The 57,671-nt window shown below is 35.4% G+C and carries 50 protein-coding genes and 4 pseudogenes (2 of these 54 cut by a window edge); 18 read left to right on the forward strand and 36 right to left on the reverse strand.

Annotated elements, in window-relative coordinates:
- On the reverse strand, positions 1 to 2 hold a 2-nt sliver of the coding sequence (locus NBT05_RS00260) for a T9SS type A sorting domain-containing protein (RefSeq protein ID WP_265771412.1). It extends 1,582 nt beyond the left edge of the window; just 2 of its 1,584 coding nucleotides fall inside the window; only part of the start codon is in view: it crosses the left edge, with 2 bases visible at positions 1 to 2; the stop codon falls past the left edge of the window.
- A pseudogene (locus NBT05_RS00265) lies at positions 1 to 894 on the reverse strand (IS1595 family transposase); it reaches 9 nt to the left of the window's first position. Before NBT05_RS00265 ends, NBT05_RS00260 begins: the two are co-directional and overlap by 11 nt.
- 97 nt (positions 895 to 991) lie before the next feature.
- Positions 992 to 1,249, reverse strand: a complete 258-nt coding sequence (locus NBT05_RS00270) for a hypothetical protein (protein WP_265771413.1) — start codon at positions 1,247 to 1,249, stop codon at positions 992 to 994.
- Between the two features lie 141 nt (positions 1,250 to 1,390).
- Positions 1,391 to 2,854, reverse strand: coding sequence for a sodium:solute symporter family transporter (locus NBT05_RS00275; protein WP_265771414.1), 1,464 nt, complete (start codon positions 2,852 to 2,854; stop codon positions 1,391 to 1,393).
- A 149-nt stretch (positions 2,855 to 3,003) separates the two neighbouring features.
- Complete coding sequence (locus tag NBT05_RS00280; RefSeq protein WP_265771415.1) at positions 3,004 to 4,569, reverse strand: cellulase family glycosylhydrolase; 1,566 nt, start codon at positions 4,567 to 4,569, stop codon at positions 3,004 to 3,006.
- A complete protein-coding gene (locus NBT05_RS00285; protein WP_265771416.1) occupies positions 4,569 to 5,624 on the reverse strand; it encodes a glycosidase in 1,056 nt (351 codons plus the stop codon). The genes NBT05_RS00280 and NBT05_RS00285 overlap by 1 nt, the downstream gene beginning before the upstream one ends.
- An 83-nt stretch (positions 5,625 to 5,707) precedes the next feature.
- On the reverse strand, positions 5,708 to 7,228 hold the full coding sequence (locus NBT05_RS00290) for a cellulase family glycosylhydrolase (RefSeq protein ID WP_265771418.1): 1,521 nt from the start codon (positions 7,226 to 7,228) through the stop codon (positions 5,708 to 5,710).
- A 31-nt stretch (positions 7,229 to 7,259) separates the two neighbouring features.
- Entirely contained in the window at positions 7,260 to 8,210 is a 951-nt protein-coding gene (locus tag NBT05_RS00295) for a hypothetical protein (protein WP_265771419.1), read from the reverse strand.
- A gap of 11 nt (positions 8,211 to 8,221) precedes the next feature.
- Positions 8,222 to 9,703 (reverse strand): RagB/SusD family nutrient uptake outer membrane protein, encoded by a 1,482-nt coding sequence (locus NBT05_RS00300; RefSeq protein WP_265771420.1) that lies wholly within the window; start codon positions 9,701 to 9,703, stop codon positions 8,222 to 8,224.
- Between the two features lie 7 nt (positions 9,704 to 9,710).
- The gene (locus NBT05_RS00305) at positions 9,711 to 12,785 is read right to left on the reverse strand and encodes a SusC/RagA family TonB-linked outer membrane protein (RefSeq protein ID WP_265771421.1); all 3,075 of its coding nucleotides are present in this window, start codon (positions 12,783 to 12,785) and stop codon (positions 9,711 to 9,713) included.
- Between the two features lie 227 nt (positions 12,786 to 13,012).
- Between NBT05_RS00305 and NBT05_RS00310 the strand changes: the two genes are divergently transcribed.
- From NBT05_RS00310 to NBT05_RS00320, 3 genes are all read left to right on the forward strand, one after another.
- On the forward strand, positions 13,013 to 13,864 hold the full coding sequence (locus NBT05_RS00310) for an AraC family transcriptional regulator (RefSeq protein ID WP_265771422.1): 852 nt from the start codon (positions 13,013 to 13,015) through the stop codon (positions 13,862 to 13,864).
- Between the two features lie 1,327 nt (positions 13,865 to 15,191).
- Complete coding sequence (locus NBT05_RS00315; RefSeq protein ID WP_265771423.1) at positions 15,192 to 15,779, forward strand: hypothetical protein; 588 nt, start codon at positions 15,192 to 15,194, stop codon at positions 15,777 to 15,779.
- A 238-nt stretch (positions 15,780 to 16,017) separates the two neighbouring features.
- Positions 16,018 to 16,566 (forward strand): hypothetical protein, encoded by a 549-nt coding sequence (locus NBT05_RS00320; protein WP_265771424.1) that lies wholly within the window; start codon positions 16,018 to 16,020, stop codon positions 16,564 to 16,566.
- 154 nt (positions 16,567 to 16,720) lie between these two features.
- On the opposite strand, the gene NBT05_RS00325 is transcribed toward NBT05_RS00320, so the two are convergent.
- Positions 16,721 to 18,244: an IS1182 family transposase gene (locus tag NBT05_RS00325; protein WP_265771426.1), complete on the reverse strand. Its 1,524-nt coding sequence runs from the start codon at positions 18,242 to 18,244 to the stop codon at positions 16,721 to 16,723.
- A gap of 740 nt (positions 18,245 to 18,984) precedes the next feature.
- On the opposite strand from NBT05_RS00325, the gene NBT05_RS00330 reads away from it, so the two are divergent.
- Positions 18,985 to 19,509 (forward strand): hypothetical protein, encoded by a 525-nt coding sequence (locus NBT05_RS00330; RefSeq protein ID WP_265771427.1) that lies wholly within the window; start codon positions 18,985 to 18,987, stop codon positions 19,507 to 19,509.
- Here NBT05_RS00330 and NBT05_RS00335 read toward each other — a convergent pair.
- Positions 19,499 to 20,479 carry an IS30 family transposase gene (locus NBT05_RS00335; RefSeq protein WP_265770627.1) on the reverse strand — a complete coding sequence of 327 codons (981 nt, stop codon included), beginning with the start codon at positions 20,477 to 20,479 and terminating at the stop codon, positions 19,499 to 19,501. The two genes, NBT05_RS00330 and NBT05_RS00335, sit on opposite strands and share 11 nt — an antisense overlap.
- Before the next feature lie 109 nt (positions 20,480 to 20,588).
- On the opposite strand from NBT05_RS00335, the gene NBT05_RS00340 reads away from it, so the two are divergent.
- From NBT05_RS00340 to NBT05_RS00355, 4 genes and pseudogenes are all read left to right on the forward strand, one after another.
- Positions 20,589 to 21,188, forward strand: coding sequence for a hypothetical protein (locus tag NBT05_RS00340; protein ID WP_265771428.1), 600 nt, complete (start codon positions 20,589 to 20,591; stop codon positions 21,186 to 21,188).
- Positions 21,189 to 21,290: 102 nt separating this feature from the next.
- Positions 21,291 to 22,076: an IS4 family transposase gene (locus NBT05_RS00345; RefSeq protein ID WP_265769592.1), complete on the forward strand. Its 786-nt coding sequence runs from the start codon at positions 21,291 to 21,293 to the stop codon at positions 22,074 to 22,076.
- 17 nt (positions 22,077 to 22,093) lie between these two features.
- A pseudogene (locus NBT05_RS00350) lies at positions 22,094 to 22,246 on the forward strand (transposase); the annotation flags it as partial.
- A 284-nt stretch (positions 22,247 to 22,530) separates the two neighbouring features.
- Complete coding sequence (locus NBT05_RS00355; protein WP_265771429.1) at positions 22,531 to 22,884, forward strand: hypothetical protein; 354 nt, start codon at positions 22,531 to 22,533, stop codon at positions 22,882 to 22,884.
- Here NBT05_RS00355 and NBT05_RS00360 read toward each other — a convergent pair.
- The gene (locus tag NBT05_RS00360) at positions 22,841 to 24,154 is read right to left on the reverse strand and encodes an IS701 family transposase (protein ID WP_322874206.1); all 1,314 of its coding nucleotides are present in this window, start codon (positions 24,152 to 24,154) and stop codon (positions 22,841 to 22,843) included. The genes NBT05_RS00355 and NBT05_RS00360 overlap by 44 nt on opposite strands.
- 275 nt (positions 24,155 to 24,429) lie before the next feature.
- Between NBT05_RS00360 and NBT05_RS00365 the strand changes: the two genes are divergently transcribed.
- Complete coding sequence (locus NBT05_RS00365) at positions 24,430 to 24,939, forward strand: helix-turn-helix domain-containing protein (protein ID WP_265771430.1); 510 nt, start codon at positions 24,430 to 24,432, stop codon at positions 24,937 to 24,939.
- Positions 24,932 to 25,492: an IS630 family transposase gene (locus NBT05_RS00370; RefSeq protein WP_265773185.1), complete on the forward strand. Its 561-nt coding sequence runs from the start codon at positions 24,932 to 24,934 to the stop codon at positions 25,490 to 25,492. Before NBT05_RS00365 ends, NBT05_RS00370 begins: the two co-directional genes overlap by 8 nt.
- Here the strand turns inward: NBT05_RS00370 and NBT05_RS00375 are convergent.
- From NBT05_RS00375 to NBT05_RS00390, 4 genes are all read right to left on the reverse strand, one after another.
- Positions 25,469 to 26,494: an IS1595 family transposase gene (locus NBT05_RS00375; RefSeq protein WP_265771432.1), complete on the reverse strand. Its 1,026-nt coding sequence runs from the start codon at positions 26,492 to 26,494 to the stop codon at positions 25,469 to 25,471. The genes NBT05_RS00370 and NBT05_RS00375 overlap by 24 nt on opposite strands.
- Positions 26,495 to 26,631: 137 nt before the next feature.
- Positions 26,632 to 27,021, reverse strand: a complete 390-nt coding sequence (locus NBT05_RS00380; RefSeq protein ID WP_265771433.1) for a hypothetical protein — start codon at positions 27,019 to 27,021, stop codon at positions 26,632 to 26,634.
- A 100-nt stretch (positions 27,022 to 27,121) separates the two neighbouring features.
- Positions 27,122 to 27,535 carry a hypothetical protein gene (locus NBT05_RS00385; RefSeq protein WP_265771434.1) on the reverse strand — a complete coding sequence of 138 codons (414 nt, stop codon included), beginning with the start codon at positions 27,533 to 27,535 and terminating at the stop codon, positions 27,122 to 27,124.
- A gap of 176 nt (positions 27,536 to 27,711) precedes the next feature.
- Positions 27,712 to 27,855 (reverse strand): hypothetical protein, encoded by a 144-nt coding sequence (locus tag NBT05_RS00390; protein ID WP_265771435.1) that lies wholly within the window; start codon positions 27,853 to 27,855, stop codon positions 27,712 to 27,714.
- Between the two features lie 146 nt (positions 27,856 to 28,001).
- On the opposite strand from NBT05_RS00390, the pseudogene NBT05_RS00395 reads away from it, so the two are divergent.
- The 4 genes and pseudogenes from NBT05_RS00395 to rlmB all read left to right on the forward strand — a co-directional run.
- Positions 28,002 to 28,817: pseudogene (locus NBT05_RS00395) on the forward strand (IS4 family transposase); the annotation flags it as partial.
- Between the two features lie 696 nt (positions 28,818 to 29,513).
- Positions 29,514 to 32,690 carry a SusC/RagA family TonB-linked outer membrane protein gene (locus NBT05_RS00400; RefSeq protein WP_265771436.1) on the forward strand — a complete coding sequence of 1,059 codons (3,177 nt, stop codon included), beginning with the start codon at positions 29,514 to 29,516 and terminating at the stop codon, positions 32,688 to 32,690.
- Positions 32,691 to 32,736: 46 nt separating this feature from the next.
- On the forward strand, positions 32,737 to 34,347 hold the full coding sequence (locus NBT05_RS00405) for a RagB/SusD family nutrient uptake outer membrane protein (RefSeq protein WP_265771437.1): 1,611 nt from the start codon (positions 32,737 to 32,739) through the stop codon (positions 34,345 to 34,347).
- Positions 34,348 to 34,552: 205 nt separating this feature from the next.
- Positions 34,553 to 35,302, forward strand: a complete 750-nt coding sequence (gene rlmB / locus NBT05_RS00410) for a 23S rRNA (guanosine(2251)-2'-O)-methyltransferase RlmB (RefSeq protein ID WP_265771438.1) — start codon at positions 34,553 to 34,555, stop codon at positions 35,300 to 35,302.
- Positions 35,303 to 35,379: 77 nt separating this feature from the next.
- On the opposite strand, the gene NBT05_RS00415 is transcribed toward rlmB, so the two are convergent.
- From NBT05_RS00415 to NBT05_RS00430, 4 genes and pseudogenes are all read right to left on the reverse strand, one after another.
- A complete protein-coding gene (locus NBT05_RS00415) occupies positions 35,380 to 36,192 on the reverse strand; it encodes a rhomboid family intramembrane serine protease (RefSeq protein WP_265771439.1) in 813 nt (270 codons plus the stop codon).
- A 205-nt stretch (positions 36,193 to 36,397) separates the two neighbouring features.
- Positions 36,398 to 36,685 carry a GIY-YIG nuclease family protein gene (locus NBT05_RS00420; RefSeq protein ID WP_265771440.1) on the reverse strand — a complete coding sequence of 96 codons (288 nt, stop codon included), beginning with the start codon at positions 36,683 to 36,685 and terminating at the stop codon, positions 36,398 to 36,400.
- A gap of 718 nt (positions 36,686 to 37,403) precedes the next feature.
- Positions 37,404 to 37,748: pseudogene (locus tag NBT05_RS18375) on the reverse strand (DUF86 domain-containing protein).
- The gene (locus NBT05_RS00430; protein WP_265771442.1) at positions 37,738 to 38,025 is read right to left on the reverse strand and encodes a nucleotidyltransferase family protein; all 288 of its coding nucleotides are present in this window, start codon (positions 38,023 to 38,025) and stop codon (positions 37,738 to 37,740) included. Before NBT05_RS00430 ends, NBT05_RS18375 begins: the two are co-directional and overlap by 11 nt.
- Before the next feature lie 161 nt (positions 38,026 to 38,186).
- On the opposite strand from NBT05_RS00430, the gene NBT05_RS00435 reads away from it, so the two are divergent.
- Positions 38,187 to 39,467 (forward strand): replication-associated recombination protein A, encoded by a 1,281-nt coding sequence (locus NBT05_RS00435; RefSeq protein WP_265771444.1) that lies wholly within the window; start codon positions 38,187 to 38,189, stop codon positions 39,465 to 39,467.
- A gap of 250 nt (positions 39,468 to 39,717) precedes the next feature.
- Here NBT05_RS00435 and NBT05_RS00440 read toward each other — a convergent pair whose 3' ends face one another.
- The 6 genes from NBT05_RS00440 to radC all read right to left on the reverse strand — a co-directional run bounded on the left by NBT05_RS00440 (position 39,718) and on the right by radC (position 45,484).
- Positions 39,718 to 40,677, reverse strand: a complete 960-nt coding sequence (locus NBT05_RS00440) for a hypothetical protein (RefSeq protein WP_265771445.1) — start codon at positions 40,675 to 40,677, stop codon at positions 39,718 to 39,720.
- A gap of 10 nt (positions 40,678 to 40,687) precedes the next feature.
- On the reverse strand, positions 40,688 to 42,094 hold the full coding sequence (locus NBT05_RS00445; RefSeq protein ID WP_265771446.1) for a DUF5723 family protein: 1,407 nt from the start codon (positions 42,092 to 42,094) through the stop codon (positions 40,688 to 40,690).
- The gene (locus NBT05_RS00450; protein WP_265771448.1) at positions 42,091 to 42,681 is read right to left on the reverse strand and encodes a hypothetical protein; all 591 of its coding nucleotides are present in this window, start codon (positions 42,679 to 42,681) and stop codon (positions 42,091 to 42,093) included. Before NBT05_RS00450 ends, NBT05_RS00445 begins: the two co-directional genes overlap by 4 nt.
- A gap of 102 nt (positions 42,682 to 42,783) precedes the next feature.
- Positions 42,784 to 43,467: a YjjG family noncanonical pyrimidine nucleotidase gene (locus tag NBT05_RS00455; protein ID WP_265771449.1), complete on the reverse strand. Its 684-nt coding sequence runs from the start codon at positions 43,465 to 43,467 to the stop codon at positions 42,784 to 42,786.
- Complete coding sequence (locus NBT05_RS00460; RefSeq protein ID WP_265771450.1) at positions 43,460 to 44,689, reverse strand: DUF7033 domain-containing protein; 1,230 nt, start codon at positions 44,687 to 44,689, stop codon at positions 43,460 to 43,462. Before NBT05_RS00460 ends, NBT05_RS00455 begins: the two co-directional genes overlap by 8 nt.
- Positions 44,690 to 44,779: 90 nt before the next feature.
- Positions 44,780 to 45,484 carry a RadC family protein gene (gene radC / locus NBT05_RS00465; protein WP_265771452.1) on the reverse strand — a complete coding sequence of 235 codons (705 nt, stop codon included), beginning with the start codon at positions 45,482 to 45,484 and terminating at the stop codon, positions 44,780 to 44,782.
- Between the two features lie 216 nt (positions 45,485 to 45,700).
- On the opposite strand from radC, the gene NBT05_RS00470 reads away from it, so the two are divergent.
- Positions 45,701 to 46,147, forward strand: coding sequence for a hypothetical protein (locus tag NBT05_RS00470; protein WP_265771453.1), 447 nt, complete (start codon positions 45,701 to 45,703; stop codon positions 46,145 to 46,147).
- A gap of 154 nt (positions 46,148 to 46,301) precedes the next feature.
- Positions 46,302 to 46,745: a DUF1569 domain-containing protein gene (locus tag NBT05_RS00475; RefSeq protein ID WP_265771454.1), complete on the forward strand. Its 444-nt coding sequence runs from the start codon at positions 46,302 to 46,304 to the stop codon at positions 46,743 to 46,745.
- Between the two features lie 98 nt (positions 46,746 to 46,843).
- Here the strand turns inward: NBT05_RS00475 and NBT05_RS00480 are convergent, their stop codons facing one another.
- From NBT05_RS00480 to rsgA, 3 genes are all read right to left on the reverse strand, one after another.
- Entirely contained in the window at positions 46,844 to 47,728 is an 885-nt protein-coding gene (locus NBT05_RS00480) for a M57 family metalloprotease (RefSeq protein WP_265771456.1), read from the reverse strand.
- Between the two features lie 121 nt (positions 47,729 to 47,849).
- The gene (locus tag NBT05_RS00485) at positions 47,850 to 49,205 is read right to left on the reverse strand and encodes a UDP-N-acetylmuramate--L-alanine ligase (RefSeq protein WP_265771457.1); all 1,356 of its coding nucleotides are present in this window, start codon (positions 49,203 to 49,205) and stop codon (positions 47,850 to 47,852) included.
- Between the two features lie 43 nt (positions 49,206 to 49,248).
- A complete protein-coding gene (gene rsgA, locus NBT05_RS00490) occupies positions 49,249 to 50,199 on the reverse strand; it encodes a ribosome small subunit-dependent GTPase A (RefSeq protein ID WP_265771458.1) in 951 nt (316 codons plus the stop codon).
- A 77-nt stretch (positions 50,200 to 50,276) separates the two neighbouring features.
- On the opposite strand from rsgA, the gene NBT05_RS00495 reads away from it, so the two are divergent.
- Positions 50,277 to 50,930 carry a hypothetical protein gene (locus tag NBT05_RS00495; RefSeq protein WP_265771459.1) on the forward strand — a complete coding sequence of 218 codons (654 nt, stop codon included), beginning with the start codon at positions 50,277 to 50,279 and terminating at the stop codon, positions 50,928 to 50,930.
- A 71-nt stretch (positions 50,931 to 51,001) separates the two neighbouring features.
- On the opposite strand, the gene NBT05_RS00500 is transcribed toward NBT05_RS00495, so the two are convergent.
- From NBT05_RS00500 to NBT05_RS00525, 6 genes are all read right to left on the reverse strand, one after another.
- Positions 51,002 to 52,090: a bifunctional 3-deoxy-7-phosphoheptulonate synthase/chorismate mutase type II gene (locus NBT05_RS00500; RefSeq protein WP_265771460.1), complete on the reverse strand. Its 1,089-nt coding sequence runs from the start codon at positions 52,088 to 52,090 to the stop codon at positions 51,002 to 51,004.
- Between the two features lie 36 nt (positions 52,091 to 52,126).
- Entirely contained in the window at positions 52,127 to 52,978 is an 852-nt protein-coding gene (locus NBT05_RS00505) for a prephenate dehydrogenase (RefSeq protein ID WP_265771461.1), read from the reverse strand.
- A complete protein-coding gene (locus NBT05_RS00510) occupies positions 52,975 to 54,144 on the reverse strand; it encodes a pyridoxal phosphate-dependent aminotransferase (RefSeq protein WP_265771462.1) in 1,170 nt (389 codons plus the stop codon). Before NBT05_RS00510 ends, NBT05_RS00505 begins: the two co-directional genes overlap by 4 nt.
- Positions 54,141 to 54,971 carry a prephenate dehydratase gene (locus NBT05_RS00515; RefSeq protein WP_265773186.1) on the reverse strand — a complete coding sequence of 277 codons (831 nt, stop codon included), beginning with the start codon at positions 54,969 to 54,971 and terminating at the stop codon, positions 54,141 to 54,143. Before NBT05_RS00515 ends, NBT05_RS00510 begins: the two co-directional genes overlap by 4 nt.
- A 418-nt stretch (positions 54,972 to 55,389) precedes the next feature.
- A complete protein-coding gene (gene kbl, locus NBT05_RS00520) occupies positions 55,390 to 56,577 on the reverse strand; it encodes a glycine C-acetyltransferase (RefSeq protein ID WP_265771463.1) in 1,188 nt (395 codons plus the stop codon).
- A gap of 33 nt (positions 56,578 to 56,610) precedes the next feature.
- Positions 56,611 to 57,576 carry an NAD-dependent epimerase/dehydratase family protein gene (locus NBT05_RS00525; protein WP_265771464.1) on the reverse strand — a complete coding sequence of 322 codons (966 nt, stop codon included), beginning with the start codon at positions 57,574 to 57,576 and terminating at the stop codon, positions 56,611 to 56,613.
- Positions 57,577 to 57,671 lie beyond the last annotated feature (95 nt).

Here is a 57,671-nt window from a genome sequence, read left to right on the forward strand (position 1 = left end):
AATGATTTTTAGTTGTTTGATAGTTATGGGTTCATGGCTAGTGCAACGTTCTATTATTTTATCTAGGATTGACACCCTGTGGTTCCGCCTATTGAACCTAAAGAAATATTCATCGATGTATTTTTGAAGGTATTCTTTGTTACAATAAGAATGAACCCCTCTCAGCCAGTTTTTAAAGTTCCTGATCTGTATGTGCAACATCTTGAAGTTTTTTCCTTTGTTTGATAAAGTTTGTTTTAAGTCAGGGTATTCTTCTTTGATTGGGTGATAACCAGGCCAACCATCCGCTAATATACTAGCATCATTCTTTATATGCGTGTCAAACAATGGTTTTAAAGATCTAGCACTATAATCTTCTATAACTTTAGCATAGCCCCTTCCAGACTTACCATCCCTGTATTCAAAAGCAACGACTACCCTCATTTTCTTATCACTTTTACTTCTTCCCTGTTCCCCCTTTTAGGGTGTACCTATCTCGAACTCATCAACATGGACTTCATCTTCTAAAGGGTACTGCTCACTGCTTTCCATAGCTAACTGTACTTTCTGGCGAAATGCCCATGTTGTTTTTTGGTTCAAACCAAAACGTTCTGCTAACCAAATACTATTTGCCCCTTTCTTACTGGTGGAAATCTCATAGAGTATCCCAAAGGCTTTAAGGATATCAAACTTAAGTTTATGAAATAGGGTTGCTGCCGTTGTAGATTCGTCATAACCGCATTTACTACAACGACGGCTATAAGGTTGCTTGCCCTTTGTGTAAGCAGTTGAGCTACATCTCCTACAACTATAGCCGTTTTCCCATTTTAATCTTGCCAAAAACTTATAACAATCTTCGTTAGTTGTAAACCGATCTATAAATACCTGTCTATCAAGCTCTTTTAATATCTTCATTTGTAGAATATTTACCTATAATTTACAAAATAATATCCTCACTTACAAGTATTTGAGACTTAAATGGGTAACCCTATTAAAATTAATGTTGCATTACCTATAATTCTGCAAAGGCGCTAAAATTTTTATCTGGTAGTGCTTGAGCTTTTGGTAAATAGGTTCCACCAGCGTGAGTGGTGAAATCACGGTATGTTCCACAATAATCAAATGAAGTAGTTCCTGTTGGTATGGTAGCTTTGTAGGTGTCTGCAATGTTAACTGCATTTTTCATATAAATGTTTGTTTGTACCGTATTTTCCAATTCCGGACAGCTTAGCGTAAAGCTTGTTTTTGTTATGGTAGAATTTATTAACACCCATGCGGGCTTCTAGATCATGTGCAGAAACTAAATCAGTAGTCATTATAATTGCTAAAGACATCATGCTTTTACCAAGTTGTTTCAAATTTTAAGTAGTAGTTTTTATCATACGGCTATTTTAAATAGTAAGAGTTAGTATTAATTAAACATAAAGAGGACACTAAAACAGAATGCAATTAGCACCAAAGACCAGAATCTAAAATTCTTATAAAATGGCACCCATATAAGTTCTTCCGATTCTTCTTTATAAATTTTCCTAGTCCAAATGTAATCATTTACTTGTTCCGGGTTATCGGGTTTTCCTGCAAGACTAACGACAATGATAATTATTGAACTTAGCACAAAGTAAACAGGAACTTTAAGTAGAAAATGTATATCTCCTAAAACTTCAAAGTCAAAGACTACTTGACAAACTACAGTGATGATTGCGGCTATTGCACCTCCTATCAGTCCCCAAAAAGCTCCGTGTCTGTTGATACGTTTCCAAAAAACGCCTAGCATAAATACCGCAACTACTGGTGGAGCGATATAGGTAAGCATTTCTTGATAATATTTTAATAATGAATCAAATTTAGAAATAAACGGAATCCAAGCCACTGCAAGAATCAATACAACCACAGAGACTATTTTCCCAATGACCACTTGTCTTTTTTGAGAAACGCCAGGGTTAAACTTTGTATAAAAATCCATTGTAAATAATGTCGCAACAGAATTTAATAATGCACTTAAAGAGGATGTAAGTGCTGCAACCATTGCTGCCAGCATTAATCCTAAAATACCTACAGGCATCAACTCTACCACTAGCTTAGGATAAATCATATCATTTTTAGGTAATCCTGGATATAACATTTTACCCATTACTGCTGGAAAAATGATTATAAAGAGGATCAACACTGTTAAGAATCCCACCATAAGAATACCCTTTCGCCCGTGATCTACAGATTTAGCCGTAAGGACTCGTTGTACTAGCATCTGGTTATTCCCCCAGAAATAAAATCCTAAAATGGGTATTCCGACGATCATTCCCAACCAGGGAACTGAGGGATCGTCTAATGGACGTATAAGTTTTGTCATTACATCATCGCGCAATAACAATTCCTTTACGTACTCCAGTCCATCATTAGTGGCAGCAAGAAATGTAAGAACAAAAGTTCCTATAAGCAATAAAATACCTTGTATTAAATCTACCCGTATGGCTGCCGATAATCCTCCAGGAATAGTATAAGCGGCTACAATTATGGCAAAAATTACCGATAATTCTACTAGTGTCAAACTTGGAAATACCAGTTTCATTAATAGTGCAGCCGCATAAAGAGCACCTGCTGCATCAAGGAATGTGGAGCCTAGTAAAGTAATGAAAGAGAAGTAGTATCTTGATCTTTTGTCAAACCTTTTTTCTAAAAATTCCGGAATGGTAAATATGCCTGACTTGATATAAAAAGGTAAAAAGAACATCGCAAAGAAAACCATCACAAGTACAGAAACCAGATCATAATTAAACACTGCAATTCCAGTAGAATAGGCGTCTCCGCTTTTCCCGATAAGGGTAGTACTGGAAATACTTGCTGCAAAAAGAGAAAAACCAATTATAGGCCATGTCATATTACGACCTGCTAAGAAATAATTTGCTGTAGAGGTACTGCCTTTTTTAGAATAGCTCACACCTAGCCAAACAATAAAAATAAAGTACACTACAAGAACTGCAATATCTATTATACCTAAGGAATTGATCATAGTTTTATGCTATACGCTTATTTCAATTTTATAGTACTTATAAAAACCACACTATTTGCCGGCAATTCTACTTGTACGCCTAGGTCTTTTTTGTACGTCACTTCTCTAGCAGGTACAGGAAAGCCTGAGCTGTTTTTTATATTTTCGCCATCTACATAATTATATAGATATAGCGGTACGCCATTAGTGTAGGTATCAGTAGCTACGTTATAGGTTTGTCCTGTTTTAGACTGGTTTACCAGCATCATTGAGAACATATCGTTTTTATAAGCTCCTACAGCTCTTATACTGTCATTTTTCACATTGATGATGGGCTTCATTACTTTAGACCCTGGTGGGAATATATTACATAAAACCGTCCAGGGATAAGACCAAGGTCTAGGTGTTAACTCATCGGGACCATTAAAGTGTTCCCCGAGGATATTCCACATACCCCATTTTTTGAGTTTAGACTTTTCTCCTGCATCACCTTTGGTATGCATTGCATCATCTACATTCCAGGCGATGGCACTTCCCATTCCCACAAGCATGCTTTGTGCAGCAGCATCTGCCATATCTACCCCATAAAAATGATCATAGACAAACATTTCTGAATCTTCTGTACTTGCATACGGATCTGCAGCGGCGCGTTTTTTATTTTCTTCACCTAGCTCACCATTGTACTTCATACCAATCTCGCCAAGTAAAAATGGTTTGTCAATATTTTTGAGACTATCTGCAAAGGGTTGCAAAAATTTTATAAGATTACCAGAGCGTATCTCATCTTGATTTGCATAAATATGCACTTCATACGCCTTTGTAATCTCGTTGTGCTCCTCTATAGTTGAATACATCCAGTCCGCTGAAGGTTTTGGGTGTGTGGGGTGATTCCATTGCACAGTGGCGTCTGGTCCAACCATACCTACGTATTTACTAAGTGGAGAATTCGCTAAAGCTTTTGCCATTTTTGTATAACCAGCACTCCATTGATCCCAATCCCCGTCTGTACTTGCCCAGTAACCGTTAGGTTCGTTTACCAGGTTATAATAAGTGATACAGGTGTACCCCTTTTCTATCACAAGATGATTGAGGTATCCCGTTATCATCTCTATCCAGCGATCATCATCTGCACGGTCTATAGGGTTTTTTACTTTAGAGCCAGACTGAGGCGCACCCCATTCACCAAACATTACTTTAATATCATTTTTCTGACAATAGTCTAGAAGTTTGTAGAGACTTTTTACCTCCTGCGTATTATAATCTACTATTGGATTTCCGTCTTTATCGTTCCCTTGGTAATACCTCCAGCCAGCACCATCCATTACACGTATGACATGTGGATTTACAAAGTCAAGCCTTCTGTATAACTCTTCCCACTTTTCATCAGTCATAAGGAATCCCCATTCAGCATCTTCAGAATCTGCATGTGGGTAGGCAGACCATTGCACGCCGTGACCTAAGAACTGAGTATTAATGGTATTTTCTTTAAGGAATGATAGAGAGATTCCCGCTTTCGCGAAAGCAGACTCTCCCACCTTCTCATTACAATTTACGGTAAGTAAAAGAACAACAAAAACTAAAAATAATAGGGTAGATCTCATCATTATAAACTTACTTTGAGTTGATTAAGTAATTCTATCACATTGCACGTTGCAAGACCTACATACTTATCAGCGGCGCCATAATAAACATATAATGTATCATCTATGATCATATTTCCAGTAGGGAAAACGCAACCTTTGTAATAACCTTCGATTTCATAATCATGCTCTGGTTCCATAATATGCTCCTCCAGACGCCCTATTACTTTAGTTGGGTCATTTAAATCTAGTAAGGCAGCGCCTACGCGGTAATACCCTAAGCCGCCTTTTTCTACACCGTGGTAAATTACTAACCAACCATCCTTTGTCTTGAGCGGGGGTGTACTACCACCTATTTTTTCTTCCCAAGAGTCTTTTCTACCCGTAAGAAGTAGCTTACTTTCTTCTTCCCAAACCATAAGGTCATCTGTAAAACGAATCCAGATGGAAGGTTCGGTGCAACCATATCCCTCACCTATCCACTCTTTAGGGCGGTGAAGCATAGCAAACTTGCCGTTTATTTTTTCTGGAAAAAGTATTACATCACGATCATCAAGATTTGATGTAGTGATTCTTCCTAAACGCTTAAATGTTTTTAAATCTTTAGAAATTGCCATTCCGGAGTTGGCAATATTATTTTTATAAACCTGTGGTGTATCTTCTCCGGATTCCGGAAGTAAAATTACGTCGTGTTCAAATTTCCAGTATTGCCCCGGAGGAAATGGTCTGTAAGCATACGTTATATAAAACTCATCATCAAACTTTACGATACGAGGATCTTCTACGCCGCCCATATCTGGCCCATCAATACTTGGGGAAAATACCGGATCATTGCTTACTCTGTTAAAATTTATACCATCTGTACTTTCTGCTAGTCCAAAATGAATATAGTGTTCTTCATCATTTCCAGCAGCTCGATAAAGCATAGAAAATTTACCATTTTCATACCATACGCCTGGGTTACAAACTACAAGGTTTTCCCAATCATTATCTGGGTTGGGACTGAGTACAGGATTATTCTCGTACTTTTTGAGTTGGATCGTTTTTGTAGTTGTTTTTGAGGCTCTAGTGTCTAACATTTGTCGGTTTTTAGTCAATAATAGTATAGGTTTCACGCTTAAGTAAACCCCAGACTAGTAGTTATATAGTTGGCAATAAGTTCTTAATAATCAAAATTTGTAATTACTGTAAGTGTCGTTCCAGGGACAGATAGTGTTTCACCCGCTGAGAAGTCATAGCTTAAGTTTTCTTCTTCTGGCGTAGGATATCCATTTACATCTACCGTGCGGTCATTTTCTTTATATACAAATTTCTTAGCTCCTGAAAGTGATAGTCCTATTGCTTTCACATTGATCTCATAATCTTCTGAAAAGATGTTGTTGATAGCAATCATATACTTTCCATCGTTTTCTACTGCAATTGCGTCTACACCTACTAATCTTGGTATATTTACTTTAAAGACTTTAGTACCATTCTGCATATATCTACTTATCAAAGAGAAAGAATAAAAGTGAGGTCTAACTTCTTCTTTTTGAGGATTGCCAAGTATTTCTACTCCGAGAATATTCCAGAATCCCCATACTTTTAAGTCTTGTCCGGAATTAGATCCACTATGCATTGCATCATCGAGGTTCCAGTTTATAGCTCCGGAATATCCTGCATTTACAATTTTCATGGTTGCAGCTATAAGATCTACCCCGTGGAAATATTCATCTACAAGTGTGTTAGAGTCTAATGCAATATTTGCAGAGCTATTGATATTCTCAAGATTTGCATTATAAAGATTCTGATCTATTTGCGATGTACCAGTTTCATATTTAAAACCGTACTCACCAATAACTATAGGTGTACCAGCCGGAGCAGCATTTTTATAGGCTGCTAGTGTTCTCTCATAAACACCATTATACATAGCTTCTTTAGGTGGATAGGTATGTATATCATAGAGCTTTACCTTATCCCCAAGATCTGCGGTCATATCTGTGACCCAATTTGTTAGATTGTCTGAAAAAGGTGCGATATCCGGACCGGCAAGTTTAACCTTACTAGAGACACCGAGTGAATCTAACTTTCTGTAAAATGCTTCTGTAGTCCTCTTCCAAAGGTCGTAATCTCCCTCTGTTGCAGAACCTTCAAGATTAGGCTCATTTACTGTTGTATAATATTTAATACACGTAAACCCTTTTTCTTCTACAAGGAATTTAACATATTTTGCAGCATTTGTGATTCTGTTTTCAAAAATACGATTTTGGTTTACATCCATCTGATTGTAACCCCAATCTCCTAACATTACAGTAATGTTGTTATCCTGACAGTATTGGAGAATACGCTCCATACCTTCTAGGAATATAATAGGGTTATAATTATCTGCCCCTAGGTGCGCATATTTATCATAAGATCCAAAAACAACTCTTAAAAATGATGGCTTCATATAATCGAGACGATCGTACATTTTTTGCCAGTCTACATCTTGAATGGGTAAATCCCAAAATTTATAAGCTTGCGGATAAGGATCCCACTGTACACCATTACCTATATAAGAATCATTGATAACCGTACCTAATTCAATTACCAGTTCTGTAGAAATTGGCTCTTCTGCTGGCGCTTCAAAATCATCTGAACAGGAAATTCCGGTCACAAGAAATGCAAGTAAGAGCACGTATTTATAGTTTATATTTTTTAGCATTTATATAATTTCTTTTTGTAGTAAATTAATGTTACTCTTGTGGCTCTAGGTTTATATAAAGGTTAAAACCATTTATGATTTGAGCTTCTGCTTCAAAGTGATCCCAAGTATATTCATTTACAAAATTTTCAAATCTTAATGAAATAGAACCATCTGCATTAGTTGTGAGTTCTCCTACTGAAGTTTCTCCAAACTCGTTTCCAGCCTGCAGTGTTAGTAAGTTAGCTCCTTCGTTAAACTCCCACACTCCATTCTCGTGTGGTATCTTTTTATATCTAGCTGAATAATCTGTGGAACCACCTTTATAGTCAGGCTCAAAAATGTAAGAACCAAATTCTCTGTCTTTACCAGCGGTAACTGTAAACGTACCTTCAGGATTTCCAGCTTCATTAATTCCAGTTGTGGTAAAGGAGATTGTATTATCTGTATCTGGTACTGTTGCAGGAAAATCTCCACTTAACACAGCAGGAGCATAATCTTCTGGTGGATAAGTATCAGTTACAGGATCATAATTAGGGCCAAAAACCCCCCAACCCCAAGTCTCACCGATACCAATATGCCAGTCAAAAAGGATATTTTGTGTTTTCCAGTTGCCATCAAGTTGTGATTCATAAGGCCGGACTTCTACAGTCCAAGTACGTGACTTACCTGATTCAGATACTACTTTAAAGTCAAACATAAAATCTGAGGAAAAGCTTATCACCTCACCAGCTTCTGGTTGTACTGTTGCAAGCTCAGAAATCTGAAAACTAGGCTGCACCGCATTGATATCTATATTATTAAGTACCGCATTTACAATTATTTTACCTTCACTTTCTCCTTGCGAGATGATGTTTGCAGCCCCCACTTGACCAGGAATAGTAAAGTTTAAAAATTGCCTATCGTCACTTGTAAAATCTTCAATAGGGTTTTCTGTACATCTAATAGCAATGAATGACATAACTAACACCATAATCGCGTAAAATTTTTCCATTATTTTCATAATAATTAATTTTAATTGTTCAAATTGCCTTCTATGGCAGGGATTGGAAAAAAGTAGGCACTATTTGTAATTGGTTTTCTATAAATCCCCTGGATAACATTTTCTACGTTATTTGTTCTTCTTAAATCGTATAATCTGTTTGCTTCAAAGGCAAGTTCATACGAACGCTCTTCGAGAATAGCATCTCTAAAATCTTGTACAGACAATCCTGGGGCAAGTGGAGCAAGACCAGCACGCATTCTTACCTTATTTACTGCTGCATATCCTTCTCCCGTAGGTCCAACCGCTTCCGCCAGCACTAACAAAATATCCGTGTACCGTATCACAAATGGATGCGTACTCGTATTATCTCCTATAAAATTGGGATCCATATATTTTCTGGTAAATGGTTGTGATTCCCCGCCATTAGGCGTCCACACCTGCTCACCTTGCTCGTTAAAAAGTTCTTCTACTATAAGATCTGCACGTCTTCTATCTCCGGCTGGAAAAGAGGATAGAAATTGAAGTTCAGACACATAAACTCCAAAACCTCCGTGAGTTACTGTTCCATCTTCTAGGAATGATTCTGAAGGCGTGTCTGCCGCGATAAAGAACTTAGATAGTTTAGAAAACTCCCCTTCTACCAGACCATTACGATCTTGAGGAATAAAGAATATATGTTCTGGTCCATTAAAACTCTCAGCATCAGAGACATCGTAAACATTCAATAAATCGTTATCAAAGGTAAAAACACTTTGACCATTTACAACATCAGACGCAAAACCAGCTGCACGTGAATACATTTCATTAGGATCAGAAACCCAATCATATCCTGGACTTCCTGTACTTCTTGCAGAAGCCATGGTTAGATACACCTTAGAAAGTAATGCTTGTGCTGCAACCCTATCTGCACGACCTCCCTCTCTTTGGACAGGCAATTGAGCAATGGCATTTTCTAAGTCAGAGACAATAGAAGCGTACATATCTTGCAGAGGGGCGTTTGTAGCTCCCAAAACCTCATCGAGTTGATCTATCGCAGAAAGCCGTAGTGGCGCAGACCCAAAGATCCTCGCTATCATAAAATGATGAAATGCACGAAGAAAATAACCTTCTCCTTGGAATTTAGCTGCTAAATCCGGCTCATAACTTACATTTTTCGTTTTTTCAATTACCGTGTTTGCTCGATTTAATGACACGTAACTCAATCTAAAAAACTGTTCCAGGTTCTGATTTCTATCGTCTACATTAAATACATCAAACTGATCAATATTAAGACCTTCTCCTTCTTTTGCAAAAGCTTCTTCAGATGCGGTGGTAGGGATATTCATATATGGCCGGATATAATCTAACAAAGTCATAGCCTGATATGCATGCAATACCGCAGAGTTTGTTTCTTCCGGAGTATTAAAAAAGTTAGAATCGGTTAAAAACGTAGTTGGCTCCGGATCTAATGAACAAGAAATTACTGTCAATACTAGAAACGCTTTTGTAAAAGTGTAATTAAGTTTTTTCATTGCCTTATTATATAGAAACATTAATACCCAGTGCATATCTTCTTAATCGCGGAACTCTCGTGCCACCTATTCCAGTAGGACCTACCTCCGGATCTGTTCCCTCATAGCCTGTAAATGTGTGTAAATTGTCTCCACTGAAATAGATCTTTAACCTATTAACGTAATTAATTCTACTAACATCAATATTGTAGCCCACTCTTAAATTTTGTAACCTCACAAATGTACCGTCCTCTAACCAAAAGTCAGAAAATGCAACATTTCTCGTTTCTCGCAATGACGGAAACTCATTACTTCTATTATCCGGAGTATAACGTTGCAATAAATTACTTACTTGTCCTCCCCCGGCTTGCGTACTAAAACGATTTATGTTTGCTACATCTCCCCCGAAGGATCCATTAAACAATACGGTAAGTTCCCAGTTCTTATAAGATGCGTCAAAGGTGAAACTCGCTGTGAAATCCGGATTAGGATCTCCTATAATTGTTCTATCTTTTCCAAAAGGATCAATCACTCCATCCCCATTAAGGTCATCATATAAGAATTCTCCTGGAAATGCTCCAGCTCCTGACAAACCGTTAAATAGACCTTCTTCCTCGGATTGTACAATACCCGTTACACGCGCACCATAAAATGCATTGATAGGTTGATCAATCGCTAGTATATTGATGCGTGATCTAAATTGATCTCTAAAATTAAAACCTGTAAATCTAAAGTTATTACCAAATTCATCTGTCTGTACAGAATTAAGTGCCACTGGACCTAGACTCAATACTTTGTTTTTGTTTTTATTAAATATAACTCCGGCAGATAATGTAAAGTTATCATTTCTTATAAAGTCATAATTAACGGCTACCTCAATTCCTTCATTTTCTATTTTTCCTGCATTTATTCTTATAAAATCAAATCCGGAAGTAGGTGGTAAACTGCTGTCTACCAGAAGGTCGTCTGTCGTTTTATTATAATAATCTACTACAAAGTCAAGTCTTCTGTCAAAGGCAGAAAAATCAAGCCCTACATCAAAAATTGTAGTGGTTTCCCACTTAAGATCAGGGTTACCAAGACCTCTAAACTCCGAGAAGATTCCATTGTTAGATCCTATACCTGGTCCTACCGTAGTTACAAAATCTCCATTTACAAAGAAATTACCTTGTCCTAGTCTATTAAGCGTCTCAAAAGGGCTAATCGCTTGGTTACCTACAACACCCCAACTTATTCTTGGCTTAAGTTCATTTACAAATGTCAAACTTTCTTGAATAAAATTCTCATTTTGCATTTTCCAACTTACAGCGCCAGAGGGGAAAAATGCAAATCTGTTATTTGCACCAAAGTTGGAAGACCCATCTAGTCTTCCTGTATAGGTAAATAAGTATTTATCTTTGTAGGCATAGTTTATACGTGAGATGACTGATGATAATGCAGACTCTATAAAATTATTTGAAGTTCTTTGCTCGTTACCTAGACTAAGATTTCCAGCACCTAGCGATTGATTTGGAAAGTCTTGAGAACGCAATTGCGACGTACGCACCTCAAAATACTCAGATGAATAACCCCCTAATAAAGTAATCTTATGATCTTCTCTTAAAAACTTATCATAGTTAAGATATGCATCTACTACAACTCTTTGATTCTGGAAGTTATCCTGAAAAGCTACACCATTACCCTCAAAACCTAACTGCGTGAACTGTGTAGGGAAGAAGCGCTCTTGGTAAGAGCTACCAAGGCTGTAGTTAAATTGTGATTTAAACTGCAATGCATCTGTAAGTTCCCATCTAAATATGGAAGAGGAAATTAAGTCAATTGTTGTAGACTCATTAGATCTTAACTCTGTAAGGGCGGCAGGGTTTCCAAAATCATTCTCGTTTGCTTGAAAAAAGCTACCATCTTCATTAAGGAGTGGGAATGTAATATTACGATCAAATTGCAAACCTAGATTCTCATTTCTAGATCCCCTTGAAAAATTGAGATTAGTAGATAAATTAATCTTACCACTGAGTTTCTGATCTATACCTATGCTTACGGTTACCTTGCTTAACTCATCTTCTCTATAAATACCATTTTGAGTGTTATAATTAAGTCCAAAATTATATTTTGTTTGTTCATTACCACCTATAATACTTATGTTGCTATTCGTATTTATAGGGTTATTAAAAACGTAATCTATATAATTAGTTATAGGATAGTCATTTCTAATTTGCTCTATAGAAGGGAAGAAAGTACCATTTACATCTTCTGCTCCTATATATAGAGGTGTAAATCCGGAATTGGCTCTACTTTCATCCGTGAGAACGGCAAGATTAACTGGGTTTCTAAAGATATCAAACTCTCTAGAAAAAGAGCTTGTACTTGCGATATGTGAGAAGGTTACCTCCATTGTACCTTCTTGACCTCTCTTAGTTGTAACAAGGATTACACCGTTTGCACCACGAGAACCATATATCGAGGCAGACGATGCGTCCTTAAGAACTTCTACAGAAACAATATCAGCAGGGTTAATCTGCTTAAGATTTCCGGCATCACCTAACGGGAAACCATCTACTACAATTAAGGGAGTCGTAGCTGTAAAAGAACTTGCTCCACGTATTCTTACATTTACGCCAGCTCCAGGATCGTCAGAAGTATTATTTACCACAAGTCCCGGAACTCTGCCTACAAGTGTTTCCTCAATAGAATTAGAGGGGATTTCAGCGAGTTGTTCGGTTTTAATTTTACTTACCGCACCAGTAACATCGCTCTTTTTTACAGTTTGATATCCTATAACAACCACCTCATCAAGTACGGCTTGATCTTCTTCAAGATTTATATTAAGATTTGTTTCACTACTTATCGCAATGCGTTGCGTTTTAAAACCCACATAAGAAACTTCTATAGTGGCCCCTATTTGAGTTACTGTAATGGAAAAATTCCCATCGAAATCTGTAAGAACACCATTAGAAGTTTCCGTTTCTACTATATTAACCCCTGGTAGTGGAATTCCAGTTGAATTACTTACTGTTCCATTGACCGTAACTTGTGAAAAACAAGCTGAGGAAATAGAAAAAAAAATAATATAGGTTATGTACTTGATCACTGTAGTTAGAGTCATTGTTTGTTTTCACTTAATATTATTTTGCAATAAAAATAGGTAGATGAAGCGCGTCATTGTAAGAAAATAAAGTCAAAAACTATGCGTATTATGAATTGATCGAGGTTATTCGTAATATTAAGCTCTAAAAAAATGGAATTTCTAACGTATAACTACTATAATAGCCAATTTAAAAACTCCTATTTTACTTGTATAATCATTACTAATAGTTAAATTATAATACTTTCGTGAAAATTATTAAGGAAATAACACCACTTAATTTAACTGCACCTTTTGTACTCCAAAGGCACGAGAATGCTCAATTTGATTATCCCCTTCATTATCATTCAGAATATGAAATAAATTATATCACAAATTTTTACGGAAAACGGATAGCCGGTGACAGTATAGAGCGCTGTGATACTGAAGAACTAGCACTACTTGGCCCCGGACTACAACACATCTGGACATCAGATACTCCTGAGACTAATGCCACAGTAATTACGCTTCAATTTTCTGAAGGATTTTTAGGCAATATCGATAAGGAATATAGAATCTTTCATAAGATAAAAGAGCTTCTCAATTTATCAAAGAAGGGCATACATTTTTCTAAACCCACAAGAGATAAAGTAGGAAAAAAATTAGAAAAATTGGTGACCTTAGAAGACCTACCTTCTTTCTTTCTGTTTATAGAAATCCTACAAGACCTTGCCGTTTCTAAAGATAAGTATATATTATCATCGTCTGTACCTAAAGGAAGTTCACAGCAGGTAAAAAGTAGAAGAATTAACAAGGTAATTCAGCACATATACGACCATTACCAAAAAGATTTAAAACTAGATGACCTGGCACATATTGCAAATATGTCACCTTCGGCATTTAGTCACTTTTTTAAAAAGAGGACTAATATCAACTTCACACAATTTCTACTGAATTATAGATTGAGTATGGCATCAAAACTTCTTGTAGAAACCGAGTTAGCCATAAACGAGATTTCGTTTAAAGTGGGCTTTAAAACATTATCAAATTTCAACAGATCTTTTAAGCGTAAATATAATGTTTCACCTCGACAGTTTAAGCGAGTGTTTGAAAAAATATAATTTGATAGTTATTTGATTACCAAATTTTTACGTTTTAATCTATAGAAAATTTTCCGTAGCATAGATATCTCATGCGATCCATAGTATCGATGTCTTAGCGGGTTGCAGGATTTGATATATGCTTTTGTAAAGACGTAAAAATATCATGATACCTCTTTTATCAGTTTATTGTATCGATTCACTTATACGTACATCAATCTGAGCTTGAGATTCTCTATTTCCGGATCTATTTATCGTTTAAATTTTTATTTTTTCCTTACTATCTTACATTATACACCTATACTTTATAATGCCTAATACTCTTGATAAATCTTTAATAGATTCACTTCGTTCATTGTTTTTTAAAATTTTGATAATTAAGCTATTGCTGAATTTACTATTTTATAATGTCAGCTTTAATTCAAAACTAGTAAATTCAAATTGTTGGGTAAAGAAGTTAATTTAAGCTGCCTTTTTAAGTTTACCCATAGAAATGATTGTTATAAATCTGAGTCTGCGATAAACTTTTAGTAAAAGAGCGCTAACTGATTAGGAGGGACGTAAAGGATGTATGGTTTCTTAAAAAAATTAACTTAATTGATTCTTAAAGAAATTTTTAGTGTAAAAGCTATCCAGCTAATTTAGAACGAATTACCCTGAAATCTTCAAGAAAAAAGTTCGAACTAATTCGCGAGTAGTCCACGATAGTTAAACCGCACTTTTAGTGCGGTTTTTTTTGTTAAAATCAAATTTGTTATTTTGAGGGTTTAACGAGACGTGGGATTACATTGATACTGGGAGACCGTTGCAAATTGATTTCTGTTGGGATAATTTTATACATTATTAATAATAGTAAACCGTGTTGCATTTTGAGAAAAAAGAGTCGATATAAGTGTTTTTTCGTAATTACATGAAGAAAGAATTATCGAGAATAGCTTTTTAACTAGAACCCTTGTTCTCGATAGTTCTGCTGAGATTGTCGAAGTACACTTCTCCTTCCGGTCGAAACACTCTAACCTGCCCGTGCCATTCAGGCGGGCTGACGGATCTTGTAATGATTTGTATCCAAATGCACCACGGGTTAATAGTATCCTTCTTTCCTCTTTTTTTGATAACACTTATTAAAAAAGATAATTTTACCTTTATATTATCATAAAAAATCTAATGGGCTTGAATGTGCGGGCGGCTACGCCACCAGTTGCCCGTCACTGCCGAGAGCGGAGAACGGGCAAGAACTGGCTGCTACTTGTCCAGCCATAGGCAGGATAACATATTCCCACTCCGCTAAGATATTTCATATCTTGTTCCGTGAAAACATGCCATAGCCGCCCGCGCATTACCCAACATTGTGAAGATAGACGGAGAAAATATAATTGTAGGATATAAAATAGAAGATTTAATTGGTGGACTAATTAGTCTTGGATTATCTATTTTTCTAATTGTTCAAATGGATGATACTGAAAAATGGACTGCTTGGTTAATGGCATTATTTTTAGGTCTTGGTTCAATAGTTGTATTGTGGAAATTTGTTAATCCAAAAAATAAATTTGTAAGTCCTAAAAGTGAAATAGCAAAAAAAATACGCCAAGAAGAACTAAAAGCTAATTTTAATACTGACGGAATATTTGTTTATCGAGAAAATGGATTTGAACTCTTGATTGACAAAAAGCTGACAAAAATTAATTGGGATGAAATATTGCAATTAATCGGATACAAAATTGATGCACTAACTACTGATGAAATATGTTTGTACGTTTTGTGTAAAAATGGTAAATCGTTTGAAATCAGTGAAAGTTCAAAAGGCTGGTTTGAATTTAACAAACGATTGAAAGATAATATTTCTAGTCTTAATAAAAACTGGGAAATTGAAATTGCCCATCCGCCATTTGAAAGAAATCAAACGGAATTATATAACGCAAAGAAAAACGTTGAGTAACAACACCTATGCGATAATGCGGAGTTTGGGTTTAATCGAAAAGTCATTACCTATTTGGATTGTCGCCAAAGTATTAAATTTAGTATTTTAGAAAAAGATAAAAACAAAATATAAACTTTGGCTAAGTGCTGGATCGAAAGTCAGTGATTTTTTACTCCCGCACTACGCATAGCTAAACGTTGCCACACATTTGAGAAATCGTGCTAACCGAAAAACATATAGACTGAAAAACAAAAATATGATTAAGAAATTACACCTAATTTTACTGTTGATTTTGCCGATTACAATGTTCGGTCAATTATCTGAAGCACTTGACGAAATAAGAGCTGATAAAAATGCTGAATATGAAAAATATGAACCTTTATTATTTGAAGCGACGGAATATATTTTTGATAATCCTGTAAACGTAAAATCAAAAGAATTTATTTCTGCTACACAGATTGTCGGATTTTGGATGAATAAAGATACTGGAATGGGAATTCCAACATTTGGAAATTTTTTCACTTCTCTGACAAATGAAAATAAACAACAATTTCTATACACAGTTGCGATGATTAATTATGGCTTAGATCAAAAAATCAATCGCAAACGAATTTTAACTTGTAAAAAAATTGACGGACAGAAATTCAGCGAACAAGAAGATGTTAGAGAAGTCCAACTTGGTGGAGCAAAAATTTTACTGGAATATATCATAAATAAAAAGAACAACGTTCCTATAAATTCAAAGACAAAAAAGTATGTAAAAGCATACAAAAAAGGAAATTTGGACAAAATATTTTTTGAATAATAAATCAGAATTAAAAACGTGTGGCAATAACGGTAACCGTTGCACAAGCCCCTAAAAAGTCAAAGGACAATCAATAATCTTGAGTTTAAGCCCTGATTTTCTAGAGGGATATATTCATAACTACCTCAATACAACTAGCGCTAAATTGCTTATTTTACGCCTTAAAAGGTATTTTAATCGAAAAATTATGGGCTAAACAGACTCCCACTTTACTTATTGGGTTTTTCTTGGTGAATTTCAGGTATTTCTTCAAGTTATAAGCAATAGCCGCCAAGTGCATAATCTTGTTTGCTTGCTGGATTCCAATAGTATTAATTTTTCGTAGTCCCATAAATTGGGTAAGAGTCCCAAATACCGGCTCCACAGTACTCTGCCGTTTGGCTTTCATATAGCGCCCCTGTTTACTGTTTACTCTAGCTATGTTACGCTCATATTCCGCCCGGTAATAAGTAACCGTTATTCGTTTCTCCTGACTGCTCTTTAGGCATTCTTTACGCAGTGGACAACCGGTACATATCTTTTTACTGGCTCTGTATTCCTTCTTTCTTGTTTTGGTTCTATAATCTAAAAACTCTTTGGTAAATGGGATTACGTTTCCTTTGGGACACAGATAATGATCTTCTGTTTCTATATACTGAAAACCATCCGGACCACCCTTATAGGTGCCGTGAGGCGGTATAAAACTTTTTATACCTTGACTTTCCAAAAATGCATAGTTCTCTCCACTACTATAACCAGTATCAGCTACACAATTTTCCCAAAACATACCTTGCTTCCATAACCGCCTTTGTAAGCGCTTTACAATATCAGGTAGTTGCTGGTTATCCTTGCCGTCTGCATGGTAAGCTTTTATATCGGTAATGACGTGGTTGTTTGTATCTACACTGAGTTGGCTTAAATAGTTCAGTTTTCTGGCCTTACCTGGCTTAACACTGATCCTTGCATCCGGATCTGTGGGACTGTAATGAGTTTTATTACTCGTATAACGACTTCCTTTGTTTCCAGCTCCCGGGCGCTGATCCTGATCTTTTGACCATCTTTTGTTCCTGGAAGTGATTCCTTGCAGTTCTTTCTCATTAGCAGTAATGATTCTTTGGTCTTTACTGGATTTATCCTGCTTGGCTTTTCTGAAGGTTTGTTTATCTCTTTTACTGATATGGCGTACTTCTGCCAGGTGGGCATCCAGATCTTGGCTTGGGACTTTAAGCTCTAAACTATCCATGGATGCATTGGCTTTTACAGGGGCGCTGTCAATAGCCTGGGTGTGACCACTGACCATACCTTTTTCCACACACAACTCAAGTACTTTTGTAAAGACCTCTTCAAATATGGACTCCGGAAATAACTGACGTGTTCTCGAGATAGTCGAATGCCAAGGAAGTTCTTCATCAATATCATACCCTAAGAAATAAAGAATATCCAGTCGCATACTACAGTGTTCAATAAGCTTGCGGTCACTTATGATATTCTCCAGATAACCTACCAAACAGAGTTTGAAGAAAACCACTGGATCAATACTTTTTTGACCGCTAGAACCATAAAACTTTGAAGTAAGATTGTATAAATAGTCCAGGTCCAAAGCCTCTTTAAGCCTGCGGTAGAAATTACCTTTGCCAACACGGTCACTAAGCTGGAAACTATTGAACAACTTCTCCTGATATATCTTCTTGCCTTGCATACTTCAAGATAGTAAATCAATGAACTAAACATATTAACCCAATGTTAGCTTTTTACTATCTTGTGCAACAAGCACAATGGCTATAAGAAATTGCTTGTTTTCGCCTACTTCTGAAAATCCTCGCGGATTTTCAGCTTAGTGTGTACTTGCAAAGTTAAGTGCTAACCCCTGCAACTACTTATAGCCGAGACCGTTCGAACCCATACTCTAGATGTGAAAAACAATACGAAATCAAAACGCAACGGCGGACGGAAGCCAGATCGAGTGGTCTATAAAAATTTGGAGTGGTTCGTACCGAATCCCAAGAAAAAAACGGTAGAAAAATCCTAAATTCAGGAGGTTAACGGAGCAGTAACGTGCATAAAAACGCTTTTTAGGCTGACCACGATAAAATTGACGGAATAAAAGGTCTGTGATTTTTTGGTTTGGCTAAGGTCGAATCCAGTGGTAACAAGGCGATCGAAGAGAAAATACAACAATAACGGAGCAATACGTAAGCAACCATCGCCTTGCTGCGACATATTTACCAAGTACAGGCTTGTAAGATTGGTACGCGCCATAACACTATGTATGAAATCAGGGCAGTTTTCGCTTATCCAATGTTGGTTTTGTGTTTGTGATGGCGCTGATTTTTAATAGGTTTGTAAAAGAAATTAAAAACAAGCGCAGTTGGATCGATAGGTCAAAGCATTTTTGCAAGCCCCGATTCATACATCAAGCGTTAGGGCATATTGAAAAAAATGAGAAAAATTACATCAATTCTATTCTTACTAAGCTTAGCAACTTCTTTCGCTCAAAAACTACCTATAAAAGTTAATGTTGCTGTTTCCAAAATGGGGGACAATAAAATAAGTAACTCTGATATAAAAGGAACCGAATATATTTTTCATGAAAGAATTGAAAATTTGTATTTAGATGTCATTAATCAAACAATTACAGTCCAAACACGAGGCGTAAGTAAAAATGGCAAATGGCTAAACAATAAAGGTCAGTTAATTCAATATGACATTAATAAAAACAACTTACTCTGGTCAAAAAAGTTTTTATATAATATGAGTTCTCTAAAACAAGAGAATGGAACTTTACTTATCTCTAGACCTGACAAAACGTTTAAAATTAATCCTGAAAACGGTCGAGAACTACTAAAAATAAAGGATTACATATACTACTTAATTGGAGATAAAGACATTGCTTTGAGCTATAAAATTAAGACCTCAGGAATAAGTAAAGATGAATTAAAAGCTATTCCTACATTCAAGTTATAAATGCAACAGTTTGCGTTTTGTTGATAAAAGTTGCGTATACCTCATTGGGTGTTTTATACCCGAACCTTTTCCTAGGCCTATTGTTTAAAATGTTTTCTACTTTCTCTACCGCTTCCTTAGTTATCTCTGCAAAGCTACTACCTTTTGGGAAATACTGCCTTATCAGCCCGTTGAGGTTTTCATTGGCACCCCTTTGCCAGCTATGGTAGGGTTTTGCAAAGTAGAAATCAATGTCAAGCTCCTCTGCTATTTCCTGATGGTTTGCAAACTCCTTCCCGTTGTCACTGGTAATAGTTTTAATAAAGGGCTTCCAATCTTCCAGTAGTTCTTCCGTTTTCACCTGGACTTCCCGGGCTGATTTGTTTTCTATATGTCCCATCCTTAGCATCCCTGTAGCCCTATCGTTTATAGTGACAAGGGCACCTCTATGGTCTTTACCTATCACCAGGTCAATCTCAAGGTCACCTATCCTTTCTTTTTTGTCTACTACCCGGGGGCGTTCTGTTATGTCCCTTCTATTAGGGATGCACCCCCTACCTGCTTGCTTACCGCCTCTTTTCTGGTACTTCCTTCCCTTATTACGCAAACAAAGGTATGTTCTCCCGCCTGCTTTCTTATCCTGCCATATAAACTGGTAAATACGTTCATGCGATACACAAGGGGTCCCCTCTAGCATAGCCCTTCCTTTGATCTGTTCCGGGCTAAGGTGGTCTTGAAGCCCATCACAAACAAGCTTCTCCATGGAAGGGGTAAAAACCTTATGCTTTGTTTTATCCTTATGGCGTTTTTGGGCTTTTCTTTGGGCTAGCTCAGCATTGTACTTCCCACTTCGGTGATCAGCATTGCGTCCTACTTCCCTATATATAGTAGAGCGATCCCGACCCAACTGTTCTGCTATTTCCTTTTTAGGGGTTTTAAGTTCTAAAAGCGCTGATATTTTGTACCTTTCCTCCAGCGTTAAATGTTCCATATTCTTTAAGTTTTCCAACCCAAAGGTATGAGATTTTTCGCCGCCCCCACCATAGTTTTAGCCCTAGGGCTAAAACTATGGTGGGGGCTTTTTATCAACAGATAAACTGTTGCATTTATGTGTTGAATCTAAGATTGATTTAAAAACAGGTGATTTAAAATGGCAAAGAGAAGTTAACAATGAATTTGGTTGGAACGATCTAATTCATTTAAATGATTCTACAATTGTAATTTCGTCAAATGGACTTCATAAAATAAATCTAAAAAATGGAGATGGTTGGGATTACAAAACAAAAACTGGAAAAAAAGACTACACTGCAGCTGTTGTTGAAAATACCCTTGGTACAATAGCTGGTGTATTAACTGGTACCTTTGTAAGTACAAGCGCACATAATATTGTACGAAATGTAGTATCAAATGTTGAAACTGAAGACTCTAATTTCTACCTTTCATCAGAGGAACAAATTGCAAAACTTGATGGTAAGACAGGAGAAGTTATTTGGAAAAATGTTTTTGACAAAAACACTTCTAGTCGGTCTAATATTTTCCTTGATGACGAAAAAGTTTACCTGCTGAATTTTGGATTCGCCAATATGGGAAATCGGACTATTAGTTTTGGAAAACCTTTTTTTGCTGCCTACAATAAAATAACTGGGGAAAAGATTTTTCAAAAAATAATAGATGGTAAGAAAATACTAGTGATGCGTTAACTTTTTAATTTTTTCAATAACCCCTTTAATGATAAGGGTTAATATACGTTCTTTGATTTTTTGATTTGAAATGGCTTTTAGTTTAGCAGTTTAAAAACTGTTATGAACTCTGGAAAATATGTCTTTGCACAACTTTTACAATTTATAAACAAGTATGAGTTTGAAAAATGCGTAAAGAGGTACAACGGAGATTACAGATTCAGAAATTTTAATTGCTGGAATCAATTCATCCAATTGTTCTTTGGTCAATTGACTTCTCGTAATTCTTTGAGAGATATAGCTACTTGTTTAAAAGCACATAGAAGCAAATTATATCATCTTGGATTCAGTGGGTATGTAAACCAATCTTCTTTATCTCGTGCAAATGAGCGTAGAGATTGGCGGATTTTTGGAGATTTTGGACAATATCTTATTGATCAGGTCCGACCTCTTTATAATTCATCTCCAATACCAAATGTCAACTTAGACAATGAAGTCTTTGCCCTAGATTCCACTACAATTTCTCTGAGTCTTATGTTATTTAATTGGGCTCCTGGAAAATATTCTAAAGGGGCTATAAAGATTCATACATTACTGGATCTCAGAGGTAGTATACCTTCATTTATACTAGTAAGTGATGGAAAATATCATGACAGTAACATATTGGATTTGTTAATTCCTGTGCCTCATGCTATTTACCTGATGGATAAAGCTTATGTCGATTTCCAAGCGCTCTATCGTATTAATACTTGTGAAGCTTTTTTTGTCACAAGAGCTAAGTCAAACATAAGTTATGACATCGTAGAGGAAAACTTTAATATCGATAAGACAACTGGTCTTAGAAGCGACAAAATAATAGTTCTAAATGGTATAAGTCTAAAAAACTATATCCAGAACCTCTCAGATTAGTAGAATACTATGATAAGAAAAACGATACGACACTACTATTTCTGACCAACAATATAGAGGTGTCAGCACTTGAAGTGGCAAAACTCTACCGTAATCGCTGGCAAATAGAAACCTTCTTTAAGTGGATAAAGCAAAACTTAACTATAAAAAAGCTTTTGGGGACATACTGAAAATGCAGTTAACACTCACGTATGGGTGGCTATATGCACATACTTGATAATAGCTCGTGTCAAACACTCTATAAAGAGTGAATTATCCATTTATCAAATTATACAAATCTTAGGCATATCCTCAATGGATAAAACACCAATAAAAGAATTGCTTACCAAAACAATTTCAAAACAAAATGTCAATGAACAAATAAAATTATTCGATTAATAAATCTTAACGCATCAGTACTAGTAAGAAAAGAATAATAACTGATTACAAAGTCACAAATGATGGTGTAATATTATTGAGTATTAACGAATTATTTCTACTATCAAAAAATTCTGGAGATATTACGACTAAAGTAAAAATTGATGCTCAAAAAGATGGTATATTAAAATACTTTGTTGACAATAAAATCCTCATAATAGAAGATTCAGATGATACAATTAGCTTTAAAAATCCTAATAAAAACAAATCTTACTTCCTAACAACTAATGGAGATATACTATCCATCAATAACCAAGACCTATCAAAAGATATCTCTTTAGGTTTTGATGAAATTTTTATCGACAATAGATCTTACGAAAAGAATAGATTAATCCTACTTTGTCATCTTATGTTTTATAGTTTTTATTTTGATCTCTTAGAAGTTGGTTGATGTATCTTTTATGCTGTTTTAGAATAATGTTTATAGCTACTTGAGGTTTTTCTATTTTTGTTTTTATACATAGGCACACGATTTTTCTTAGGGTTGGTGCTGTATACTTTTGATCTTTAGTTTCTATTTTTAGTTTAGCAATCAACAGCATTGCCATCATACAAATTGCCATGTGGTTATGAAAACCATGCCATCCCCTAATTTGATAGTCTCCCATTCCCACTAGGTTTTTCCCTTCTTTAAAAATTTGCTCGATAAATATTCTTTGTCCTTGCTTTTGCGCTAGCTCTTTGATGTGGTCGTTTTCCATATTTGTCAAGGAATATTTAGTTTTTCCATCGGTATCTTTTCGAACCAGTAGTACCAAATCTAACCACTTGTTTTCACGGGTAAGAATTTGCACTTTGGCATAGTGGAACTTTGCTTTGAGAGTTCCTTTGGTTGATTCTCGAATTGTGATGTGTTCAAAATCATCTTCCAATAAGTTGGCGGTGTATTTGTCTACCCTGCATTTTTCATTTGGATCGTAATTGAAATAGATCAAATGGTCACTGCGGATATCCCCTATAAAATCAATACGGGCACCTATCAAATAGTCTAACAAAAAAGTAGCATTGCCATACAACGCATCGAAGTTCACGTAATCGAAGGCAACCCCTTTGATCTTTGCCTGTTCTATGATCTGCCATGCTATCTCTGGCTTGCTACAATGTTTTTGATCCTTAGGGATATTGCATTTGTCTCTTCTCAAACTATCACAATCCCATTCCTTTGGCATAAATAGGCGCATATCAATAGGGGCGTAATTTATGCCTTGCGAAAGGCCTGCTGCGACGGCTACTTGTCCATTATCTGTCTTACCAATACAGCCTAAATATTGTCTAGAAACACAAGCTGACATTTTACCTTTTTTACGAAAACCTACCTCGTCTATCAGTAGCGCAGTTGGTTGTTTGCCCTTGGCAAAGAGCTGTGAGGCCTCCATAGCTACTTGATCCATTAAGCCCTCATACGACCAATGACCACTATTGATAAAATGATTGATACTTTGCTGATCCAAACACGACAAGTGGTCTGCAATATTCTGACAGTTAGCTGTCTTCTTCTCTAATTTAAAAAGTGATTGAAAATAATCGAATGCATGTTGCCCGTAAGAGAACTTGACAATCTTAAAATGGGTGCTGAAATTTAAAAAGAAGGAGTTAAGGTTCGATTCAATAAACCCCAGAAATTCTGAATTCCTGGAATCATTTTTTTTGGTGGATACTATCTATTGTAGCCCACTTTTGTTTACTTTGTGAAACATAAATTTTTGCAGGGGCAAAATAATGTGTTTATTATCATTCACAAAATGTTTTGCCCCTTTTTTTCTAAGATGACAAAGTAGAATTAATATCTAGAGGAGAAACAACATACTTGATTGATAGTAAAAATGATATTATTTCCGAAGGCTCTAGTTTATAATTGCGTTGATATTAGTTTTTGATATTGTGCTTCAATATTTCTGTAATACAATTTACGAGATAATATTTCGTATATTTGTATATGGGAAAACACATATCATTTGAAGTATTAGAGACTTCTTCACAACTACGTTCTATGATTCGTAAAGCATCACATTCTAAGAATGTTTTGCGGTTACAATCCTTGCTTTATATAAAAGAAAAGACTTTTAAAAAGCAATCTGATTTAGCAAAGCATTTGGGTTATAATGTCCGTACAATGGAGTTGTGGTTAAAAACATACAAAGAAGAAGGTATTGAAGCTATGTTAATTGGTTCAAAGCCTAGGAAGGCTAAAGAGCGTAAAGTTACCAAAGCTGTTCACACTGGTTTATCCAAAAGGTTGAATGATAGCTATCAAGGTTTTGAGAGTTACGTTCAGGCAGTAAATTGGGTCAAGGAGCAATACGGGATTAGCTACCCATACAATACCCTACGCGAATATATGATTGATGTTTTTGGTTCTAAGATCAAACAACCAAGAAAATCCCATATTAAAAAGGATCCGGAAGCTCAGGCTGATTTTTTAAAACTTACCAAATCTAATTTCTGAATTAAGATTAAGTCTAAATAAAGATACTTACGGTTCTATAAACCTTTACTTTCAAGATGAAGCTCGTTTTGGCTTAAAAACCCAGGTAGGTACAGTTATTACAGCTAAGTCTGTTGCCCCTAAAGTTAAGTTTCAACATAAATTTAAAAACACCTACCTCTATGGAGCGTACTCCCCAATAAATGGGGACAGTATAGTCTTAGAGGTAGAAAATGTAAACAAAGAAATTTTCCATAACTATTTAAAGCAACTATCAGAGCATAAACCTTGTGAATTAAAGATAGTAGTAATAGATAATGCAGGGTTTCATTCAACAAAAGATATGCTAATACCTGATAATATCAAACTCCTTAGGATACCACCATATACCCCTGAATTAAACCCTTGTGAGCAAGTCTGGGCTTATATAAAAAAGAGGTTTAAAAATAAAACGTATGAAAATTTAGAAGACCTGAAAGATTGGCTGAAGCAATTCGTTGAAAGTATGAGCCAAGAAACAATAAAATCTATTGTTGGGAACCATCACTATTTAAACGCCTTTTATACGAAATAAATAACCGTAAATCGTATAATTCTTTATAGCGTTAACATTTAAGACGGTTTTTTGCACAAATAGCAACGCTTTATCCTTATTGTTTTTGAGCTGCTCTTTGAGCTTAAACCAATTTAGGTACTGTTGCAGGTATTTAGCGGCTACGCCCCAAAAAGCATTATCAATCCATTTTTTTATTCTGTTGTGGGTAGAATTAACATGTTGTATATGGTATATTTTATCTTTTACCCGTTGTTTTATACTCCCTTTTAATGGATGGTGTTCTATGTTTTGGTCTATAGCAAAGCCTTTATAACTCACATGGGCATCACTACAAAGAATCGTCTGGTTCTTGTTAATTCGGTCTCCGATAGCTTTTTGTATATCACTTTTCTTGATACGCCCCATAGTTGCAACTGTCAAATCCAAACCTGACCTCCTGTCTTGTGTAACAATGACCGCTACATGATCTTTGTTAACACCTCTTTTACTAGAGGTGCCACCACGTTTCCTAGATTCACGCCCTTCAGGAGTTTTTCCTTTTTCCGAGTTTAAAAAGAAGGTTTCATCACTTTCAGTAATTCCAGTAAAATCATCCCGATTTGTATCCGTTAAGGAAGCTAATATTTTATGACGCCAATCAAATGCAGTCTTTTTATTGATTTTCAAAGATTCCTTGATCTTATCCAAACTCTTTTCTTCTAACATTAAGGCTAAATAGGCATCTACTTTATCTTTCTTATGTAAACCAGCCATCCAAGTGCCTGTATATTCTGTAAAGCTCCTGCGACAAGACTTACATTTGTAGCGCTGTGCTCCTCTATCCATACCAAAACGAACATATTTGGGGTGATCACAATGAGGGCAACACCCTTGTTTATTGTCCAAAATATGACGACGAGATGCTTGCACTTGAATTGAAGAGCTTTCCTTAGTGATGAGCTTCTCTAACTCTACAGCCAATAAAGCCTGATCTTCAACAGATAACTTACTTATCCCAACTTTTATCTTTTCTAAATCCATAAATTAAAAATACAAATAATAGCAATTATAAACTAGAGCGAAGAATTATTCTGACGAAATTAAGATTAAAAAAGACGGGGATAAAACTTTCAGAAGTTAAACGATGTATTAATAAAAGTTAGCCATCCCCGTTTTTTCTAAGTGAAAGGTAAATAAAGTTGTCCATTTTGGTTTGTTCTTTGGGTGTTCATTACCTTCCACCTCAATCTAACTGGCATTAAGAGTATAGAGACTACTTTACTTATTTTGTAGTAAATAAAGTTGGTAAGTTCCCTGGGTATATTTTTATTAAGGTAATTATATCCGGCATCCAGTAGGAGTACGAGATGCATTGCCTTTACTTTTTTGTAGATAATATATATGGCTACCGTTAGGGTTGCTAACATAGATTGCAATCCTGTAAAGGTTTTGACCTGGATATCTTCTAATTTGTATTCTTGTTTTATATCCCTGTAGTATTCTTCTATCTTCCATCGCATCCCATATACTTTGAATGCCCACTGGGCTACTTCAATAGGTGTTTTCAAATGGGGTTTGACAAGTAAGTATGTAAGCCCCCATGCTTTTTGTTCCTGGAGATAACCAACCAGAGTTGATGTTTTTTTCTCTTTACAAAATACGAGACTTCTAGAGCTGCCAGTGTATAGGTTTGTACCTGTGTTTTGTTTTTTTGATCTTAACCACACGCTGCTCGATAATAAAGTTTACCCTTTTAACTATCTGTCTTACCTTGAGCGCTTCCCCTTTGTAATGGAGTTGGGTATTGCGCTTCAAGCGTAAAATAAAGCTAGGTACCCCAGTGGTCAAAAAACCTTTTAGGATACTATTGTCCCCTCCACGGTCAATTACCCAGCACCCTTTGCCATCGAGCTTATCTGCTACATCCCTTATAGCTTTTTTTATCTTATTGTTACTGCTAAAGGTACCCATCTGATAGCTGTAAGCTTTACTAAAGACCGGTGTGATCTCCTTATGGGTATTTATTGCATTTATACTAATTAAGTTGTAGCCCAGTCCAACACCTCCATCTTTTATGCGCATGACTTGATAATATAACTACCGTCCAACAAAAGGAAGTCATCCTTATTGATCGAAGGGGCAATGCTTTGCAAATGGTTATTAAGTACCTTATCAGCGTAATTATCTTTTAGGTACTGGGCAGAAAGCCGTTTGGTAACAAACTTTAACGTTAAAGGCTCCTTAAGGCTAGCAGCTATCTAGTTTACAAAGATACTTTTGGATTTTAATATCCCAACGACCATATCCCGTAAAGACCGAAGTTCGGGCTTTGTCATAGAGGTAGTTGAAGAAAAATAACCGCTTAGCTGGATTTGTAATTTTTTTGTTAGTATCTTGCTCATAGAACTGTTTTTAAAGTGGGTATTTGTGTTTTTTGTCAATTACAAAATACAATTTTTTAAACAGTTTTTCATTTCTAAAACCCCTCAAATAACCAGTAAAACCAATATATAAACAAATTCAATATATAATTTTCAGGGGAAGGCTAAATATAGATGAGATTGCTTATGCTTTGGATAGTAGTACTATTGATCTATGTCTCTCTTTATTTTCTTGGGCAAAATTTAGAAAAAATAAAGGTGCGATCAAGATGCATACCCAATTAGATCTGAGAGGATCTATACCTGCTTTTATAGAAATAACAGATGGGAAGGTACATGATGTAAATATTTTAGATAATTTAATTCTAGAGCCAGGTGTTTTTTAAATTATGGATAGGGCTTATTTGGATTTTGATAGGTCGTATCACATGGATCAATGCCTGAGTTTCTTTGTGATTAGAGAGAAACGCAATTTTAATTATAGAAGAATCTATTCGAATAAAGTAGATAAGAAACTCGGTTTTAAGTGCGATCAAACCATAAAGTTGACAGGGTTTTATACATCACAGAAATACCCAAAAATGCTTCGTAGGATCAAGTACTTCGATAAAGAAACGGGAAAGGACCTCGTATTTTTAACTTACAATTTTACATATGGGGCGGAAGTCATTACAAAGCTCTATAAAGAACGATGGAAAATCGAATTATTTTTCAAATGGATAAAACAACACCTTAGAATTAAAAAATTCTTTGGAACAAGTTTAAATGCGGTGTATACACAAATATGGATAGCGGTAAGCGTGTACCTATTGATTGCAATTATGAAAAAGAGATTGAAATTAGACCAAGGACTTTACACTATTTTACAGGTTTTGAGTATTAGTCTATTTGAAAAAACAACTATAAATCAATTGTTTAACAACAAGAAATACAAAAACCAAACTACTGCCAGTTATAATCAACTAAAAATGTTCGACTTATAACCGGACAGTAGTGTAAACAATATTAAAGTAAATTCAAAGTGTAAATGGTATTAGAAGTAAAATAAATCAATTAAACAATGTGGCTTGAAAATAGTACCAAATTTAGTAGGTATTCAATTTGTTATTTTCATATTTCTATAGAACAAATCTAAAGGTCATAGCTAAAACGAGGCTTTTTTATGCAAAGATTCAATTTTTTTAAATGAAGATTCATGTTATTCTATATCGATATAACTATGACATAATTCTCTCCATAGATGCGGAGTACATAAAGCAAAGACTAGAAGGTCTTTGATTAAAAAGGTAAGGTTTCCTAAATGAGTAAAGAGACCAAGAATAAAATGATGTACCATATGGTTATCCAACTAGGTTTTAATATGTACTAGTAATAGTCAGTTTGCTTCCGATTATGTTATGGAGTATATTCTACAAGAGTGCGAATTTAATTTTACAACCGCTATCCAACTCAACCTGGTGGCCTCCTATTAAAAACAGAATTAGACTAAACATATAATAATATTAATCTGAAGTAAAACAACTTCAAAAATGCTATTATACAACTAAAATCATAAAAGTCTGTATTAAAGATAACAAACATTAGTTATTATTCTTTAATAAACCAATTTACATAGATTAAACAACGGTATTCCCATATAAAAGTATTACTTTAGGGTTGGCTAATTCAAATTTTTAAAAATGAAAAGAAAATTATTAGGGAAATTAACGTTTTTATTAACGTTAGTAATGCATATTACTATATATGCTCAACAATCTACAATCAGCGGTACGGTTACCGACAACACAGGTTTACCCCTGCCTGGTGTTAATATTGTAGTAAAAGGCACCAATAACGGTACACAAACAGACTTTGATGGTAAATACAGTATTACTGCTAATCAAGGGGATGTTTTACTATTTTCTTATGTAGGGTTTGCAGATCAAAGTATAACGGTTGGAGCTAATACTTCTATAAATGTACAATTGGAAGCTTCCGCCGCTGAGCTGGAAGAAGTAGTTGTAGTAGCTTATGGTGATAGGATTACTAAAACTAAACTGACGACATCAGTAGTAGAGGTATCCAATGATTTTATAGAAAATAGGCCTAATGCTAATGTTCTTAATTCACTACAAGGTCAAGCAGCAGGTGTAAATATTGCTGTGGCATCGGGTCAACCAGGAACTAATAAAAACAATGTTTTTATTCGAGGAGTTTCATCATTAGGTTCATCTACAGAACCACTCTATGTTATAGATGGGGTACCGTTATCTCAAGGTTTTTTAAGAAATTTTAATCAGAATGAAATTGCATCAGTAACAGTTTTAAAAGATGCGGCAGCAACGTCTATATATGGTAACCGTGGAACAAATGGGGTAATAGTAATTACAACTAAAACTGGAAAGTTTGAAGAGAACTTAAGCATTGGTTATTCATCATCTTACGGTTTCACTGACTTCATAGATGACGACTACAATCTTGGTTCTGCCTTAGATCAATTACGAATACAACAGAAAGGCTTTAATGAAGGGGTTTCAGTTCTAGCTTCTGCATTTGGCGTAGATGGTACTTATTTTGATGGAACAGCAAATGAGATTACTTTAGATCCAAATAATTTAGAAGCTTATTCAGTAAATACAGATTGGCAGGACTTATTTTTTAGAACAGGAACAACCTTATCACATGATATAAATGTAGGTGTGGGAGGAAAAAATTTTTCAAACTATACCAATGCAGGCTATTTCGAACAAGAAGGGATTGTGCCTACATCTACTTTCCAACGTTTTACAGTTCGAAATAATTTTACTGGAAGAAGTCCTAATGAAAAATTTAATTATTCTGTAAAAGTTTTTTCTGCCTTTTCTAAGAGAAGACAATTAGAACAGGAAACTAGAGCGGGAATCGATAATAATGTATTGCAAAATCCATTAACTGGATACTTAGGTTCCTCAAGATTCTTACCAGCTAATCTTTATGAAAACGGTACGCAACTATTAAATGATTTTGGTAATCCATCGCTATCGTTGATTCCATATATGCTATTAGATCTGTTACCTGGAAATAATCAGTTTAATCAATTTCAGGAATTTAAAACTTTATTGACCTTTGATGCCTCTTATAAAATTACAGATGATATTTCGTTTGGCATTACCACCTCTGGAGATTTTACTGATGATAGGCGTATATTTGCTATAGGACCAGAGTCCTATTTATCCGTAGTTCGTGCATCAGGCGCAGGTCAACCTTCTCACGGAATAGAAACAATAGCAGATACTAGGAATTTTACTTTTGTTCATGTAAATAATCTTTCCTACAACAAATTATTCACAGATAAGCATGATATTTCCTTAAGTTTAAGTACGGAATATACAAAAGCACACTATAGATTTAATTCACAAACACAAGTAGGTTTAAATCCTTTAACATGGTCACCCGGGGCAGGTACAGGATATATAGCTTTTAATCCCGATGAACAACCAGTGAGTTATAGACCTACTGTTAATGCAAATGATATAGATGCCGGTCTGTTTTCTTATTTTGCTACAAGTAGTTATGATTATGATTCAAAATATGGTTTTACAACAACTATAAGGAGAGATGGTTCTTTTAGATTTACCGAAGACAACAGGTGGGGAACTTTTTGGGCTGTATCAGGAAGATGGAATCTTGACAAAGAAACCTTTTTAGAAAACAATTCATTTATAAATTCATTAAAACTGAGAGCCTCTTATGGTACCACGGGTAATCAATTTGTTGTTGGAAGAGGTTTAGACTCTCAAATACCGGATATTTTTCAAGGAAATGATTTAGTACGTGATCTAAATGCTTCCGGAACCGGCGCAAATAATAGACCTTCATTCTTTGTTTCCAATATTGCTAATCCTAATTTAGTATGGGAAACTACCGGGCAGTTTAATGTAGGTATAGATTTTGGATTATTGGAAAATAGATTTACCGGTGCGATAGATTATTATAATCGTCTAACAACCGACTTATTTCAAGCAGTACCTGTCTCTTTTGGAACCGGAGTAGAAACAATACGTGCGAATGATGGAGCTTTAAGAAATGAAGGACTTGAATTTCAAGGGAGATTTTCTGTATTGAGAGATGGAAAATTTAATTTAGATATTTTCGGAAATATCGGTTACAATGATGATAAATTTACGAAATTAGGAGCAGCAGATTCTGATAGTGATGGATCTTTAAGAATAGGAACCTCGGTAATCCGAAACATTGGTGGTCAGGTAAGGGAATGGTTTTTAGTTCCTTATGAAGGTGTAAATCCTGATAATGGTAATTTGTTATTTACTGATATAGATGGAAATTCTACAGAAAGCCCAACTGATGGAGATAGAGTAGCGACAGGAAAATCTCTTTTTCCAACCTACCAAGGGGGCTTTGGTTTTGAAGCATCTTATGAAGGCTTTTTCCTAAATACTTTGTTTGTTTTTGCAGCAGATCAATGGAGAGTAGATGGTAACTTACAATCTGTATTAGATGCTAGAAGGGCAGGAGATTTTCCTGTATCTAATGATTTATTTGATGCTTGGACAGAACCCGGGCAAATAGCTGATATTCCCGCACTTGCCGCTACCAATATTGATGCAGGAAATAACTTATCTGACCGCTTTCTGCGTGATGCCTCCTACTTACGATTGAGAAATATAACCCTTGGTTATAGTCTACCTTCACGTTTTCTTAGAGATATATTTATAAAACAATTATCAGTTAGAGTTGTTGCTGAAAACTATTTAACCTTTACAAAATGGAGAGGATTAGACCCCGAACGTATCCCTTCCGTTTCAGGCGCTTCTGAAGGTTCTGGTATTTTTCCAAGTCCTAAAATATTAACTGTTGGATTAGATATTAAATTTTAAAATCATTAAAATGAAAAGATTACTTATATATAGTTTATTTTTACTTATGCTAAGCTCATGCGAAGATGCACTGGATATCATACAAGATGGTGAGCTAAACGATCAAGCATTATTTACTTCTGTAGATAATATGCAATTGGTATTAAATGAAGTTTATGATCAAATGACAGTTGTAAACGAACAGATAGTGGGTTCACAACTAACTGATGAAGTAGCGCTAGGTGATGCTGGATTTCCTGGAAATACACACAGCTTCCAAATTTTCTCTACTAATGGATTCGCTGAAAATATTTGGTCTCAAAAATATTTAGTGATTGACAGAGCTAATCGATTGATAAGAGGTTCAGAATTTTTCACACCTATTGATGAAGATCTTCCTCGATACAATAATATTTTAGCTCAGGCTAGAGCAATAAGAGCTTTTGCTCATTTTCAACTGTTAGTTTATTTTTCTACAGATATAACTAATGATTCTGCACTAGGCGTAATGTTATCGGATCAGGTTCAAAATATAGATACTGACCTTCCAAGATCAACTGTTGGGGAAGTTTTTACTTTCATTGAAGAAGATTTGGCTTTTGCTTCAACAAATTTGACCAACCCAACTACCGGTGAAGGAAGTTATAATTTTTTCAACACTAACATTATAGATGCTATGCGAGCTCGTATGTATCTTTATAGAGAGAATTACGAATTAGCAGAACAGTTTGCTGATAATATAATAAATAACTCAGGTATTAATTTAGCACAAAGCACAGGTAACCTCCCAAATAATTTTCCTCAATCTACTAGTGAAACTGCACAAATTGGCGCGGAAGGTCAGAGTTCTTTTGACACTGCGCCACCTGAAACAAGTCCTATACAATTAGCTCTTTTTGAAATGGATCGTTCTGCAGCCGGAACTCCTATTGCACCGGATTATAGGTTGATGTGGATTGATGCAATTCAAGGTGAAATTATATTTTCAATGCCAAGACCTAATAATGCTAATAATTACGGATCTATATATAACACTAATCAATCTTATACTGGTGGGGCTCCTCTTTGGGATATGGGTCGTAATCTTTATACTCTATATACACAACCTCTTGGAAACGGAGCTCAGGATTTTAGAAGATGGTGTTTCGTAGATCGTTCTGCAACTATTTCACCAAATCCTACGGAAGCAACCCGTACTTCAGAGGTTATTGTAATTGATAAATATCCAGGGAAAGCTGGAAGTCATAATTCAAATGATGTCAAAATTTTTAGAATGTCTGAAATGTATTTTATTAAAGCAGAATGTAGAGTTGAGGCAGGTGATTTAATTAGTGCCGCTAATTTAATTCAAGAAGTAAGACAAGCAAGAAATTATATTAATGGTGCTATAGTACCTACACCTTCTTATGCTAATTCTACAGAGGCTTATGCAGATATTTTACTTGAACGTAATAAGGAATTATGTTTTGAAGGTCATCGATATATTGATCTTAAAAGGATTGGTCTGGATGCCGGTGTTAACGAGACAAATAGGTTTATAACAGATTCTGAAAATTCTTCCGCTACCAGTCCATTTAATATATCGGTGAATGATTTTCGTTTTACATTACCCATTCCACAAGACGAAATAAATGTTAACGATAATATGGTTCAAAATCCAGGAGAAACATATCAGTAAAATTGATTTTTAAATTCAACATTTATAATTTAGGCTATCAAGATTGAACGGATAGTTTAAATTTTAATTAAAGCTATCAATTACAAGCATAATTTTTGGAGCTATAGCATTCAATATATGTTCAAAAATTTTGTCTAAAAAGAAATTTACGAACCCTCTATTTAACCGTAGAGGGTTTTATTTTTTATCCCTACTTTTGCCCTCAATGAAAAAACACCTACAAATCTACGGTCGAAGAGCTATAATGGAAGCTGTTCAAGCTGGCAAACCTCTGGAAAAAGTTTTTATCCAAAAAGGATTACAAGGAGAACTGGCGAAGGAACTATTAAGCTTATTTAAAAAGGAAGGGATTCATACATCCATGGTTCCAATTGAAAAGTTAAATCGCTTAACGGATGGAAATCATCAGGGTGTGGTAGCTAACATTTCTCCTATTACTTTTGCTGAGTTTGAACCTCTTGTTGATACCGTTATTGCAGAAAAAGAAAAACCGGTTTTTTTAATCTTAGATCAGTTATCGGATGTCCGTAATTTTGGGGCTATTATCCGTACAGCCTCGTGTACCGGAGTAGATGCTATTATTGTTCAAAAGAAAGGCGGGGCTCCGGTTAATGAAGATACGATCAAAACATCGGCAGGTGCTGTTTTTCAAATTCCAATTTGCAAAGTAGATCATATTAAGGATGCTGTTTTCTATCTTCAGGGTTCGGGTGTTCAGGTAGTTGCTGCAACTGAAAAAGCGTCATCATCGTTGTATGAAGCTAAACTTGATACGGCATTAGCAATTGTTATGGGTAGTGAAGGTCGAGGTATTAATCCTTCGGTTTTAAAAATAACCGATCATAATTTAAAACTTCATATGATGGGGGAGATTGGTTCATTGAATGTTTCGGTTGCTTGTGGGGTGTTTTTGTATGAAGTGGTTCGGCAACGATTTACAAACTCAGAATTATAAATTCTGAATTCAGAATTACCTACTCTATTTGAATTGCTCATAGACATATGTAGTCAAATATCATTTTTAAGGTACTATTAGTTATCTTCCGGACTATTCTTCGGTTTGTATGTATATCTAATTTCTAAATAATGATCTGATGGAGTGTTTTTAAAAAAAGGACTGTTTTCTGATAGTAGGTTTTCCAGATTTTCTTCTTCTATTATTTTCAACTCTGGTTCTTCAGGTAGGTGTTCGATAAAATTTCCATTTTCGTCAAAATGCTTTAAAAATTCATCTTCTTCTTCATTATAATCCGGTTGTTCCCAAATGTATTTCTTTGGTTTTTCAATACCTTTTTTTACAATTAACGCCAGAGAAATTCCTATTAAAAAACCAGCAGAATGTCCTTCCCAACTGATTTTTGGGTCGATGGGTGCTAAGTACCAAACCATACTTCCGTAAATAAAAATCACCAAAAAAGATAATGCCATTAAACGATAATGACGTGCAAAAATTCCTTTAAAAAATAAAAATCCAAAAAGCATATAAATTACCCCACTAGCTCCAATGTGATAGGAAGGCCTCCCTATCATCCAGGTTAATAATCCTGTTCCTAATACCCCCCACCCTAGTACAAACCAAACATTTTTTGGATAGAAAAAGAAAAGAGCTGCGGTCAGAATTAATAGAGGAAGCGTATTATGCCATAGATGCGATAAATCACCGTGTACAAATGGTGAAAAAACAATACCACGTAATCCTAACCAGGTCCTGGGGTCAACGCCTAAATAGTTAAAATCAAAATCAAAACGAATCTCAAACCAGTATACCACCCAAATTAAAAGTGTAAAAAGCAAGGGGAAACCTATAACCTTTGGATCTACCGAAAAATGTGCTTTCTCTTTCATCTACCTCTAATTTATCAAAAAAACATCCAATTATAGGATTTCGGTTAAATTGTCAGGGTTCGAGTGGCCTCACCCTTCTGTGTAGTACTCTTTTTTTACATAATTACGTTTGAGTAACCTCACCCCGCAACGTATTACTTTTAAATAACCTACTTACGAGGACAGAGGTGAACATTGAAATTATCGAAATGCTCTCGAAGTCCGCTTACGTATTGTCTTTCCTATCTCTATATGCTTTGGCTAAACCGGGTAGTGCTTCGAGATTTCCATTTATTAATGCTTCTTTTTTAGCTCTACTCCAACCTTGTACCTGTTTTTCTCTATAAAAAGCAGTGTCAATTCGGTTGTACAACTCGTAATATAATAGTTTAACGGGTAATCTACTTTTAGTATGTCTGGCTCCTTCCCCGTTTTGATGTTGCTCTAACCTTCTTTCTAAGTATTTAGTACTTCCTGTATAGTAAGAACCATCACTACACTCTAATATGTACATATAGCCTTTCATCGTAATACAAATTTATAAAAACTATGTATAAATTACCAGGGTTCGAGTGGCCTCACCCTTCTATGTAGTACTTTTTTTCATATAACTATACTTGAGGACTGGGGTTCGAGAACCTCACCCCCTCTTTGTAGTACTTCTTTTTCATATAACTGTACCCAAGGGCTGAGGTGATACACTGAGTTTGTCGAGGTACTTTCGAAGTCCGGTTACATTGGTTCGAGTGGCCTCACCCTTCTATGTAGTACTTTTTTTCATATAACTATACTTGAGGACTGGGGTTCGAGAACCTCACCCCCTCTTTGTAGTACTTCTTTTTCATATAACTGTACCCAAGGGCTGAGGTGATACACTGAGTTTGTCGAGGTACTTTCGAAGTCCGGTTACATTGGTTCGAGTGGCCTCACCCTTCTATGTAGTACTTTTTTTTCATATAACTATACTCGAGGACTGAGGCTCTCGAAGTCCGGTTTCATTGGTTCGAGAACTTCACCCTTCCATGTAGCATTCTTTTTCATATAACTATACTCGAGGACTGAAGTGATACACTGAGTTTGTCAAAGTACTCTCGAAGTCCGGGGTTCGAATTACCTCACCCCTCTTCCATATAGTACTCTTCTTAGTATGATAATACCTGTAAATAAGGGTTTACTACATATAAAATTATATAGATACGCTATCTAGTTTTGGATAACTATTACAAATTATATTAATTATTATTTTCCATTAATATAACAACCTGTTTACGTAAAAATGGAAGATCTTCTATAGTAGTTTGCCAAACTGCCTCCAGATCTACTTTGAAATATTCATGTATTTAAATATTTCTCATGCCTTTAATCTGCTTCCAGGGGATTTGATCATAACTCTCTTTAAAGTGTATATCAATAGCATTTGCAGCTTCCCCTATAATTTCCAAATTTCTAATAATAGCATCTTGTTTTATCCAATCTGCTTTAAATTCTTTAATAGAAATCTCGCTACTAATTGACAAAATTTTATCTATACATTCTACCATATGCTTAAGCCGATAAACATTTTTGTTAAGTTCCATAAATGGTAATCAAATCCTTCAATATGGATCGCTCTATTCCAGGATGTAGCGCACTTTTAGCGATAAAATCCACCTTTTTATTCAACCTCTCCATTAATTTCTCGTTAATATCAGTTAATGCAAATAAAGAAATAGGCTTGTTGAAATCATATAATAAATCAATATCACTTTCACTACTTTCTTCATTTCTAGCAAAAGAACCAAACACTCCGATATATCTAGGCTGATAAGGCTTTAAGATTTTAATTATGATATCTTTTTGTTTCTCAGAAAGCATTTTGTAAAACTACTTATTTAATTTAATTCATACAAAATCAATAAAATAAAAAGTACTTATTAATTTCTTCTCACTTTATAAACTAAAATTTTATTATGAGAGCTGAGACTCCGGAAACCTGAAATTTACTATTATTTCCAAAATTCAACTACTTTTGCCCTATGACAACTCCTCTTGCGGAACGAATTCGACCTAAAACCTTGGAAGCTTATCTAAGCCAGGAGCATCTGGTGGGTCCCAAAGGTTCGCTGACGCAACAGGTAAAAAGAGGAATTATTCCTTCTTTAATTTTATGGGGACCTCCAGGCGTTGGTAAAACTACCCTGGCTACCATTATAGCCAAAGAATCCGGAAGACCTTTTTATACCTTAAGTGCTATTAATAGCGGAGTAAAAGAGGTTCGGGAAGTCATTGAAAAAGCGAAACAAAGTGGTGGGCTTTTTACTGTTAAAAACCCTATTTTATTTATTGACGAAATACACAGGTTTAGTAAATCTCAACAAGATTCGTTGCTAGGTGCCGTAGAAAAGGGTTGGGTTACTTTAATTGGCGCTACTACGGAGAATCCAAGTTTTGAAGTGATACCCGCCCTACTATCCCGTTGTCAGGTGTATATTCTGGAGCCTTTTAGTAAAAATCATCTCGAACAATTGTTGAAAAGAGCAGTAACAGAAGATGAATTACTTAAAACACTTACTATTGACATTAAAGAGTCCGAAGCTCTCTTTAAACTAAGTGGTGGTGATGCGAGAAAACTTTTAAATATCTTTGAATTAGTAGTGAATAGTCAGGATCCTGAAGATACCATTACTATTACGAATGAATTAGTAGAACAACTCATCCAGCAGAAAACAGTTCGCTATGATAAAACGGGAGAGCAACATTATGACATTATTTCGGCTTTTATTAAATCGATCAGAGGTAGTGACCCTAATGCTGCGGTATATTGGCTAGCAAGAATGATTGAAGGGGGTGAATCTTTAACTTTTATTGCCCGGCGAATGATCATCTCCGCTTCAGAAGATATTGGAAATGCAAATCCTACTGCATTGATCATGGCAACTAATACTTTTCAGGCCGCAACTACCGTAGGATATCCGGAAGCTCGAATTATTCTAAGTCAATGTGCGGTTTACCTGGCAACTTCGGCAAAAAGTAATGCTTCTTATGTAGCGATTAATAAGGCGCAACAAACGGTAAAACAAACTGGTGATCTTGCCGTGCCCTTATCCTTGCGCAATGCTCCTACTAAACTTATGAAAGAATTAGGATATGGGGATGAGTATCAATATGCTCACGATTTTACTCATAATTTTGTAGCCCATGAATTTTTACCGGATGAACTACAAAACACTACTTTCTACGAACCTGGTAAGAACACCCGTGAAAATGCGTTACGGGAATTTTTAAAAACACGTTGGAAGGATAAATATGGGTATTAAATAATAAATTCAGAATTATGAAGGATTAATCGATGATATAAAGTGATAAACTAAGATGGGTTAGATTTGAAATGTCAGATTTTTTAAAACCTAGACGCTAGACCGCTCCTCAAATTATAAAATTACAAAACGATAAAATTCGCAAGTAACTAATAACAAAAACTTAAATAACTTTTGGCTTTTAGCTAGTGACTAGTGGCTTTTGGCTAGTAGCTAATGGCTAGTAGCTAATGGCTAGTAAACTACAGAATTACTGACGGGCAAAGGTATCTTTAATTAATTGATTAGTTGCCGGATTGACCCTTTCTAATATTAAGTTACCAAAAGCATCAAAATAGGCAACACCACTATAATCCCCGGCATTTACCAGGTAGGTAGTATCACGACTAGACTTTACCAAAGTTCCTAATTGCTTTTTTTCTGAATCGAGTATTTGAATAAAAATATATCCGGAAGGTGTAGGCTGTAGTTGAAATTGAAAGTCACGTAAGATAAAGTTAAGTTTCTTTGAATTGTACTTATTTTCAACCACTTCTTTTTTGAGAGCAATCGCTTCGTTAGTATCTGACTCCGCATGTTCTTCGGAGTCCTTTTTTAATATTTCTTTATTATCTGAAGCAACCGAATTTTGAGTAGCTTGAACTGTTTTGTTTAAGCTTAAATTTGCGCTTTCTTTAGGCTTCTTATTTTCTATGTCTTTCTTAGAAATACTTAGATTTTCAGACGATTGTGGTATTGATGGCACCGTGACCACTTCCGCCTTTTCTTTGTTAGAAACCGGTTGATAGGAATAATTAAGCTTTTCAATATCTTTAAATGCATTGCGAAGTGCTTCCTGATATGCTTTTTTAAATTCTTTTTCCCTACTTTTTCCTGGTCCTGAAGTAAAAATAACTGTTCCGAAACAATCTTTCAAACTGATTACCAACTTAGTCACGAACATTCCCGGTTGTTTTGTAACATCCGCTGATAAAGCATTACATTTATCATCCTTAAGATCATCCGGTAGTTGCGAACCAATTACAAAAGCCGTAAAACCATATTTCTCAAATAAAAACTGAGTCAGCGAATTTAACTGATAAGCATCTTTTCCTTTGGTAAATTCATAGCTTTCCGGAACTAATACGTATTTATAGGTATTTACCTTTTTCTGCGAAAAAGTAGTAGTGCAACATAAAGTAAAAAACAGAAAAAACAGAAAAAAACGCATTTTTAAATAATTAAAGGATAATATTAAAGCCTACCTGTACGGATGCTGCATTAGCATTAGCTAAATTACGATATTCTAACAGATGGTTTCCAGCCAGATAAAAATTAAAACCGAATAGATTCATTGAAAATAATAAACCTAGGTTAGAGAAAGAATAATCATCTACCGTATAAGTTCCCTTTAGATGAAAAAGATTGGAAATTCTTTTTGAATAGAATAAAGAAGCCGCAAATATGGGCCTTCTTGGGCGAAATTGAGAAAATAGTTGTATCCCGACTTCATCTTTATATAAAACTTCCTCTCCCCTTTTACACGAATAACACTCTGTATTTTTCCGATTAAATGCATAGGACAGGGAAGTATTTAGTTTCAACGGACGCAGACTAATATATTTTTGACTTAAAGTGTCAATAGGTACTGCTTCTTCTAACTCTTCTAACACATTTTGACCTCTTAAAGGATTTATAGGCGCTTCAAACCCAATAAATGTATAATTCCCTTTTGCCTTATAATTTTCCGTATCCTTAGTATAATAGATAAGTCCTAGGTCGAGCAAGCTTCCGGTTAAAGTCCATTGAGTATCTAACTTATAGGTAGCCCCTAAATCCAAGCCAATACCTAAGTTACCTCCAAATAATGATCGCTTTAAAAATAATTTTGCCAGATCCCTGACATTATTGTCCAACGTTCCATCCTCACCAAACTCGGCAACCGTAGCGTAGCCCGCTGTCTTAATAGTTACATCTACATTTCGTAATTGATGTGAAAAGAAATTATTACCATCAGGAGTATCTATGGTCGTAAAAGTACCCCTATTATTTGTACTTCGTATGCTAAAAATACTGGAATATAATTTACCTCTTGCCCCTACGCTTAAACGGTTACTTACATTTTTAGAGATTCCTACATGATATACTGCTAATAATTCTGCGGTAAGACTAAGATCAGATAATTTAAAAGCCTGGTTTACAAAACCCCGGTTTCCTTCAATAAAAAAGGTTGCAATATCTTTAGGTATATAGGTAATTAAGTCAAGTTCGAGGTAGGCACCTGCAGAAATATATAAATTATCAGTACGCTTATTAGTAGGACGCCATCCTATAAATCCTAATTCCAATTGTTGCGTAGTCGTAATAAAATCGTTTCGGTTTGCAATATTTAATGCATTCCTTACTTTATCATTAAAAAGAATAGAATTATCCGCAAATAAGTCTGATAATGTTATTTCCGTAGTACCAGCATTCGCATGAATCTGAGAAAACAACGGAATTCCGGCATGTTTATTAAAGGTAACTTTTGAACCCGGATTTTGCAGCAAACTTTGCGGAATATCCGTAAAATTATATAGAAGTTCTTTATTCTGGCCAAAGCATAATAATCCGGTCAACCCAATATAGAAATAAAGATAAATTTTCATCTATCTTCTGTATTGATAAAATAAGTAGCTTTAGATCGTAGATTTAGTTTTCCCCTTAGATCAGAATTAAGTTCTGGCACAAAGAGTTCAGAAGCTACTTTATTAGCATCTTGCAACTGTTCCAAATCGGCTTTAGTTAGTACTATAGGGTCAGGTACGGAAAATGACAAGACAGGTTCCTGATCTTCACCATTTCCGGAGCGTATGGGTATTCTATAGGATTGTCCCAGCGGTTGATTATCATCGTCCAAAAATTGAAATTGAAGCTCAAAGTCCCGTTCAATCTGATTACTTATTTCAAAAGTAAATTCGATTCGCTCCAAATTATTAATCGCAAATTCCGAACTGGTAAGGTCATAATTGATAGTATCCTGTAAAGGCTGGTTGATGAAAAAATCTACATTAGGTGGTACATTTTCCGGGATAAATTCTTCAGTGTCAAAATTACTAAAGATAAAGTCAAGTTCTAATACCGGTTTAAAAGCAAAATCTTCTGATTGCTCAAAGTCTACATTTTTTACACAGGAACAGATACTAAGTACTATTACAAAAACAACAGTTTTAAATAAGATTCTTTTCCTAATCATAAAGTTATATCTATCAGCATAGCCACATCATGTACATCTTCCATACCATAAAATAGTAATTCAGCTATGCTATATATAACGAGAAGATACTAAATTTTATTTTTATAGTTGATTTTTAATCAATAACAAATCAGAAACTGTGTTCTCAACAGGAGAAACTTCAATCTGATGATAGTTAAAAAATAGGGTTTGCAAACCATAGTCTCTTGCCCCTAGAATATCCGCTTCATAATTATCACCAATCATCAGGCTTTGCTCCACAGTAGCCTCTGCTTGATGCAAGGCGTACTCAAAGATTTTCGGATTAGGCTTTTTTACTCCCGCATCTTCACTATTGGTAATAGAAGTAAAATAATGTTCAATTTTTGAACCCTTTAATTTTTTATGTTGAATTTCACGAAATCCGTTAGTAATAATATGTAGACTATAACTAGGGTGCAGGTGAGAAAGCAGTTCAGCTGCCCCTGTGATCAAGAAATTGTTTTTAGGTAAATATTTAATATATCCCTCCGATAATTGTTCTATAAGTTCAGCCTTTACAAAGTATTGACAAGCTGTAAAAGTATCTTGAAGCCTTCCCCTTCTTAATGCGGGTTGCGTTATTTTTCCTTCTCTATACAATTTCCAATAACGTAAATTGATAGGTTTGTAAGCTTCCAGGAAATCTTCTATGTATAAGGTAATCCTATATTTTTCAAATAATGTTTTAAAAGCCAGTTTAGAATTACGGTCAAAATCCCATAAGGTATGATCCAGATCAAAAAAGATATGTTTTATATTATTCATTGAGGTTCCAGATATAGGTTGCAATTTGTTTCCAATCCCGATTAGGGTTTTGTCCGTTTAATAACCCATTTGACAAAACTGGGATAAAGGTTCCTTCTACGGATTTTATATGATGAACCATGGTATCTATTTTAGCCATGATGTCTTTACTCGTTACTTCACCCTTAAAATTTTTGGGTGTTAGTGAAAACGGATAAATCTTTAAAGGAGTCTGTATTTCATAATCCAAATCGTAAAATAAAAAAGGCGTACAGGTACCTGCCCTAAAACCCATATGTTTTGCATAACCCATGGAAAAATCTTCAAAAACTTCTAACTCGATAAACATCCGATAAACATCCGGTAAATTGATTTTAAAATAAGAACAAATCACTTCCTGAACCGGGCGGTGAATAATACTTTCCAGACGACGTTTTTCTTTTTTTATAAGAGCAAGTTCGGTAATCGCATCCATAGAAACTTTAGAACCTACCTGAAGATAGTCCGAAACGTGTTTGATTAAATTTTTATGTTTTTCATTATTAAACAAAATGTTCTTTTCATAATTTGAATAATCTCCCAAACTAAAAAAAATCGTTGCTTGTTTTTTCTTTATTTTTTGAAGTTCTATCAGAAAATTAAAAGTATCATAAGGATCTTCTTTTAAATTTAATAACACCTGGAACCTGCTTAAGATATTACGAATCCGACCTTTAAATAAATCTTTTCCCACCCCGCCTAAGGTCCTGATTATTCCTTTTTGAGCATAAGCAAAAGTTTGCGAAACTATAATGCTGGGTTTGATTGAAAATCGGTTGTGATGAAACTGAAGCTTTGGAAAATATTCTTTTAGAATTTCTTTAAATTTTTGCACCCAAAAATCTACAATGGGTATTTCCAAAAAATGGTAAGTGTAGGCGAGACTTTCTTCAGCTATAAATCGACCGTAAGCATCTTTTCTATGCGGAAAGTACTCCTCATACCTGGATAATAAATAAAAGGTGCCGGCAAAAATATCAAAAGGTACCGCAGCGTCTTTATGAACTACCGGAAAGATACCTTTTATATGATCCCAATCCTTTACGTCAACTTCAATCTCATTAAATCCCCGGTCAAACAATAAAGGGATACTTTGAAAATATAATTCTTTACCTAAAGGATGCTTTCCATAAGAAAACTTTGCCCCTTCAAAAGCTATAAACTCTTCAATCCTGGAGGTAAAACTAACAGGTATACCTAGCATTCTCTTACAAATATGCTTAAAAGTATATAAAATGCGAGGAGTTATTTTTTGAGTATGAACCAGGATCATAAAGTATAAAAAACCGAAAGCTTATAAGAGTTGACCATCTGCAAAGCTAAAATACGTTTTTTCAGTAACTATCAAGTGATCCAGTAGTTTAATATCCAGATGTTGCCCCGCTGCTTTTATACGCTTGGTAAGCTCCTGATCAGACTGACTGGGTTTTAGAGATCCGCTGGGATGGTTGTGTGCTAGCAGGATGGCCGTAGCGTCAAATTCCAGAGCTGCTTTAAAAACAACTTTAGGATCTACCAGGGTACCGGTTTTACCACCTATACTAATTTGTTTCTTCTTCAGTACTTTATGGCTATTATTTAAATAGAGAATCCAAAACTCCTCATGTTCTAAGTCTGCAATTAAAGGTTGCATAATACGATAAGCGTCTTTACTACTAGATATCTTTTCAACCACCTCACTATGATCGTTATTTCTTCTTCTACCTAGTTCAAGGCCTGCAACAATAGTTATTGCTTTTGCTTCTCCGATGCCTCTAAAACCGGTTAATTGTTTTACTGATAGCTTTCCTAACTGATGTAATTTATTATCTACTGATAATAGAATACGCTGACTTAAACTTACCGCACTTTCTGTTTTTGAACCCGAGCCGATTAAAATAGCGACAAGCTCAGCATCTGTTAAAGCATTTTTACCTTTAACCAATAATTTTTCTCTTGGTCGATCATTTTCATTCCACTCTCTTATTGAGAAAGATACTTTTTTAGTGTTATTTTCCATTACTACTTCTAATTATTTCCCGTAACCGGTTTGCATAATTACAAACTATTTTACTCAAAACCAATATTTTATTATTTTCACTAAATCAAATGGTATTAGGAAAATCCTTAACCCATCTCTGAATTTAATTTATATTTGTTTGAAAATGAAAGTTTTACTATATTTGTCAAACCCAAATTAATATTTACAACTAATTAACTTATAAAAACACTATTTATGAAAAGTATTCTTACCTGTGCACTTTTACTTTTTTCAATGTATTTTTATGGACAAGATCAAAAGCGGATTGGCTTTTTAGACTTAGTAGGAAATCACATACAAGTTCCTAGAGGATGTGAGGCTTTATCAGAATATGAACTACAAGCATGCGATGGCACCTCCATTAAGTGGGATTATTATAGTGAAGATATGCTGTCTGCTGTCTTTGATGCTACGATAAGTGCATACGGAGAAAGTGCAAAAACTAAAACCGAAGTGACCTTAACCTCTTTCGGCTCTCAGTTTACCGGATATAAATTTCAAACCGGTGAGACTTTTCAATACTTTCTAAAAGGAAAAATTGGTGATAGAGCCCTAATGTTTAATTTAGGTACTCCTATTAATATCAGTAGTAATAATGACTTAAACGGAATTTTAAGTATGGTGTTTGAAAAGGTAGGATAAAAAGTAGTTGTTACCTACCATACTACTCTTTAATATAAAGTAACCATATTAGGTTCAAGGCGATATTTTGAATGAAATACTATTGTCTTGACCAAGTTAATTCCGGTTAAACTTTGAAATTGTTGTATTTTTGATTTCATAAATGTAATATCTTATGGAAACTTTATTTGATACTACTACCAAAGATACAATACAAAACCGCTTAGCAAATTTACATTCGGGTTCTCAAGCAAAATGGGGAAAGATGAGTGTAGGACAAATGTTGTTCCATTGCCAGCTCCCCTTAGAAATTGCTACCAGCGATAAGCATAGTAAATTAAAACCAAACTTTATTGCAAGATTACTCTTTAAAAAATCATTGTATAATGATCGGCTATGGCCGAAGAATTTACCTACCGCTCCCTCTTTAAAAGTAACTTCAGAGAAAGATTTTAAAACGGAAAGTACCAAGTTAGCTGAAAAAATAGCTGATTTTTACAGTATGAAAGATCAGGATTCTTTTAAACCGCATCCGGTATTTGGAAAATTTACTCCTGAACAATGGGGTAAAATGCAATACAAGCACCTGGATCATCATTTTAGACAATTCGGGGTTTAAATCATATTGCGCAATTCGTAAACTAGGATCAAAAAATAAGGGGTTATTCTGTTTTAAGAATACCCCTTATTATTTAAATAAATTGTTTAAAACCTTATTTATCTCCCACGATAAATCCTTCTCAGACCTCTTCGCTCATCATCCGTAAAATTAATAGGAGTAAATCTAGAATCACCGCAAGCCCTCATAACCGCGTTTAGTACACGTCCGGAACCGTTAGTACCAGGAACAGCAATTGCCCCAAGGAATCCAGGCCTTTCCGGTACATTAAATGGACGCGGACAACCTTGTCTTAATCTCCAATCTGAATGCCTTAATCCTACGGCATGTCCTAGTTCATGGGTCATTAATCTTTCTAAATTTCGCGCAGTTCTAAATCCGACATCTGGCCCAAAATTAATAAATGCACCTGGATTTCCGCTTCTAGGAAATGACGATATAGCAGCCGCACCTCGCGCTCCTGCTAGACCAGACGGATTATATATGATATTAATATCAGCATTACCTGGCCCAGTAAAAAGCTGCATTCTAAAACCAAGGTTTAATTGGTTAAAATTTTGTACTGCTCTACGTAGTCCTTCTTGATAAACAGGTGGTAAATTAAGCGGTCCTCCTCGTTGAAAATTAATCCTAAGGACACGCTGTCCTCTGGCAGGAATTCGTACTAGATTATTAGTTCGTACCACTTTTTCTGAATTTGGGTCACTTTCTAGGGGGAGTACCGGCATATTCTTAAAATCATCTGTAGATAAAAATATATCTCCTGCTAACCAACCACTTTCAGATTTACCATTTCCTCTGTCCAAAGTGATAGCTTCAATTCCACTGGAGGGGTTTACACCTAAATCCGCAAATTTTTGTTCAACCGCCTTTAAAGTTTCTGCATTTTCAGCTACAGTTTCATTTCCTACTTCCTCTTCTTGACAAGAGTGAAATAATCCCATGACTATCATAGTCATGGTTACTAGTTTTAGAGTTTTCATATTAAAATAATTTATGTTATCTCAACAAACTAGTTAATAAATTGACATAAACCTAATATATTTTAGTTAAAACTATAGTATTCATAATAAATAATTTATTAACCTTACTATAACAACTGTTTTACCTTAACCATTTTTCAATTTCATTAAAATTCAATCCTCCGTAATTACCACTACTCATTAGGAGCAATACGCAGTTGTGGTATGCATTTGTACTGACATAGGTCTTAAACAAAAAAGGGTCTGTATAAACTGATAAATCTTCTTTTTGAAAAGCTTTTCTAATATCATCTTCTGCGATGGCATCTAACTGTTTAATCTTAACCGCTTCCGGAGAATAAAAAACTACCGCTTTATCCGCAGCATCTAAAGCCCCACGATATTCTTTTAAAAATTGAGGGGTTAAACTACTATAGGTATGAAGTTCCAAACAAGCAAGTAAGGTTTTATCCTTAAACTGTTCTTTTACCGCCTGAGTGGTTGCTTTTACTTTTGAAGGACTATGGGCAAAATCTTTAAAAGCAATGGAATGTTCATTTTCTGCAATTTTTTCCAGGCGTTTGGAAGCACCTTTAAAACTACTGATGGCTTCATAGAATTCATCTTCATTAATTCCCATATGCTGACAAATCCATTGAGCCCCCGAAAGGTTATTTAAATTATGTTTGCCAAAAATCTCAATAGGCATAGGCCCATCTGGTGTTTCTAGAAGAGTAGTTCCGTTTTCTATACGATATTTATGAGTTTGATATGGGAATTTACGAATAGGTTTTTCTAAGACTTCTACCATATTTTTAACCACGGGATCTTCTTCATTATATACTAAAGCACCTCCGTTAACTATAGATTCCCCAAAGATTTTAAATTGTTCTACATAATTATCAAAAGTTGGAAAAACATTGATATGATCCCAGGCTATACCGCTAATCAAAGCTATATTAGGTTGGTAAAGATGAAATTTAGGTCTGCGGTCAATCGGAGAAGATAGATATTCATCTCCTTCCAGGATCATAAAATCATTTTCCTCGGTCAACTTTACCATTACTTCAAAACCTTCCAGTTGTGCCCCTACCATATAGTCCACATCTTTATGATGATATTGTAGTACATGAAGGATCATGCTGGTAATACTGGTTTTTCCATGAGACCCACCGATGACCACTCGGGTTTTGTTCTTCGACTGCTCGTATAAAAATTCCGGGTACGAATAGATGGTAAGGCCTAACTGTTGCGCTTTTACTAATTCCGGATTGTTTGCTTTGGCATGCATTCCCAGAATAACGGCATCTATATCACCCGTAATCTTACTTTCAAACCATCCGAATTCTTGGGGTAATAAATGATAACGCTCCAACCTGGATTTTGAAGGTTCAAATATGGTATCATCGCTTCCGGTAACCTGATCTCCCTTTAAATGTAAAGCAATGGCGAGGTTGTGCATTGCACTACCTCCTATAGCTATAAAGTGTAATCTCATAGATGTAAATTGTAATTATAAAACTTTATACTAGGAGAAAGTTTTATTCTATTTCATAATTGTTTTTTCGGTACGTATCTTCCTCTCCATCCAGAATTTGCAGGTAACTTTTATAACGGGATGCTGCTACCTGACCATTTTTTAACGCATCTTTTACCGCACACTTAGGTTCGTTTACATGCAGGCAATTATTAAACTTACAAGTCGATTTAAGGGCAAAAAATTCCGGAAAATAGTCTCCGATTTCTTCTTTTTCCATATCCACTACCCCAAAACCTTTAATTCCGGGAGTATCAATAATCCGCGCGTTAAATGACAGGTCATACATCTCTGCAAACGTAGTAGTATGCTGTCCTTGCTGATGCTGATTGCTTATCTCGGCTGTTTTTATAGATAGTTCAGGAGCCAGGGTATTTACTAAAGTTGATTTTCCTACTCCGCTATGCCCGGAAAACATACAAACTTTTCCTTCCATTAGTGCAATTACCTGATCAATACCTACTTTATGTTTTGCCGAAATCTGTAAACAGGTATATCCGATGTTCTCGTATAACTTAATTAAATCTGTAATGGTATTCATTTCTTCTGAAGTATACGTATCTATTTTATTAAAAAGCAACACGGTTTTGATATCATAAGCTTCTGCAGTTACCAGAAACCGATCAATAAAAGAAGCAAAGGTAGGAGGGTTATTTAAGGTAATTACTAAAAAACAAATATCAATATTAGCAGCGATGATATGGGTCTGCTTGGATAAATTTACCGATTTACGGATAATATAGTTTTTACGGTCTTTAATTTCAGAAATTACCCCGGTTACTTTATCGCTTTCTGTTTCTAATTCAAAAACCACCTTATCACCTACCGCCACCGGGTTAGTACTTTTAATACCTTGAAGCCGAAATTTACCTTTAATCCGGCATTCATACAGCATATGGTCTTCTCCTTTTACCAGGTACCAACTACCAGTAGATTTATACACGGTACCTATCATATACGGAATTTCAATTTTTTAACATTTTTTTAATAATTATTTTTATCTTTGCCCTTCATTTAAATAATTACTTACTTATGAAGAGAATATTACTACTCGTTACATTTTATTTTGGAATTTTTACCTCTATTATTGCCCAAACAAGTCTTTATGAAAATCCTGACTTTGATCAGATTGCTAAAGATCATAAAATTATTGCAATTTTACCATTTTCTACTACGGTAAAGTTGCGACCTAAACAAATGAAAAGTATGACTCCTGAACAGTTGAAAGATCTGGAACGAGGAGAAGCTGCTTCCATCCAACAAGCTATGTATTCTTGGTTTTTAAAAAGAAAAAAAAGAGGAAAACTTCAAAATCTTGAAATTCAACCTCCTAAAACAACTATGGCACTCTTATCAAAGAAAAGCATTGACTATAATTCTTTAAAAGAATATACCCCTCAGGAGATAGCTAATATATTAGAAGTAGATGCCGTGATAACTGGCGATTACAGAACTGATAAACCTATGTCTGAAGGAGCTTCTGTTGCTTTAGGCTTATTAATAGGATTCTGGGGAAGCACTAATAATGCTGTAATTAATATGAGTGTTCACAACGCAGCAGATGGTGTTTTACTATGGAATTATAATAAAAAAGTTAGAGGAAGCCTTGGAAGTACCCCTGATGACCTTATTAATATTTTAATGAGAAAAGCATCCCGAAGATTAAGTTATACTAAAAACTCTTAATAGAGGTTGCTCAGACTAAAAAAGCCGTTTCAATAAAATTTGAAACGGCTTTTTACGTCTTTTTTTTCTTATTAAGCTTTAGCTACACTTACACTCTTCTGATGGTTGATAGATTCCTGATGGATAGCTTTATAAATCCTTAAAATAAATTCTTCGCTTAATCCATTTTCTTCTCCTTCCAGGATCATCCTGCCTAAAATCTCGTTCCATCGCTTGGATTGCAAAATAGCCACATTTTGACTGGCTTTGATTTTACCAATCTCATCCGAAATTCGCATACGTTTTGCTAAAACTTCTAATAGCTGATTATCAGCAATATCAATTTTTGCTCGTGATTCAGTTAAAGCACTTTGATAAGCTTCATCCTCTCCGACTTCTTTACGGATTTTCAAATCTTTCATGATTTGCACCAATCGCTCCGGGGTAATTTGCTGTTTAGCATCACTCCAGGCATTATCCGGATCATAATGAGTTTCTACAATCAATCCGTCAAAATTAAGGTCTAATGCAGTTTGAGATAAATCAAATATCAATTCCCGGTTTCCGGCAATATGAGACGGGTCTAAGATTAAAGGCAAGTCCGGAAAACGGTTTTGCAAGTCTATCGGTATTTGCCATTCCGGTATATTTCTATATTTTGTTTTTTCATAGGTAGAAAAACCTCTGTGTATAACGCCCAGATTTTTTACATCACAAGTATAAAAACGCTCTACCGCACCTAACCATAGGGATAAATCCGGATTGATTGGGTTTTTAATAAGTACCGGGTTATCAATACCTCGACAAGCTTCGGCGATATCCTGAACGATAAATGGAGAAACGGTACTCCTGGCTCCAATCCACAATACATCCACTCCGTGTTTTAATGCTAATTCCACGTGATGCGGATTTGCAACTTCAGTAGCGATTTTTAGACCTGTTTCTTCTTTTGCTCGTTGTAACCATTTTAATCCTAAAGCTCCTACTCCTTCAAAGTTTCCCGGGCGGGTTCTGGGTTTCCAGATTCCTGCTCTTAATACGGTGGCGTCCGTATCTTTTAACTGATGTGCAATAGTGACTACCTGATCTTCGGTTTCTGCACTACAAGGTCCTGCTATTACCAGCGGATGATCGAGGTTATAGGTATCCAGCCAGGTTCTTAGTTCTTTCTTATTTTCCATTTTTATTGATTATCCTAAGTTTTATATTTTCGTTTTTTATCTATCAATTCCGTTTAAAATCGATTTAATTCTATTCGCTGCTTCCATTTCAGCATATACTTTTTCAAAATCGTCTTCTTCCAGTAACTTCTGAAACCAGGATAGGTTTGAAATATATTCTTTTAAAGTTTCCAACACATTTTCTTTATTATGTTCAAAAATAGGTGTCCACATCGCCGGCGAACTTTTTGCCAACCGAACGGTTGAGGCAAAACCGCTTCCTGCCATATCAAAGATATCTTTTTCATTCTTTTCCTTTTCAATTACCGTCTTCCCTAACATAAATGAACTTATATGTGATAGGTGAGAAACGTAGGCAATATGCTTATCGTGAGAAGCCGGATCCATATATCGAATTCGCATCCCTAATTTAGAAAAGATTTCCAATCCTTTTTCCTGTAACTTAAATGCTGTTTTTTCTACTTCGCATATGATATTAGTCTTATTTCTATACAGATTTGCTATCGCCGCTTTAGGCCCGGAAAATTCTGTTCCGGCTATAGGATGTGCTGCTAAATAATTTCGACGCTTTTTATGATCATTTACTTTAGCACATAATTTTTGCTTGGTCGAACCTGCGTCAATAACCAGGCAGTCATCCGGAACCAAATCCAATACTCTAGGTAGAATGGTTAAGGTACTATTGACCGGAATGGTTATAATGACCACTTCGGCTTTATTAATATCTTCAAGAATAGCTTTATGATCAATAATTCCCAGTTCTAAAGCTTGTTGCAAATGAGAATTGTTCTGATCAATACCAAAGATTTCTGACTCTTTGAATGCTGACTTTATATCAATAGCAAAGGAGCCGCCTATCAAACCTATTCCGATTATATAAACTTTCATAAACTAACTTTATGATGTTGCAAGCGTTCTATTGCTTCTGCTATTTTTTCTTTAGAAACACATAAAGAAAACCGAATATATCCTTTTCCATTACTTCCAAAAATGGAACCCGGGGTAATAAATACATCATTTCTGTACAAGATGTTGTCGATGAAAGAAACATCATCCGCATTATTTCCGGGTAATTTAGCCCAAACAAACATCCCCGTAGCATTTTTATCATAGCTGCAATTGAGTTGATCCGCGAGGTTCCATATATAGTTTCTACGCTCCTGATAGATAGTATTTATCTTATTGTACCAGGAAGCTGAACTTTGTAACGCAACAATTGCTCCTTTTTGCAAACCGTAAAACATACCGCTATCCATATTACTTTTTACCTTAAGTACTGCTTCAATTTTATCAGCACTTCCGGCTAACATCCCTACTCTCCATCCAGCCATATTAAAGGTTTTACTTAAGGAGTTTAGTTCAAGAGCTACCTTTTTTGCGTCGGGAATACTTAATATGCTTAAAGGCTGTTCGTTTAATACAAAACTGTATGGATTGTCATGAACTAATAATATATGATGCTTAGTAGCAAAGTCAATTAATTGCTGAAACAATCCTTTAGAAGCCGGAGCTCCGGTGGGCATATTGGGATAATTTACCCACATTAACTTCACTCCGGATAAATCTTGCTTTTCTAAGGTTTTAAAATCCGGGTACCAGTTATTTTCTGCTTTTAGATCATAAAAAAGCGGTGAAGCCCCTACAAGATTAGTGATAGCTGCATAGGTCGGATATCCGGGATTCGGGATTAACACCTGGTCTCCTTCATTAAGATATGCCATAGAGATATGCATAATTCCCTCTTTGGAACCTATTAAAGGCAAAATCTCATTTACAGGATTTAAAGAGACTTCATATCTCTCCTGGTAAAAAGTAGCAAATGCTTCTCTAAGTTCCGGTAATCCCTGGTAACTCTGGTATTTATGTGCGCCAGGCATGGTAGCAGCCTGCTGGATTTCTTTAATTACCTGCACGGGTGGTTCTAAGTCCGGGCTACCGATCGCCATATTGATAATCGATTTACCGGAAGCAGCCAGTTCTCGCACCTCCCGTAATTTTCTAGAGAAATAATATTCCTGGACGGTTTCTAATCTTTTAGCGGTTTGTACACTCATCCGTTTTGATTTTTATATTCTCCTAAAATTTTTACGTCGTACGCCATAATATTGAGAATAGACATTGCTTTGCTAAACCCTTCGTAAGAATCAAAGGTGGTATCTATAAAAAAAGAATAGCGCCAGGGTTCATCGATAATGGGCAGGGATTGAATTTTAGTTAAATTTAAATTACAATCACTCATCACATTAAGTACAGATGCCAGACTACCGCGTTTATGATCCGTATAAAATTTTATAGAAGCTTTATTTACTTCTGACTTAGGAATTTTTTTTGCGTTTTTTCCTTTTAAAATAAAAAAACGGGTGGCATTTGACTTAATAGTCTGAATTTCTTCAGCCAAAATGGAAAGGCCATAGATTCCGGCTGCACCTGCACCAGCTACAGCGGCTATATTTCTTAATTGCTTTTCTTGTATTCGTTTTGCGACTTCTGCCGTATCCACATCTTCTACCAGTTTGATATGATCGTAATGGTTAAAAAAGTCTTTACATTGCAATAGTGCCATAGGGTGGGAATATACCTCTTTGATATCAGCAATTTTCTGATTGCCGAGAGCCATCAAACAATGGTGGATTGGTAGAAAATATTCGCCTACAATCTCTAGGTTATGTTCGTCAATATAAGCATAATTAGGTATGATGGAACCAGCAATGGAGTTCTCAATCGCCATGACTGCATCTGTACTTTTACCGGATTCCAGGCTCTTTACCAATTCCTGAAAAGACAGGCATTCATCAACCATTACCTCTTCTCCGAAGTATGCTTGAGCTACCTGATGATGGTAAGATCCTTTAATTCCCTGTATAGCTACGATAGTATCTATCACGTTACTTTGTTTAGAAGGCTTACTGCTTTTATAACTATATTCTTTTTTATCAATTATGTTTGGTACTGTCTTCATAAAGCCTTCCAAAATTCATGGTATAAAAAAATCCCGATGTTTATCGGGATTTTTATGTATCATATTATAAGTATTACATACTGACCCCGCTTTTACCTTTGTGGTAAAAGAAGAAAAAATAAAATCGGTTCCAGAATACAATACTTTTCATTACTTCAATTTTCTGATGCTAAATTAGAAAAATAAATAGAAAGAAAGATACGAATTTAAAATAATCAGTCTACATCAAATATTATCATTAATAATCATGTCATTTTTAAAAATTATTAAAAAAATTGATCAAATAGTTTTAAAATTATAAAGATATTTCAATACCACTATTACTAACAAACATTCGTATTCAGATGATTTTTAAAGATTTACCTACGTTTATAAAAGCTTTTACTGCAAAATCAATTTGTTCCGGACTATGGGCGGCTGAAAGTTGCACTCTGATACGCGCTTTACCTTTAGGAACCACCGGATAAAAGAAGCCTATGACATAAATACCTTCTGAGACTAATTTTGCAGCAAATTCCTGTGCCAGTTTGGCATCGTACAACATAATGGGTACGATAGGATGCTCCCCTGGGATGATATCAAAACCGGCTTCAGTCATCTTATTTCTAAATTGTTTGGTATTTGCTTCTAGTTTATCACGCAATTCCGTAGAACCGGATAAAATATTCAGTACTTTGATAGAAGCTCCTACAATGGAAGGGGCTAGCGTATTTGAAAATAGATAAGGCCTGGACTTTTGCCTTAGTATCTCCACTATTTCCTTTCGAGCAGCGGTAAATCCTCCGGAAGCTCCTCCCAAAGCTTTTCCATAGGTACCCGTTATAATATCCACTCTTCCCATTACATTACAATGCTCATGGGTACCCCGACCGGTTATACCCAAGAACCCGGTAGAATGGCAATCATCAACCATTACCATTGCTCCATAAGCGTCAGCCAGATCACAAATTTTATCCAGTTGAGCAATGGTGCCGTCCATAGAAAAGGAACCGTCAGTTACAATTAAGATACGCCGGGAGCCTTTTGCTGCAATTAATTGCTTTTCCAGATCAGCCATATTATTATGCTCGTAACGAAAACGTTGCGCTTTACATAAACGAATTCCATCAATAATAGAAGCATGATTTAAAGCATCTGAAATAATAGCGTCTTCACTGGTAAGCAAAGGTTCAAAAACACCACCGTTTGCATCAAAAGCCGCCGCATATAAGATACAATCTTCCATCCCAAGAAAATCTGCTGTCTTTTGCTCTAATTCCTTGTGTATATCCTGGGTACCACAAATAAAGCGAACAGAGGACAACCCAAATCCATGACTGTCAATAGTGGCTTTGCTTGCCTGAATTACAGATGGGTCTGAAGAAAGCCCTAAGTAATTATTTGCACAAAAATTAAGAAGGTTTTTAGTAGCCTCCGTATCAATTTCAGCTCCTTGTGGCGAAGTAATTTTTCTTTCTTTTTTATAAAGTCCTGCTTCTTTAATCGTATCCAACTCCTGGATTAATTGTTTTTTAACGCCGGTATACATACAATTTGAATTTTTTATAAGTTGATATTAGTGCTAATCTAAGGTAGTTTTTGAAGTAAATTCTTTCTGTAACTCGGATAACATTACCGCTACCATTCTAGGTAAGTCATAGGCTGGTTTCCAATTCCAGTCCTCTTGGGCTTTTTTATCGTTAATGACCTGAGGCCACTGATCTGCAATTTGCTGACGGAAATCAGGCTGATAATTTATGTTGAAGTCAGGAATTTCCTTTTGAATAGCGGTTGCTAATGTTGCAGGCGTAAAACTAATGCCCGCCAGATTATAAGAGGTTCTTCGGGTTATTTTATCTTGAGGTGCTTCCATAATTTCTACAGTAGCTCGGATGGCATCATCAATAAAAATCATGGGTAGTTTTGTATCTTCTGAAAGGTAACAGGTATACGCTCTATCCACTAATGCCCGATGAAAGATTTCTACTGCATAGTCCGTAGTACCACCGCTAGGCATCGATTGATATCCGATAACTCCCGGGTACCGTAAAGACCGTACATCCAGATTATATTTTTGATAATAATAATTGGCCCAGTTTTCACCTGCTACTTTACTAATACCATAAACCGTGGAAGGAGTTAACGGAGTATCATTATCTGTATTTGTCCTATCGTATTCTCCACCATAAACCGCTATGGAACTTGGATAGAACACCCGTTTCACCTTACTAATCCGGGCTACTTCCAGGATGTTTATAAGTGTTTTCATATTAAGTTCCCAGGCAACAATTGGTTTCTCTTCTCCTTTTGCTGACAGTATCGCTGCCATATGATATATATGAGTAATACCATGTTTTACGACTACCTCCAGAACGGCATGTTGATCGGTAGCATCTAATTTTTCATACTTACTTTCAATAAGAAACGGAGTCTCATGTAAATCCGAAGCGATTACCTGATCAAACCCATATCTATCTTGTAAATAACGTGTTAATACAACTCCCAACTGCCCTTTTGCTCCTACAATTAAAACCTTTGGTCTTTTCATTTTATTTCCGTAATTATTACTTATAAAAGTAATAATTTATAGAATTATATATGCATAATCTTTGAAATGAGATAAAAATTACGGTTTTTTAAACC

The organism is Aquimarina sp. ERC-38 (genome assembly GCF_026222555.1).
Taxonomy (GTDB): Bacteria; Bacteroidota; Bacteroidia; order Flavobacteriales; family Flavobacteriaceae; genus Aquimarina.

Excerpts from the sequence above, each read along its gene's own strand:
- NBT05_RS00275 (WP_265771414.1), bottom strand. The coding sequence starts at position 2,854 with ATGACATGGCCTATAATTGGTTTTTCTCTTTTTGCAGCAAGTATTTCC.
- NBT05_RS00280 (WP_265771415.1), bottom strand. The coding sequence starts at position 4,569 with ATGATGAGATCTACCCTATTATTTTTAGTTTTTGTTGTTCTTTTACTT.
- NBT05_RS00285 (WP_265771416.1), bottom strand. The coding sequence starts at position 5,624 with ATGTTAGACACTAGAGCCTCAAAAACAACTACAAAAACGATCCAACTC.
- NBT05_RS00290 (WP_265771418.1), bottom strand. The coding sequence starts at position 7,228 with ATGCTAAAAAATATAAACTATAAATACGTGCTCTTACTTGCATTTCTT.
- NBT05_RS00295 (WP_265771419.1), bottom strand. The coding sequence starts at position 8,210 with ATGAAAATAATGGAAAAATTTTACGCGATTATGGTGTTAGTTATGTCA.
- NBT05_RS00300 (WP_265771420.1), bottom strand. The coding sequence starts at position 9,703 with ATGAAAAAACTTAATTACACTTTTACAAAAGCGTTTCTAGTATTGACA.
- NBT05_RS00305 (WP_265771421.1), bottom strand. The coding sequence starts at position 12,785 with ATGACTCTAACTACAGTGATCAAGTACATAACCTATATTATTTTTTTT.
- NBT05_RS00320 (WP_265771424.1), top strand. The coding sequence starts at position 16,018 with ATGATTAAGAAATTACACCTAATTTTACTGTTGATTTTGCCGATTACA.
- NBT05_RS00325 (WP_265771426.1), bottom strand. The coding sequence starts at position 18,244 with ATGCAAGGCAAGAAGATATATCAGGAGAAGTTGTTCAATAGTTTCCAG.
- NBT05_RS00330 (WP_265771427.1), top strand. The coding sequence starts at position 18,985 with ATGAGAAAAATTACATCAATTCTATTCTTACTAAGCTTAGCAACTTCT.
- NBT05_RS00335 (WP_265770627.1), bottom strand. The coding sequence starts at position 20,479 with ATGGAACATTTAACGCTGGAGGAAAGGTACAAAATATCAGCGCTTTTA.
- NBT05_RS00345 (WP_265769592.1), top strand. The coding sequence starts at position 21,291 with ATGAACTCTGGAAAATATGTCTTTGCACAACTTTTACAATTTATAAAC.
- NBT05_RS00365 (WP_265771430.1), top strand. The coding sequence starts at position 24,430 with ATGGGAAAACACATATCATTTGAAGTATTAGAGACTTCTTCACAACTA.
- NBT05_RS00375 (WP_265771432.1), bottom strand. The coding sequence starts at position 26,494 with ATGGATTTAGAAAAGATAAAAGTTGGGATAAGTAAGTTATCTGTTGAA.
- NBT05_RS00385 (WP_265771434.1), bottom strand. The coding sequence starts at position 27,535 with ATGCGCATAAAAGATGGAGGTGTTGGACTGGGCTACAACTTAATTAGT.
- NBT05_RS00390 (WP_265771435.1), bottom strand. The coding sequence starts at position 27,855 with ATGAGCAAGATACTAACAAAAAAATTACAAATCCAGCTAAGCGGTTAT.
- NBT05_RS00400 (WP_265771436.1), top strand. The coding sequence starts at position 29,514 with ATGAAAAGAAAATTATTAGGGAAATTAACGTTTTTATTAACGTTAGTA.
- NBT05_RS00405 (WP_265771437.1), top strand. The coding sequence starts at position 32,737 with ATGCTAAGCTCATGCGAAGATGCACTGGATATCATACAAGATGGTGAG.
- rlmB (WP_265771438.1), top strand. The coding sequence starts at position 34,553 with ATGAAAAAACACCTACAAATCTACGGTCGAAGAGCTATAATGGAAGCT.
- NBT05_RS00415 (WP_265771439.1), bottom strand. The coding sequence starts at position 36,192 with ATGAAAGAGAAAGCACATTTTTCGGTAGATCCAAAGGTTATAGGTTTC.
- NBT05_RS00420 (WP_265771440.1), bottom strand. The coding sequence starts at position 36,685 with ATGTACATATTAGAGTGTAGTGATGGTTCTTACTATACAGGAAGTACT.
- NBT05_RS00430 (WP_265771442.1), bottom strand. The coding sequence starts at position 38,025 with ATGCTTTCTGAGAAACAAAAAGATATCATAATTAAAATCTTAAAGCCT.
- NBT05_RS00435 (WP_265771444.1), top strand. The coding sequence starts at position 38,187 with ATGACAACTCCTCTTGCGGAACGAATTCGACCTAAAACCTTGGAAGCT.
- NBT05_RS00440 (WP_265771445.1), bottom strand. The coding sequence starts at position 40,677 with ATGCGTTTTTTTCTGTTTTTTCTGTTTTTTACTTTATGTTGCACTACT.
- NBT05_RS00445 (WP_265771446.1), bottom strand. The coding sequence starts at position 42,094 with ATGAAAATTTATCTTTATTTCTATATTGGGTTGACCGGATTATTATGC.
- NBT05_RS00450 (WP_265771448.1), bottom strand. The coding sequence starts at position 42,681 with ATGATTAGGAAAAGAATCTTATTTAAAACTGTTGTTTTTGTAATAGTA.
- NBT05_RS00455 (WP_265771449.1), bottom strand. The coding sequence starts at position 43,467 with ATGAATAATATAAAACATATCTTTTTTGATCTGGATCATACCTTATGG.
- NBT05_RS00460 (WP_265771450.1), bottom strand. The coding sequence starts at position 44,689 with ATGCTAGGTATACCTGTTAGTTTTACCTCCAGGATTGAAGAGTTTATA.
- radC (WP_265771452.1), bottom strand. The coding sequence starts at position 45,484 with ATGGAAAATAACACTAAAAAAGTATCTTTCTCAATAAGAGAGTGGAAT.
- NBT05_RS00470 (WP_265771453.1), top strand. The coding sequence starts at position 45,701 with ATGAAAAGTATTCTTACCTGTGCACTTTTACTTTTTTCAATGTATTTT.
- NBT05_RS00475 (WP_265771454.1), top strand. The coding sequence starts at position 46,302 with ATGGAAACTTTATTTGATACTACTACCAAAGATACAATACAAAACCGC.
- NBT05_RS00480 (WP_265771456.1), bottom strand. The coding sequence starts at position 47,728 with ATGAAAACTCTAAAACTAGTAACCATGACTATGATAGTCATGGGATTA.
- NBT05_RS00485 (WP_265771457.1), bottom strand. The coding sequence starts at position 49,205 with ATGAGATTACACTTTATAGCTATAGGAGGTAGTGCAATGCACAACCTC.
- rsgA (WP_265771458.1), bottom strand. The coding sequence starts at position 50,199 with ATGATAGGTACCGTGTATAAATCTACTGGTAGTTGGTACCTGGTAAAA.
- NBT05_RS00495 (WP_265771459.1), top strand. The coding sequence starts at position 50,277 with ATGAAGAGAATATTACTACTCGTTACATTTTATTTTGGAATTTTTACC.
- NBT05_RS00500 (WP_265771460.1), bottom strand. The coding sequence starts at position 52,090 with ATGGAAAATAAGAAAGAACTAAGAACCTGGCTGGATACCTATAACCTC.
- NBT05_RS00505 (WP_265771461.1), bottom strand. The coding sequence starts at position 52,978 with ATGAAAGTTTATATAATCGGAATAGGTTTGATAGGCGGCTCCTTTGCT.
- NBT05_RS00510 (WP_265771462.1), bottom strand. The coding sequence starts at position 54,144 with ATGAGTGTACAAACCGCTAAAAGATTAGAAACCGTCCAGGAATATTAT.
- kbl (WP_265771463.1), bottom strand. The coding sequence starts at position 56,577 with ATGTATACCGGCGTTAAAAAACAATTAATCCAGGAGTTGGATACGATT.
- NBT05_RS00525 (WP_265771464.1), bottom strand. The coding sequence starts at position 57,576 with ATGAAAAGACCAAAGGTTTTAATTGTAGGAGCAAAAGGGCAGTTGGGA.